Origin of the sequence: Arcobacter suis CECT 7833, assembly GCF_003544815.1 — a bacterium.
Classification (GTDB): domain Bacteria; phylum Campylobacterota; class Campylobacteria; order Campylobacterales; family Arcobacteraceae; genus Aliarcobacter; species Aliarcobacter suis.
Window position 1 is genome coordinate 978,561 of the sequence record NZ_CP032100.1, and the last position, 57,671, is coordinate 1,036,231.

General features: G+C 27.5%; 57 protein-coding genes and 1 tRNA gene (1 of these 58 only partly in view). 32 read left to right on the forward strand and 26 right to left on the reverse strand.

What is annotated here, in order from left to right; genetic code table 11:
• From urtB to ureG, 10 genes are all read left to right on the forward strand, one after another.
• Positions 1–1,228 carry the 3' portion of an urea ABC transporter permease subunit UrtB gene (urtB, locus tag ASUIS_RS05075; protein WP_118885988.1) on the forward strand. It extends 350 nt beyond the left edge of the window, so only the last 1,228 of its 1,578 coding nucleotides appear in the window; its start codon lies off the left edge, out of view; the stop codon is at positions 1,226–1,228.
• A gap of 3 nt (positions 1,229–1,231) precedes the next feature.
• The gene (gene urtC, locus ASUIS_RS05080) at positions 1,232–2,341 is read left to right on the forward strand and encodes an urea ABC transporter permease subunit UrtC (protein WP_118885989.1); all 1,110 of its coding nucleotides are present in this window, start codon (positions 1,232–1,234) and stop codon (positions 2,339–2,341) included.
• Positions 2,341–3,129: an urea ABC transporter ATP-binding protein UrtD gene (gene urtD / locus ASUIS_RS05085; RefSeq protein WP_118885990.1), complete on the forward strand. Its 789-nt coding sequence runs from the start codon at positions 2,341–2,343 to the stop codon at positions 3,127–3,129. The genes urtC and urtD overlap by 1 nt, the downstream gene beginning before the upstream one ends.
• Before the next feature lies 1 nt (position 3,130).
• Positions 3,131–3,826: an urea ABC transporter ATP-binding subunit UrtE gene (urtE, locus tag ASUIS_RS05090; protein ID WP_118885991.1), complete on the forward strand. Its 696-nt coding sequence runs from the start codon at positions 3,131–3,133 to the stop codon at positions 3,824–3,826.
• A gap of 135 nt (positions 3,827–3,961) precedes the next feature.
• On the forward strand, positions 3,962–4,714 hold the full coding sequence (locus ASUIS_RS05095; protein ID WP_118885992.1) for an urease accessory protein UreD: 753 nt from the start codon (positions 3,962–3,964) through the stop codon (positions 4,712–4,714).
• A 10-nt stretch (positions 4,715–4,724) separates the two neighbouring features.
• On the forward strand, positions 4,725–5,402 hold the full coding sequence (locus ASUIS_RS05100) for an urease subunit beta (RefSeq protein WP_118885993.1): 678 nt from the start codon (positions 4,725–4,727) through the stop codon (positions 5,400–5,402).
• Between the two features lies 1 nt (position 5,403).
• Positions 5,404–7,107, forward strand: a complete 1,704-nt coding sequence (gene ureC / locus ASUIS_RS05105) for an urease subunit alpha (RefSeq protein WP_118885994.1) — start codon at positions 5,404–5,406, stop codon at positions 7,105–7,107.
• A 9-nt stretch (positions 7,108–7,116) separates the two neighbouring features.
• Positions 7,117–7,563 carry an urease accessory protein UreE gene (locus tag ASUIS_RS05110; protein WP_118885995.1) on the forward strand — a complete coding sequence of 149 codons (447 nt, stop codon included), beginning with the start codon at positions 7,117–7,119 and terminating at the stop codon, positions 7,561–7,563.
• 1 nt (position 7,564) lies between these two features.
• A complete protein-coding gene (locus ASUIS_RS05115; protein ID WP_226799992.1) occupies positions 7,565–8,254 on the forward strand; it encodes an urease accessory protein UreF in 690 nt (229 codons plus the stop codon).
• 30 nt (positions 8,255–8,284) lie between these two features.
• The gene (ureG, locus tag ASUIS_RS05120) at positions 8,285–8,872 is read left to right on the forward strand and encodes an urease accessory protein UreG (protein ID WP_118885997.1); all 588 of its coding nucleotides are present in this window, start codon (positions 8,285–8,287) and stop codon (positions 8,870–8,872) included.
• Positions 8,873–8,874: 2 nt separating this feature from the next.
• On the opposite strand, the gene ASUIS_RS05125 is transcribed toward ureG, so the two are convergent.
• The 5 genes from ASUIS_RS05125 to ASUIS_RS05145 form a co-directional block, all read right to left on the reverse strand.
• Positions 8,875–10,122 (reverse strand): response regulator, encoded by a 1,248-nt coding sequence (locus tag ASUIS_RS05125; RefSeq protein ID WP_118885998.1) that lies wholly within the window; start codon positions 10,120–10,122, stop codon positions 8,875–8,877.
• A 10-nt stretch (positions 10,123–10,132) separates the two neighbouring features.
• Positions 10,133–10,879 (reverse strand): hypothetical protein, encoded by a 747-nt coding sequence (locus ASUIS_RS05130; RefSeq protein WP_118885999.1) that lies wholly within the window; start codon positions 10,877–10,879, stop codon positions 10,133–10,135.
• 65 nt (positions 10,880–10,944) lie between these two features.
• On the reverse strand, positions 10,945–13,086 hold the full coding sequence (locus tag ASUIS_RS05135) for a hypothetical protein (protein ID WP_118886000.1): 2,142 nt from the start codon (positions 13,084–13,086) through the stop codon (positions 10,945–10,947).
• Positions 13,083–14,027: a hypothetical protein gene (locus tag ASUIS_RS05140; protein ID WP_118886001.1), complete on the reverse strand. Its 945-nt coding sequence runs from the start codon at positions 14,025–14,027 to the stop codon at positions 13,083–13,085. Before ASUIS_RS05140 ends, ASUIS_RS05135 begins: the two co-directional genes overlap by 4 nt.
• A gap of 9 nt (positions 14,028–14,036) precedes the next feature.
• Entirely contained in the window at positions 14,037–15,662 is a 1,626-nt protein-coding gene (locus ASUIS_RS05145; RefSeq protein ID WP_118886002.1) for a UvrD-helicase domain-containing protein, read from the reverse strand.
• Between the two features lie 137 nt (positions 15,663–15,799).
• Between ASUIS_RS05145 and ASUIS_RS05150 the strand changes: the two genes are divergently transcribed.
• Positions 15,800–17,827 carry a methyl-accepting chemotaxis protein gene (locus ASUIS_RS05150; RefSeq protein WP_118886003.1) on the forward strand — a complete coding sequence of 676 codons (2,028 nt, stop codon included), beginning with the start codon at positions 15,800–15,802 and terminating at the stop codon, positions 17,825–17,827.
• A 13-nt stretch (positions 17,828–17,840) separates the two neighbouring features.
• On the opposite strand, the gene selB is transcribed toward ASUIS_RS05150, so the two are convergent.
• Positions 17,841–19,670, reverse strand: a complete 1,830-nt coding sequence (gene selB / locus ASUIS_RS05155) for a selenocysteine-specific translation elongation factor (protein ID WP_118886004.1) — start codon at positions 19,668–19,670, stop codon at positions 17,841–17,843.
• The gene (selA, locus tag ASUIS_RS05160) at positions 19,670–21,025 is read right to left on the reverse strand and encodes an L-seryl-tRNA(Sec) selenium transferase (RefSeq protein WP_118886005.1); all 1,356 of its coding nucleotides are present in this window, start codon (positions 21,023–21,025) and stop codon (positions 19,670–19,672) included. Before selA ends, selB begins: the two co-directional genes overlap by 1 nt.
• Positions 21,026–21,086: 61 nt before the next feature.
• Here selA and ASUIS_RS05165 point away from each other — a divergent pair.
• A tRNA-Sec gene (locus tag ASUIS_RS05165) sits at positions 21,087–21,186 on the forward strand.
• Between the two features lie 194 nt (positions 21,187–21,380).
• Positions 21,381–21,836 carry a tetratricopeptide repeat protein gene (locus ASUIS_RS05170; RefSeq protein WP_118886006.1) on the forward strand — a complete coding sequence of 152 codons (456 nt, stop codon included), beginning with the start codon at positions 21,381–21,383 and terminating at the stop codon, positions 21,834–21,836.
• Positions 21,837–21,866: 30 nt separating this feature from the next.
• Here the strand turns inward: ASUIS_RS05170 and selD are convergent, their stop codons facing one another.
• Positions 21,867–22,904 carry a selenide, water dikinase SelD gene (selD, locus tag ASUIS_RS05175; protein ID WP_204513379.1) on the reverse strand — a complete coding sequence of 346 codons (1,038 nt, stop codon included), beginning with the start codon at positions 22,902–22,904 and terminating at the stop codon, positions 21,867–21,869.
• A gap of 233 nt (positions 22,905–23,137) precedes the next feature.
• On the opposite strand from selD, the gene ASUIS_RS05180 reads away from it, so the two are divergent.
• The 3 genes from ASUIS_RS05180 to ASUIS_RS05190 are packed head-to-tail and all read left to right on the forward strand — an operon-like array spanning position 23,138 to position 24,829.
• Complete coding sequence (locus ASUIS_RS05180; protein WP_118886008.1) at positions 23,138–24,229, forward strand: transglutaminase-like domain-containing protein; 1,092 nt, start codon at positions 23,138–23,140, stop codon at positions 24,227–24,229.
• Positions 24,226–24,552, forward strand: a complete 327-nt coding sequence (locus ASUIS_RS05185; protein WP_118886009.1) for a transporter — start codon at positions 24,226–24,228, stop codon at positions 24,550–24,552. The genes ASUIS_RS05180 and ASUIS_RS05185 overlap by 4 nt, the downstream gene beginning before the upstream one ends.
• A 4-nt stretch (positions 24,553–24,556) precedes the next feature.
• Positions 24,557–24,829, forward strand: coding sequence for a heavy-metal-associated domain-containing protein (locus ASUIS_RS05190; protein ID WP_118886010.1), 273 nt, complete (start codon positions 24,557–24,559; stop codon positions 24,827–24,829).
• A gap of 2 nt (positions 24,830–24,831) precedes the next feature.
• On the opposite strand, the gene ASUIS_RS05195 is transcribed toward ASUIS_RS05190, so the two are convergent.
• Genes ASUIS_RS05195 through ASUIS_RS05205 form a run of 3 tightly spaced genes read right to left on the reverse strand, consistent with a single transcriptional unit; the run spans position 24,832 to position 28,221 of the window.
• A complete protein-coding gene (locus tag ASUIS_RS05195; protein ID WP_118886011.1) occupies positions 24,832–25,494 on the reverse strand; it encodes a response regulator transcription factor in 663 nt (220 codons plus the stop codon).
• Positions 25,484–27,076, reverse strand: a complete 1,593-nt coding sequence (locus ASUIS_RS05200) for a sensor histidine kinase (protein WP_118886012.1) — start codon at positions 27,074–27,076, stop codon at positions 25,484–25,486. The genes ASUIS_RS05195 and ASUIS_RS05200 overlap by 11 nt, the downstream gene beginning before the upstream one ends.
• On the reverse strand, positions 27,073–28,221 hold the full coding sequence (locus ASUIS_RS05205; protein ID WP_118886013.1) for an ABC transporter substrate-binding protein: 1,149 nt from the start codon (positions 28,219–28,221) through the stop codon (positions 27,073–27,075). Before ASUIS_RS05205 ends, ASUIS_RS05200 begins: the two co-directional genes overlap by 4 nt.
• A gap of 152 nt (positions 28,222–28,373) precedes the next feature.
• Here ASUIS_RS05205 and ASUIS_RS05210 point away from each other — a divergent pair, with 152 nt between their 5' ends.
• The 10 genes from ASUIS_RS05210 (at position 28,374) to ASUIS_RS05255 (ending at position 39,001) form a co-directional block, all read left to right on the forward strand.
• Positions 28,374–30,050, forward strand: a complete 1,677-nt coding sequence (locus tag ASUIS_RS05210; protein WP_118886014.1) for a 4Fe-4S binding protein — start codon at positions 28,374–28,376, stop codon at positions 30,048–30,050.
• A complete protein-coding gene (locus ASUIS_RS05215) occupies positions 30,043–30,654 on the forward strand; it encodes a TorD/DmsD family molecular chaperone (RefSeq protein ID WP_118886015.1) in 612 nt (203 codons plus the stop codon). Before ASUIS_RS05210 ends, ASUIS_RS05215 begins: the two co-directional genes overlap by 8 nt.
• Before the next feature lie 81 nt (positions 30,655–30,735).
• Entirely contained in the window at positions 30,736–30,960 is a 225-nt protein-coding gene (locus ASUIS_RS05220; RefSeq protein WP_118886016.1) for a formate dehydrogenase, read from the forward strand.
• Positions 30,961–30,979: 19 nt separating this feature from the next.
• Complete coding sequence (locus tag ASUIS_RS05225) at positions 30,980–33,787, forward strand: molybdopterin-dependent oxidoreductase (protein WP_118886017.1); 2,808 nt, start codon at positions 30,980–30,982, stop codon at positions 33,785–33,787.
• A gap of 9 nt (positions 33,788–33,796) precedes the next feature.
• The gene (gene fdh3B / locus ASUIS_RS05230; protein ID WP_118886018.1) at positions 33,797–34,390 is read left to right on the forward strand and encodes a formate dehydrogenase FDH3 subunit beta; all 594 of its coding nucleotides are present in this window, start codon (positions 33,797–33,799) and stop codon (positions 34,388–34,390) included.
• 8 nt (positions 34,391–34,398) lie between these two features.
• On the forward strand, positions 34,399–35,358 hold the full coding sequence (locus ASUIS_RS05235; protein ID WP_118886019.1) for a cytochrome b/b6 domain-containing protein: 960 nt from the start codon (positions 34,399–34,401) through the stop codon (positions 35,356–35,358).
• Positions 35,355–36,185: a formate dehydrogenase accessory sulfurtransferase FdhD gene (gene fdhD, locus ASUIS_RS05240; RefSeq protein WP_118886020.1), complete on the forward strand. Its 831-nt coding sequence runs from the start codon at positions 35,355–35,357 to the stop codon at positions 36,183–36,185. The genes ASUIS_RS05235 and fdhD overlap by 4 nt, the downstream gene beginning before the upstream one ends.
• Entirely contained in the window at positions 36,178–36,597 is a 420-nt protein-coding gene (locus ASUIS_RS05245) for a ModE family transcriptional regulator (protein ID WP_118886021.1), read from the forward strand. Before fdhD ends, ASUIS_RS05245 begins: the two co-directional genes overlap by 8 nt.
• A complete protein-coding gene (locus ASUIS_RS05250) occupies positions 36,590–37,567 on the forward strand; it encodes a cysteine desulfurase (protein ID WP_118887643.1) in 978 nt (325 codons plus the stop codon). The genes ASUIS_RS05245 and ASUIS_RS05250 overlap by 8 nt, the downstream gene beginning before the upstream one ends.
• A 69-nt stretch (positions 37,568–37,636) precedes the next feature.
• Positions 37,637–39,001 carry a hypothetical protein gene (locus tag ASUIS_RS05255; RefSeq protein ID WP_118886022.1) on the forward strand — a complete coding sequence of 455 codons (1,365 nt, stop codon included), beginning with the start codon at positions 37,637–37,639 and terminating at the stop codon, positions 38,999–39,001.
• A 59-nt stretch (positions 39,002–39,060) separates the two neighbouring features.
• Here ASUIS_RS05255 and ASUIS_RS05260 read toward each other — a convergent pair whose 3' ends face one another.
• Both ASUIS_RS05260 and ASUIS_RS05265 read right to left on the reverse strand, forming a co-directional pair.
• Positions 39,061–40,335, reverse strand: a complete 1,275-nt coding sequence (locus ASUIS_RS05260) for an NAD(P)/FAD-dependent oxidoreductase (protein ID WP_118886023.1) — start codon at positions 40,333–40,335, stop codon at positions 39,061–39,063.
• Between the two features lie 10 nt (positions 40,336–40,345).
• A complete protein-coding gene (locus ASUIS_RS05265) occupies positions 40,346–40,642 on the reverse strand; it encodes a c-type cytochrome (protein WP_192894461.1) in 297 nt (98 codons plus the stop codon).
• A gap of 227 nt (positions 40,643–40,869) precedes the next feature.
• On the opposite strand from ASUIS_RS05265, the gene ASUIS_RS05270 reads away from it, so the two are divergent.
• Complete coding sequence (locus tag ASUIS_RS05270; protein ID WP_118886025.1) at positions 40,870–42,141, forward strand: Y-family DNA polymerase; 1,272 nt, start codon at positions 40,870–40,872, stop codon at positions 42,139–42,141.
• A 43-nt stretch (positions 42,142–42,184) separates the two neighbouring features.
• Here the strand turns inward: ASUIS_RS05270 and ASUIS_RS05275 are convergent, their stop codons facing one another.
• Positions 42,185–43,672: an inorganic phosphate transporter gene (locus ASUIS_RS05275; RefSeq protein WP_118886026.1), complete on the reverse strand. Its 1,488-nt coding sequence runs from the start codon at positions 43,670–43,672 to the stop codon at positions 42,185–42,187.
• Positions 43,673–43,844: 172 nt separating this feature from the next.
• Here ASUIS_RS05275 and ASUIS_RS05280 point away from each other — a divergent pair, with 172 nt between their 5' ends.
• Complete coding sequence (locus tag ASUIS_RS05280) at positions 43,845–44,153, forward strand: monooxygenase (RefSeq protein WP_118886027.1); 309 nt, start codon at positions 43,845–43,847, stop codon at positions 44,151–44,153.
• Positions 44,154–44,175: 22 nt separating this feature from the next.
• On the opposite strand, the gene ASUIS_RS05285 is transcribed toward ASUIS_RS05280, so the two are convergent.
• Positions 44,176–45,144 (reverse strand): aldolase catalytic domain-containing protein, encoded by a 969-nt coding sequence (locus tag ASUIS_RS05285; protein ID WP_118886028.1) that lies wholly within the window; start codon positions 45,142–45,144, stop codon positions 44,176–44,178.
• 67 nt (positions 45,145–45,211) lie between these two features.
• Positions 45,212–46,030 carry a ribonuclease HI gene (locus ASUIS_RS05290; RefSeq protein ID WP_118886029.1) on the reverse strand — a complete coding sequence of 273 codons (819 nt, stop codon included), beginning with the start codon at positions 46,028–46,030 and terminating at the stop codon, positions 45,212–45,214.
• Between the two features lie 231 nt (positions 46,031–46,261).
• Here ASUIS_RS05290 and ASUIS_RS13680 point away from each other — a divergent pair, with 231 nt between their 5' ends.
• Both ASUIS_RS13680 and ASUIS_RS05295 read left to right on the forward strand, forming a co-directional pair.
• Positions 46,262–46,405 (forward strand): hypothetical protein, encoded by a 144-nt coding sequence (locus ASUIS_RS13680; RefSeq protein ID WP_192894460.1) that lies wholly within the window; start codon positions 46,262–46,264, stop codon positions 46,403–46,405.
• 108 nt (positions 46,406–46,513) lie between these two features.
• Positions 46,514–48,751: a methyl-accepting chemotaxis protein gene (locus ASUIS_RS05295; RefSeq protein ID WP_118886030.1), complete on the forward strand. Its 2,238-nt coding sequence runs from the start codon at positions 46,514–46,516 to the stop codon at positions 48,749–48,751.
• 46 nt (positions 48,752–48,797) lie between these two features.
• Here ASUIS_RS05295 and ASUIS_RS05300 read toward each other — a convergent pair whose 3' ends face one another.
• The 7 genes from ASUIS_RS05300 to ASUIS_RS05330 form a co-directional block, all read right to left on the reverse strand.
• Positions 48,798–49,028: a transcriptional antiterminator Rof gene (locus tag ASUIS_RS05300; RefSeq protein ID WP_118886031.1), complete on the reverse strand. Its 231-nt coding sequence runs from the start codon at positions 49,026–49,028 to the stop codon at positions 48,798–48,800.
• A gap of 81 nt (positions 49,029–49,109) precedes the next feature.
• Positions 49,110–49,940 (reverse strand): phosphate/phosphite/phosphonate ABC transporter substrate-binding protein, encoded by an 831-nt coding sequence (locus tag ASUIS_RS05305; RefSeq protein WP_118886032.1) that lies wholly within the window; start codon positions 49,938–49,940, stop codon positions 49,110–49,112.
• A gap of 15 nt (positions 49,941–49,955) precedes the next feature.
• Positions 49,956–51,083, reverse strand: coding sequence for an acyl-CoA dehydrogenase family protein (locus tag ASUIS_RS05310; protein WP_118886033.1), 1,128 nt, complete (start codon positions 51,081–51,083; stop codon positions 49,956–49,958).
• Positions 51,084–51,090: 7 nt separating this feature from the next.
• Positions 51,091–52,347, reverse strand: a complete 1,257-nt coding sequence (locus ASUIS_RS05315; RefSeq protein WP_118886034.1) for a DUF455 domain-containing protein — start codon at positions 52,345–52,347, stop codon at positions 51,091–51,093.
• 147 nt (positions 52,348–52,494) lie between these two features.
• Positions 52,495–52,968: a DUF2721 domain-containing protein gene (locus ASUIS_RS05320; protein WP_118886035.1), complete on the reverse strand. Its 474-nt coding sequence runs from the start codon at positions 52,966–52,968 to the stop codon at positions 52,495–52,497.
• A gap of 1 nt (position 52,969) precedes the next feature.
• Positions 52,970–53,347: a DUF302 domain-containing protein gene (locus ASUIS_RS05325; RefSeq protein WP_118886036.1), complete on the reverse strand. Its 378-nt coding sequence runs from the start codon at positions 53,345–53,347 to the stop codon at positions 52,970–52,972.
• A gap of 45 nt (positions 53,348–53,392) precedes the next feature.
• Entirely contained in the window at positions 53,393–55,018 is a 1,626-nt protein-coding gene (locus ASUIS_RS05330; RefSeq protein ID WP_118886037.1) for a YcaO-like family protein, read from the reverse strand.
• Positions 55,019–55,154: 136 nt separating this feature from the next.
• On the opposite strand from ASUIS_RS05330, the gene ASUIS_RS05335 reads away from it, so the two are divergent.
• The gene (locus ASUIS_RS05335) at positions 55,155–55,583 is read left to right on the forward strand and encodes a hypothetical protein (protein ID WP_118886038.1); all 429 of its coding nucleotides are present in this window, start codon (positions 55,155–55,157) and stop codon (positions 55,581–55,583) included.
• A 168-nt stretch (positions 55,584–55,751) separates the two neighbouring features.
• Entirely contained in the window at positions 55,752–56,708 is a 957-nt protein-coding gene (locus ASUIS_RS05340) for a TerC family protein (RefSeq protein WP_118886039.1), read from the forward strand.
• Positions 56,709–56,756: 48 nt separating this feature from the next.
• Here the strand turns inward: ASUIS_RS05340 and ASUIS_RS05345 are convergent, their stop codons facing one another.
• From ASUIS_RS05345 to ASUIS_RS13800, 3 genes are read right to left on the reverse strand one after another with little or no spacing between them, the layout of a single operon-like run.
• Positions 56,757–57,140 carry a diacylglycerol kinase gene (locus ASUIS_RS05345; protein WP_118886040.1) on the reverse strand — a complete coding sequence of 128 codons (384 nt, stop codon included), beginning with the start codon at positions 57,138–57,140 and terminating at the stop codon, positions 56,757–56,759.
• Between the two features lie 4 nt (positions 57,141–57,144).
• Positions 57,145–57,339, reverse strand: a complete 195-nt coding sequence (locus ASUIS_RS13990; RefSeq protein ID WP_118886041.1) for a phosphatase PAP2 family protein — start codon at positions 57,337–57,339, stop codon at positions 57,145–57,147.
• Positions 57,309–57,671 carry a phosphatase PAP2 family protein gene (locus ASUIS_RS13800; protein ID WP_192894459.1) on the reverse strand — a complete coding sequence of 121 codons (363 nt, stop codon included), beginning with the start codon at positions 57,669–57,671 and terminating at the stop codon, positions 57,309–57,311. The genes ASUIS_RS13990 and ASUIS_RS13800 overlap by 31 nt, the downstream gene beginning before the upstream one ends.

The window sequence follows — 57,671 nt, forward strand, 5'->3', positions numbered from 1 at the left end:
GGCAAAAATAAATCTTTTTGCAAAAGATGAAAACAAAAGATTAAATGCAGCAAAAAATATCTTGGAAAACTTAGAAGAGCAAGATAAAGAGATTATTTTAGAGGCTTTAAAAAGTGAAAAAAAATCTTCAATAAAAGATATTTTACTTGAGAGCCTTGCAAACATAACTGCAAAGTTTTCAAGAGGTGAAGAACAACTAAAAGCTATAAGTGAACTTGGTGGATTTTTATCTGCAAAATCACTTGAAACTTTGACTGGTTTAAAAGAGTCAAATGATGAAAAAATAAAAGAGGCAGTTAAAAATGCTTTAAATGAAATAGAATTTAGTAAATCTATTTATTCATTTATTGAAACTGCATTTTTTGGGCTTTCTCAAGGTTCAGTTTTACTTTTAGCTGCTATTGGTTTAGCGATTACTTTTGGGGTTATGAAAGTAATAAATATGGCTCACGGGGAGTTAATAATGATTGGAGCGTATACAACTTATACAATCCAACAATTAATGCCAAATATGATTGAGTATTCTGTAATCATCGCAATTCCTGCTGCATTTATAATAAGTGGATTAGTGGGAATTGCTATTGAAAGATTGGTTATTAGACATCTTTATGGAAGACCACTTGAGACATTATTGGCAACTTTTGGGATAAGTTTGATTTTACAACAAGTGGTGAGAACAATATTTTCTCCTCTAAATCAAGAGGTAAAAACACCATCTTGGATGAGTGGAGCTTTGGAAATAAATGGGGCTTTATCTTTGACTTACAATAGATTGTATGTTGTGATTTTCGCTTTTATTGTATTTTTTGCGATTCTTTATGTGATGAAAAAAACATCATTAGGACTAAAAGTTCGAGCTGTTTCTCAAAATAGACCAATAGCAAGAGCTATGGGAATCCAATCAAGTAAAATAGATGCAATCACTTTTGGGATTGGTTCAGGAATCGCTGGCGTTGCTGGCGTTGCTTTATCACAGCTTACAAATGTAGGACCAAATCTTGGACAAGCTTATATTGTTGATTCATTTATGGTTGTTGTATTTGGTGGAGTGGGAAATTTATGGGGAACGCTAATCGCTTCATTTACACTAGGAGAGATAAATAAATTTATTGAGCCACTTGCAGGTGCGATTTTGGCAAAAGTTATCATACTTGTGTTTATTATCTTATTTATACAAAAAAGACCTAGAGGATTATTTCCTCAAAAAGGTCGAGATGCACAGGATTAAAAAATGGAAAATAAATCAATAATTTTAAGAATTTTAGAAAATGACAAGGGTGGAAAAGTAGTTTTATCATCTTTGGCTGTTGTTGTGTTTGTGGTTGCATTTTGTAATTTGTTTATTCCTGAAAGCTCAGTTTTTCATATCTCAACTTTTACAGTTACGATTTTGGGAAAATATTTAGCTTTTGCACTTTTGGCATTGGCTTTGGACTTAGTTTGGGGATATTTAGGGATTTTAAGTCTAGGTCATGGGGCTTTTTTTGCACTTGGTGGATATGCCTTTGCCATGTATTTAATGCGTCAAATTGGAGATAGGGGAGTTTATGGAAATGCTGAACTTCCAGACTTTATGGTATTTATGAACTTAAAAGAACTTCCTTGGTTTTGGATGGGTTTTGATAATCCAATATTTGCAATTTTAATGGTGATGATAGTTCCAGCAATTTTGGCTTTTGTATTTGGTTGGTTTGCATTTAGAAGTAGGGTAACAGGAGTTTATTTATCAATCATAACTCAAGCTTTAACTTATGCTTTGATGTTGGCATTTTTTAGAAATGATATGGGTTTTGGTGGAAACAATGGTTTGACAGATTTCAAAGATATTTTTGGCTTTGATTTATCAGCGGATAGTACAAGGGTTGCTTTATTGATAATCACTTTTTTTGCTTTGGTTTTAGGATATTTGATTTGCAGATTTATCATAAATTCAAGACTAGGTCGAGTTGTAATCTCAATAAGAGATGCTGAAAGTAGAGTGAGATTTTTGGGTTATAAAGTTGAGCAATATAAACTTTTTATATTTGTCGTTTCAGCCGTGCTTGCAGGAATTGCAGGAGCTTTATATGTGCCTCAAGTTGCAATCATAAATCCAAATGTATTTTCTCCACTTTTTTCTATTGAGTTAGTAATTTGGGTTGCTATTGGTGGACGAGGAACTTTGTATGGAGCGATTATTGGCGCTATTGTGGTAAGTCTTGCAAGTACTTATTTCACGTCTGCACTTCCAGAAGTTTGGTTATATGCTCTTGGTGGATTATTTGTGGTAGTTACTTTATATCTTCCTAAGGGAATAGTTGGGTTAATAGCCATGATAAATGAAAAAAGAAAGGCTTCATAATGGTATCTTTAAGAAATAGAAATGAAGATAATATCGGAGATTTAAAAATAGGAAGTAGAATTCTTCTTGTGGATGGTGTAAGTGTTAGTTTTGATGGATTTAAGGCTTTAAATAATCTTAGTTTTTCTATAAATTATGGGGAACTAAGATGTATCATCGGAGCAAATGGAGCTGGAAAATCAACAATGATGGATGTTGTAACAGGTAAAACAAGACCAGATTCAGGAAGTGTGATTTTTGGAGAAGCTGTTGATTTATTGAGTTTAGATGAGCCAACAATCGCCCAAATAGGAATTGGAAGAAAGTTTCAAAAGCCAACAGTTTTTCAAAATCACACAGTTTTTGAAAACCTAGAACTTGCTATGAAAGATGATAAAAGATTTTTTAAAACACTTTTTTCAAAGTTGAGTTCAGAGCAAAAAGACAAAATCGAAGAAACCATGAAACTAATAGGTCTAAAAGAACTTTATAATCTTGAAGCAGGGATTTTATCGCACGGTCAAAAACAGTGGCTAGAAATAGGAATGTTAATTATGCAAGAACCAAAACTTTTACTTGTGGATGAACCAGTTGCAGGAATGACACCACAAGAAGTGGAAAAAACAGCAGAAATTTTGACAAGTTTAGCTGTAAATAATGCAGTTGTAGTTGTGGAACATGATATGGAATTTATAAGAAGTATCGCAAAAAAAGTGACAGTTTTACATGAGGGTTCTGTTTTGGCTGAGGGTTCTATGGACTCAATCCAAAATAACGAAAAAGTGCGAAAAGTTTACCTAGGGGAATAAAATGTTAAAACTAGAAAAAATAAACCAATATTACGGACAAAGCCACACTTTATGGGATTTGGATTTAGAGATAAAAAAAGGAAGATGCACTTGTCTTATGGGAAGAAATGGAGTTGGAAAAACAACTATCAGTAAAGTAATTATGGGATTACTTCCTATAAAAGATGGAAAAATAATCTATGAGGGAAATGACATCTCAAAACTTTCAGACTTCCAAAGAGCAGGAATTGCAATAGGTTATGTTCCACAAGGAAGAGAGATTTTCTCACAGCTAACTGTAAAAGAAAATCTTGAAATTGGAGTGATGACAAATAGAAATAAAATCAAAAAAATCCCAGATAAAATCTACGATTTATTTCCAGTTCTAAAAGATATGGCAAATAGAAAAGGTGGAGATTTAAGTGGAGGTCAACAACAGCAGTTAGCAATTGGAAGAGCTTTATGTATCGACCCAAACTTTCTAATTCTAGATGAACCAAGTGAAGGAATCCAACCAAATATCGTAGCTCAAATAGGACAAGTTATTGATTATCTAACCAAAGAAGAACAAATCACAGTATTGCTAGTAGAGCAAAAACTACCCTTTGCAAGAAGACATGGTGATGACTTTTATGTAATAGATAGGGGAAGTGTTGTGGCAAATGGTGAGATAGTGCAACTTAGTGATGAGATTATTAGGAAGTATATGTCAGTATAAATTTTTTATATAAGAAAGTATTTTTAAGCTGAAAAATCAATAGCCCAAATCTATATAATATTTATACAGCTGAAGAAAAAGTAATCTATATTTTTTTGATAAAATATTTACAGACAAAAGAGCTTTAGGAGAAAAATGAGTATTAAATTTGCTTTTAAAGATGACAAATTTTCTTTAGATAAATTACAACTTCCCTCAAGACACTATTATTTTAACGATAATGAAAATTATATAAAGTTATTAAATATTGGAGAAGGAATTTTTCCAAAGGATAAAATCAGAACATCTTTAAACCTTGATAATTCAAATTTAATCTTAACAACCGAATCAGCTACAAAAATCTATCAGTCACAAAAAGAGTATGGAATCCAAAAAATTGATATTGTTTTGAAAAATAACTCAAATTTAGAGTTTATAAATGATGAGTTGATTTTATATAAAGACTCTCGATATATTCAGTTTTTTAATCTAAAAAGCGATGAAAATTCAACTTTCTTTTACACTGATATTTTGAGTCGTGGAAGAAGTTTTGAGAATTTTGATTTCTCAAAAATGAAAATAAAAAACAGATTTTTTGAAAATGAAAAACTAGAATATATAGAAAAATTCGATATTTTAGGTGATGAATTAAAAGATTATATCACTAGAAAAAACAGTGTTAATTTCATTTTTGCAAAGTTTTATATAAAAACTAACCATAATGAGCAATTTTTAAACAGCTTACATCTAGAAAATTTTGAGAGTTTTTCATATAGTAAACAAAAAAAAATTATTCTAGGTTCTATTAGTTCGAATAATATGTTTGAACTAAAAACAAAAATTACAAAAGTTTGGGAACTATATAGAAAACAATTAAATAAAAAGAGTTTTAATTTAGGTAAACAATAAAGAGGTAAAAATGTTTCTTACAAATCGTGAACAAGAAAAACTAATGCTTTATACAGCTTCATGTCTAGCACATGAGAGAAAAAATAGAGGTTTGAAACTAAACTTTCCAGAAGCTACAGCAATTTTAAGCTCATATATAATCGAGGGTGCAAGAGATGGAAAAAGTGTTGCCCAACTTATGGTTGATGCTACAAAAGTTTTAAAAGAAGATGAGGTTATGGAAGGAGTGGCTTCCATGATGCAAATGGTTCAAGTTGAAGCTACTTTTGATGATGGTACAAAACTTGTTACTGTTCATAATCCAATTCCTTACTCTAAAACTTCTATGATTCCAGGGGAATATATAGTAGATGAGGGTGAAATAGAACTAAATGCAAATAAACAAATTATTACTATTGAAGTGGAAAACAAAGGTGATAGACCAGTTCAAATAGGTTCTCACTATCACTTCTTTGAAGTAAATAGTGCTTTAAGTTTTGATAGAAACCAAGCTTATGGAAAAAGACTTGATGTTGCAGCTGGAACTTCGGTGAGATTTGAACCAGGTTCAATAAAAAAAATAAATCTAATAGATTTTGGTGGACGAAGATATGTAAGTGGATTTAATGGTTTGGTTGAGGGCTTTTTGGACGATGTTAATGTAAAAGCCAAAGCAATGGAAAATCTAAATAAGTTTTTAGGAGTATAAGATGAAAATGTCAAAAGAAAAATATGCTTCAATGTATGGACCAACTGTTGGTGATAGATTTAGACTTGCCGATACTTCATTAATCGCAAAAATTGAAAAAGATTACACTATTTATGGAGAAGAGAGTAAATTTGGTGGTGGAAAAACTATAAGGGACGGAATGGCTCAAAGTCCAACTGCTGTTGAAGTTGCTGATTTGATTATTACAAATGCAATAATCATTGACTATACAGGTATTTACAAAGCTGATATTGGAATCAAAGATGGCAAAATCAGCGCCATTGGAAAATCAGGAAATCCAAATCTATGTGATGGAATAACCCATGGCTTAGAAATTGGAGCAAATACTGAAATTCTTTCAGCTGAGGGTAAAATTATCACAGCTGGTGGAATTGACACACATATTCACTTTATAAGTCCGGGTCAAATAGATGAAGCCTTAGCTAGTGGAGTAACAACCATGATTGGTGGAGGAACAGGACCAAACACTGGAACAAATGCCACAACTTGTACTCCAGGGGCTTGGAATATCGCAAAAATGATTCAAAGTGTGGATGATTTACCTTTAAACTTTGGATTTATGGGAAAAGGAAATAGCTCAAGCAAAGAAGCTTTAGAAGTTCAAATAAAAGCGGGAGCAATGGGACTTAAACTTCACGAGGATTGGGGAAGTACTCCAAATGCCATAGATACTTGTTTAAGTGTAGCAGAAAAGTATGATGTACAAGTTGCAATTCATACGGATACACTTAATGAATCAGGATTTGTGGAAACAACTGTTGGAAGTTTTAAAAATAGAACAATTCACACTTTCCATAGTGAAGGTGCTGGTGGTGGACATGCACCTGATATTATAAAAGTAGCTGGTTTAGCAAATGTACTTCCAGCAAGTACGAATCCCACTTTACCATACACAAAAAATACAATAGAAGAACATCTTGATATGCTTATGGTTTGTCATCACTTAAGCCCAAAAATTCCAGAAGATGTCAGTTTTGCAGAAAGTAGAATTAGAGGAAAAACAATAGCAGCGGAAGATGTACTTCATGATATTGGAGCTATTTCAATCACAAGTTCTGATTCACAAGCAATGGGAAGAGTTGGGGAAGTATTAATACGAACATGGCAAGTTGCAGACTCTATGAAACAACAAAGAGGAATCTTAGAAGGTGATGATGAAAAAAGCGATAATAATAGAATCAAAAGATATATAGCAAAATATACAATAAACCCAGCCATCGCTTCAGGAATTGATGAATATGTTGGAAGTGTAGAAGTTGGGAAAATGGCAGATTTAGTTTTATGGAATAGGGCATTTTTTGGAGTAAAACCAGAAATTATCATAAAAGGTGGATTTATAGCACTTGCATTAATGGGTGATTCAAATGCCTCAATTCCAACACCAGAACCAAGTATGTATAGAAAAATGTTTGGAAGTCTTGGAAAGGCATCGGCAAAAACAAGTGTAATCTTCACCTCAAAAGTAGCTCTTGAAGATGATTTAGATGTAAAACTAGGAATCAGCAAATCAATGTTGGTTGTTAAAAACACAAGAACAATAGGCAAAAAAGATATGAAACTAAATGACTTCATAGGAGATATAAAAGTAGATCCAGAAACTTATGATGTAACAGTAAATGGTGAACTAATAGAGTCAAACTATGTATCAGTAGTTCCAATGGCTAAAAAATATTTTATGTTTTAGGAAAAAATAGTGACATTTAGCGTAATAAAAAAAGTAATAGAGATAAAAAAAGACATTGTTGCAAACGATGAGGTTGAACTCTCTTGGTTTGATATGCAAAAACCAAATTTAACAGCTGTTAGTAAAAAAGGTGTAAATTTAGTTGTTAAAGCTAAGTTTACACACCTACATGAAAATGATATTTTAGTTTGTGAAGATGGCTATACTATAAAAGTTAAAAGAAGTGAAGATGAGATTTTTACTTTAGAATTTAGTGATGCTTTGACTTTTGCTAAAACAGCTTATGAGATTGGGAATAGACATCAACCTTTGATGATTGAAGAGTTTAAAATCATTGTTTTAGATGATATTTCACTTTCAGATATTATCAAAGATTCTTATGCAAATACAGCTGTAAAGTGTGAGAAAACAAAAGGCTACTTTAAACCAAATGGTAAAGCACACCACAGCCACTAATATGACTAAAAAAACAAATCTAAAAAGCCTAAGCAGATTTTTACAAATACTTGATGGAACATTTCCCTCAGGTGTTTTTGTGCACTCTTTTGGGCTTGAACCACATATTATAAAAGAGAATGTAAAAGATATAGATGGTTTAAAAATTTATCTAAAAAATCTAATCATTGACCAATACTCAAAAATGGAGTTCGTTTATATAAAAAAAGTTTTTGAAGCTTTAGAAAACAACAAACTAAATTTAGTAAAAAAACTTGATAATCAATATGGCTCATATCTTACTTTTGAGTATGCAAAAGCTTCTAAAAATATGGGAGATAACTATTTCACTCAAATAAAAAATCTAGCTTCAAAAGATATTGTAAAAGAGTATTTTCAAGCCATAGAAGAAAAAAAATCTGAATCAAATGAGATAATAGTTTTAAGTGCTTATGCCTTTGATTTAGATATTTGTATGGAAGATTTTATTGTAATGTGGACTAAAAAGAATCTAATAAATATTGCAGCAACAAGCCTTAAAATATCAAGAATAAAACCATCTGAAATTCAACAAATGTTATTTGAGTTTGATGAGATTTTAGAAAACTTAGGATTTGAAAATATAGAGAATAAAATTACAAATTTTAATCCGCTATTTGAGGAAATTATTTTTTCTCACAAAAATTTAGAACCCAAAATGTTCACAACTTAATTCGATAATATTTTAAAAATGGAGTAATAAATGGCACTAAAAATAGGAATAGCAGGACCAGTTGGAAGTGGAAAAACTTCTTTGATTGAAAGCTTAACAAACATACTAAAAGATAAATACTCTTTAGGAATTGTAACAAATGATATTTATACAACAGAAGATGCAAACTATCTAAAACAACACCTTGATTTAGATGAAAATAGAATCATTGGTGTTGAAACTGGTGGTTGTCCTCATACTGCAATTAGAGATGATATTTCTATGAATCAACGAGCAATTATTGAGCTTGAAGAGAGATTTAATCCTGATATTGTATTTGTAGAAAGTGGTGGAGATAATCTTAGTGCTACATTTTCTTATGAGTTGATTGATTATTATATGTATATAATTGATGTAGCTCAAGGTGCTGATATTCCTCGAAAAAAAGGAGCAGGTTTACTATTTAGCGATTTACTTGTGGTAAATAAAATAGATTTAGCACCTTACGTTGATGTGGATTTAGAGCTTATGAGAAGTGATGTATCAAATAATAGAAAAAATAAACCCTCTGTTTTTATCTCACGAAAAGATAAAGAGAGTTTAAATCAAGTAGTTTCTTGGATAGAAGCTTTAATGTGATTTTATTCTGTTAAATCTCTCATTCTTGATTCAAGAGTTTTAATAACATCATTTAAATCATTTATTTTTTTGATTTTTTCAGCATTTGTTTTCATTAAAAGATCTAGTTCTTTTTTAGTAGCAGCAATTTCATTCATAGCTTCTCTATTTTTTTCTGCAAGTAAATTTTTTTCTTGTTTAACCATGGAAAGAGTTCTTGCATACTCTTCTGCCTCTTTACTTTTTACAGTCATATGTCCTAAATATTTTTCATCCACATTATGCATTTGCATTTCATAATGATCGAGTTGTCTTTGTCTGCTTAAAGTTTTGGCTCTTTGTTCATCTAATTCTTCTTGTAACCTTGGAATATATGATTCTAATTGGTTGATTTTGTCATTTAGTTCTAGAATAGTTTTTTTGTATGTGTATTCTTTTTTATTAAATTCTTGAACACTTTTTATAACTTTCTTTTGAAATTCTCTTTTTTCTATATTTTCTTGAGTTGTAGAAAAACCGATAGTTATATACTCATCCTTAAAATTTGAAGCCAATTTAAAAATTGTATTTTTAAGATAAAAAGTATCTTTATCTTTTGTTATGAACTTAGTATTTCCTGTCCAAATTTTACCTTCTTTTATAATTTCCCATGTATCATCAATTGCTTGTTTTGGAACATCCGGATGAATAAGTTCGTTGAAATTTACATTTTTTAATTCATCTAGTGTATATTTTGAAGTAAATAACAAACTTTTATTTGCAAAAGAAATAACTCCATTTTCATCCATTTTATAAATCATCGCTACACTATCAACAGCATCTAAATATGTTTGAAGTTCTTTTTGTTTATCTTGTAGTTCTGTTTCAAAAAAACTTTTTTCACAAACTTCAGTTATTTTTTTTACAAGAATAGTTGTATCAATAGGTTTCATAATATAGTTACTAACATTTAAGTCAATAGCTTTTAATAAATTATCAGTTTCACTTCTAGCTGTGGTAAAAATCAAAGGAATAAAAGAGTCAATTACTCTAATCTTTTCTAACATTTCAAGACCATTCATAATTGGCATATTAATATCTGAAATGATTAAATCAATTTTTTCATTTGTAATTCTAGAATGTTCATATTTTTCTAGTCCCTCAAGACCATTTGAAGCTAGAATAACTTCTTTAAAAAGTTTACTGAGGAGTTTCCCTAATTTTTCTCTAGCTAACTCTTCATCTTCTACAAAAAGTACTCGTTGGTTTTTTAAAAAATCAGGTGTGAACATGTTTTACCTTTTATTCATAAGGAGTAACCGATGGAGGAAACTCTTCAAAAGCTTTTTTTATTGAATTTATAATTGAATTTTTATATTTATAATTTTGCATTGGATTTGAAAATTGTAGATAATCAACAGCTCCTTGTTGAGTTTTCTCTTTCTTATAAACAAAAACTACTTTTTTACCTAGTTTTACGCTGTTTTCATAAAGAAGTCTTGCATAATCATTTATATATGGAAACTCTTTTTCTTTGATTTTATCTCCCCAACAAAAAAACACAAATTTACCACTTGGGATTAAATTTGCTGCATCTAAATACATAATATCTCTGTCAAATTGTGTTGTTTGAAAAGAGTTATAACTCTCTAAATCACTATTAAATTTTTCTAGTAAAACAGGAATATCAATACTTCTTTCTATTAGATTAAATAGATTTCTAATCTCTACAATTTTACCAGCACAATGTTCTCTCATTGCTTGCTTGAAAACTGTAATATATCCTTCCCCTTTTAATTCAATCATTTTTCCAAAGTCTTCAAAGTCTTGTTCTAGTAAATATTTATTTGAATCAAATCCAACTGGAGTTACCATTGGACTGTATAAAAATACAGTTCCAATAATATTTTTCTTTTTATCTTTTGCTGTTTTTATTTTTTCTTTTAACTCTTTAACTGTTATCTCTTCATCTTCTGCATTAAAATACATATAACTTTGCGTTAAAAAAATCTCTTCATATTTAGTTTCAATTGTTCCAAAATATTGCATTAAAATCCCTTATTAATTATTATATATATATTATCAAATATTCCTAAATACCTTGCTTATAATTATCATTTTGATTTTTGATAAATTCTAAGATTTGCACACTCTTTTATAATCTCATTGTAATATTTAGTGTTACTATAATCTTTTTTTAACATATCAAAATATTTTCCATAATTATTTTGGATATAAGAGTTATAAACTTTTTCATTGTTATAAAACCAATATCTCTCAAGTTCAAATCTACTTAAATCTTTGTTGTAATAATCTTGTGTTTTAGTTGAATAATTTATATCGTATAAGGCTAATTCAGTTTTTGCCAACAAATAAGTTATTTTGGCTTCAAACTCTTTTTCTTTTGCTTCTTCTTGGGCTTTTGTATAATATTTTATTGCTAAATCAATTTTCTCTTTTTGTAAATCTTTATCATTAAAAGAGTAAACACTTCTGTAAACTGTAGTTAAAATATTTGAGTTTCCAAAATAACTAAGATTATATAAAGCATTAGCAAAAAGATAGTTATCCATTACGCTATTTGGATTTTTTTCAAGCTCTTTTTTTATTAGAATAGTTTTTTCTAAAAACTCTTTTACACTCATAACATCTTGTTTCCCACTTCTGTTATTTCCTCTAATTAAGCCATTAAAAGGATTAAATTGAACAAGAGTGCTTAAATAATTAGAGTTTAACTCTAAAGCTTCTTCAAATTTTAGATTATTTATTAGAAGTTTTGTTTTTGCTTCTTGTAGATTATCATTTAAAACAAATTGATTGTTTTGTTTTTTTAATAAATTTTGTTCTAAATATTTTTTTGCAAAATGTTCTTGAATTTTTGATTGTTTTGGCTCTTGCATAAAAATTCTGAATTTTTCTAATAATACTAAATCAAAAGAAGCATTATCTAAATAGTTGATATTAGAAGCTAAAAAAGCATAAAATTTATCATTTTGTTTTAGATATAGTTTTTTTAATACAACAAAAGTATAATCATGAATAGCACTTGAAGTTGTTTCCTCTTTGATTAGTTTTTCCATTTTATCATAAATTATATTTTCAGTTTCTCTGTCAATTTTTTCTAATTTTTGCAGATATAAAATATAAGAAAAAGTTTGAACTTCATGTGGCTTTGGGTATTTATTTAATAAATCTTTTTCAATAGTTGAAGCTTCAGCAAAATTATTTTCATATAAATTAAAATATCCTAAAGATAAATTAACTAAATACATATCATCTTTATTTATAGTTTTTAAATAATCTATATATTTTTTGAATGGAAAATTTCTTTCAATTTCATTATTTTGATCAAAAAAGTGTTGAGTATTTAAAAGTTCTCTGTAAAGTGTGAAATCAAACCATTTTGAGTTTTTATCAATAGTATAAATATTTTGTAACTCTTCCATTACATTACTATTTTCATTTAAAGCTCTAATGGCATAAAATTTTGTTTTTTCTTCATTGTTTTGTGCTAATTTTAGTAATTCATTCCATTGTTCATTTGTTTTTATATGATGAAAATTGTAGTAACTTAAATGCCAATTTATTCTGTTTTCATCAAATAATTTAGTGAATTCATAAACTCCTTTTACAGTTTGTGCATTTTTAACCAATGCACCGGCGTATAAACCTTGAATCCAATCTTTTACAATAGTATTATCTTTTGTATCTAATAGATATTTATATTTTTCATATAAAGCCAAAGGTTCTTGATTTTTAAAGTGGGCAAGTCTTAGAGCTAAATAAAAGTATCTTAGTTTTAAATATGGTGAATTTACTGTATCTATTTTTGAAACAGCTTCTTTTATTAAAAGATTAAAATCTTTTAAATTTTTTAGTTCATCATTTGAATAATATCCATCACTTACATGTTTTTCTTGTTCACTTACAAAAATCAAATAATCTTTAATCTCTTTGTCATTTATCAAGTCTAAGTTTTTTCTTTTGTAAACAAAATCTTCAATCTGTTTTGCAGAAAAACTATCATTTAGTTGTTTCATCCACTCTTGAATATTTTTTTCTTTATTGTTTTTTTCATAACTCCAATAAATTGTATTATAAACATTTGCAGATTTTATCTCTTCTGCAATATTTGAAAAGGGTTGATTTCTATGTTCTAAAAATACAAACTCTTTTTCGTTATAATCCCAACCATCAGCGCAGGCAAGTAGGGAAATGTTTAAAATCAGGCTTAAAATAAATGCTTTTAAAATCATAGTTTTCCTTTTATTAGTTTTTCTAAATCATATTTATTTTCATATTTTAAAGTGTAAAAAATCACTTCATTAAATCTATTTTTTGATATTTTAAAAAAATCATCAAAAGCTGTTTTTATATCTTCTTTTTCTGAGTCTTCAAATCTAAAAATATCACCTTTATAAACATATCTACCTTTAAAATAAGTACTGTTTATAACTTCATATTTATTGTTATCTAAAGCTTTAAAATTTTCATCAAAAATTTTTTTTTCTGCTCCTTCAAAAATATCTAAAGCTTTGTTTTCTCTAAATTGGATAGCTTGAGAATAAAGTGGAAGTGCAAGTTTTAATTTTAATTTATAACTATCAAAATTATAGTGATATTTTTTTGCAATGTCATTATCTAATATAGAATTTTTTGTGTTTATATCTGATATATCAGACATATTGTAATACATCAAAACTCCATAATCAACAGGAGGAATTCCTGTTTTTATATAATATTTTATTTGATGAAGTCGAATAGTTGCACTTAAAGTTTTGTTTAGTTTTACTTTTAAATCTTCAAGAAGTTTAAAATAGTTTGACTGAGTACTACTTGACCAATCACAATCTATTTGTAACTCTTCAAAACTTAAATTAGTGGCTTTTAGGTTTCTGATAATTTGATTACTAATAATCGAATAATCTACATTTTTCATAGTATCGTTTGTGATATAAACAACAGGAACAAAAATATCATTTGGTTTTGTTTGAAAAATGGTGTTTATAACTTCAATTTTTGAAGAGTAAGAAATATCTAAAACTTTTATATAAATTTTTTGTTTTATCTCTTTTTGATTATAACTATTTTCCCAATGATAAAAAGATATGTTTATTGGTTCTTCTTTTTTATTTTGAATAAAAATAAAACTAACAATCAAAAATACAGCACTTAATAATAGTAAAACTATTTTCATAAAAATCCTTTAAAATGCGTTTATTTTATTTGCTCTATTATTTTTCAACCACTCTTCTTGCAGTTCTTTACTCTTTTTATTATCTGCTCGTTTGCTTATAAATCTTGATCTCACATGAGTCGTTGTTTCATCATTTTCATTGTAAGTATATGTTAGATTTAAATCTGCTAGTTGTATGGCATTTTTGGCTCTTGTAGCTGCTACATAATAGATATTTAACTCTTCGTTTATTCTTAGATATGAGAGTTTATTTTTTGTATTTACTATCTCTTTTTTTGAGATAAAATCATCAGCCATTAATACTTGCTCATATTCTAAACCCTTTGATTTATGAGTAGTTGTAAAGATAATATCAGCTTGATTTTTATCAGTTACTAAAAACTCTTTTATTTTTTTATTTATCTCAAAAATATTATCTCCATAAGTATTGATAAACTTGATAATATTTAAATAATCTTGATTTTTTGTATCTTTTGCAAACTGTTCAAGCTCACTTATTGTTTCAAAATCTTTTATTTCATCTATTGTGATTTTGTCATTTTTTTTCTGTTTTAGATAAAAAATAGAATAAACAGTTTGGTTCATAAATGAATAAGAGTTATAACCACCCTCAAAATAAACCTTTTTTTTATCGTGAATAAAATAGACTAATTGTTGAATCAGTCCAAAAGTACTTCGAGCAATCACACAAAACTGTTTAGAAAAATCTATATGATTTTTCCCTATCAAAGTTGTTTTCTCTAAACCTGAAATTTTAAGAGGTTTTGAGGAGTTTATTTCATATAAACTATTTAGATTATTTTGTAAAACTTTGGCATAGTTATCTCCAAATCTAAAACTTTGTGTTAAGTCATACGAGGGTAAATCTATTTTATTTAAGGCATTTGTAGCAAATCTAAAGGTATAAATTTGTTGAAATGAATCCCCAACATAAATTCGTCTACAACTTTGATTTTCAACAATTCCAATCATTACATCACTTATATCTTGAGCTTCATCAACCAAAATTAAATCATAAGGAAGATTTGCCGATACTTTTTTATTTAGATAAAACATTTTTAGATAAAAATCGTGAGTTGCATCAATGATTTTGTTTTTCATGGCACTTAAAATTGTTTTTAGATGCTCAATCACTCGTTTTTCATTTTTGTTTATTAGTTCAAGTATTTTTGCACCTAGTTCTGATTGTTTTTTATATGATTCTATTAGTTTTGAATCAAGGGCGATTAAAGAAGAGTTACAATAAAAATTTACTAAATCTTTTATTAAAGCCACATATTCAGGAATTGGATAATAAGCCTTTTGATTTACTATTAATTCATGGTTTATTATCACATTTTCTATAACTTGATTTTTTAAATCATGGGCAAGATTGTAGTTATATGCTTCAATTTTATTATAAGCCAATGAATGAATGGTGCTTATGTGCATAAAAGGTAAATTGTACTCTTTTAATTTTTCTTGCAGTGAAGTTTGCAAAGATTTATTATATGCTAGATATAAAATTTTTAGGTGAGAATTCTTTTTTGCATATTCAAGAAGTGTGGTTGTTTTTCCACTTCCAGCAACGGCATTAATTTTAAATGAGAATTTATCACTATTGATTATTTCTTCTTGCTCTTTGGTTAATATCATATTGGAATTGTAGCATTACAGACTAAATTATCAATAAAAAAATCTAAAATTATTTAAAACTCAGATTACTCAAATTTTAAGGATAATATCCTCAGATTCTTATGATAAAATAATTATAATTAAAATAGGAGAGAATTATGAGTTTAAGAAATAAAATTTTTATGGCATTTACAATACTTGTACTAATATCGATTTCATCAAGTATTATTATTTCATACAATATATCAAGTATGAAATCAAATGTAAAAGAATTATCAGATGTTTATTTTGAAGGAATTACATCTTTACTCGAAGGTGATAGGGATTCTTATCAATCAAATTTAGCATTAACTCAAATTATGAGTTTAAATGATAATGAGAAAATAAATAAGCTAATTACAAAAGGTGTAAGTGATAATATAGCACAAGTAAAAGAGAGATTTGATGCCTTTAAATCAAATTTAGCAGATGATTTATCAAAAGATAAAAGTAAATTTGATGAATTTGAAAAATATTATTCTTTAACAAAAGAGAATACTCAAAAAATAATTGAGTTTGTAAATGTACAAAATATCGTAGGTGCTAGAGATTTCTATTTTAATACTTATCTAAAAGATTATGCATCAATGAGAAATGTAATTGATTATTTCACAGATGAAACTTATAAAATTATTGATGAAAATAAAGCCCAAACTAATGATTTAATAGAGTTATCTTTAAGTATATTTTTAATAATTTCTATATTAACAGTATTCATAACAGTTGTTTTTTCATATTTACTTGGAAAAAATATTAACAACTCTATTAAAAAATTACAAGATGGTTTATTAGGATTTTTTGATTTCTTAAACAAACAAACAAAAGATGTTGCTTTGCTGGATACAAGTTCAAATGATGAAATTAGTCAAATAGCACAAGTTGTAAATATAAATATTGAAAAAACTAGAAAACTAATAAATCAAGATGAACAGTTGATTACAGATGTTAAAAAAGTTGTTGAAGTTGTAAAAACTGGTAATTTAAGTATTAAAGTAAATGCTAATACTGAAAATGAGTCACTAGAAGAGTTAAAAATAATTTTTAATGAAATGTTGAAAGTTATAGCTGAAAAAGTTTCTACTGATATAAATAAAATAGAAAATGCTTTAAAACAGTTCCAAACTCTAAATTTTGCATATAGAATTCCAGAAGCGACAGGACAAACAGCAATAGGTTTAAACTCTTTAGCAAAAGTTATAAGTGATATGTTGGTTTTAAATAAATCAAATGGATTATCACTTCAAGATAGTGCAGATTACCTTTTATCAAATGTAGATAAATTAAGTAGAGCTTCAACTCAAGCAGCAGCAAGTATTGAAGAAACAGCAGCAGCTTTAGAAGAAATCACAGGTAATATGTCAAGTAATACTCACAACGTAACGCAAATGGTTTCTTATGCAAATGAGCTTACAAATTCTGCAAATGAAGGTCAAAAACTAGCAAGTGAAACTACAGTTTCAATGGATGAAATAAATATGCAAGTAAACGCTATAAATGAAGCAATTACAGTAATTGATCAAATAGCATTCCAAACAAATATTTTATCTTTAAATGCAGCTGTTGAAGCAGCAACTGCAGGAGAAGCAGGGCGAGGATTTGCAGTGGTTGCAGCAGAAGTGCGAAACCTAGCTTCAAGAAGTGCAGAGGCTGCACGTGAGATAAAAACATTGGTTGAAAATGCTACAAATAAAGCAAATAATGGTAAAAATATAGCTGATAAAATGATTAGTGGATATGGTGGATTAACTGATAATATAACTAAAACTATGCAATTAATAAAAGGTGTAGAAATAGCTATAAAAGAGCAACAACAAGGAATAGAACAAATTAATAATGCAATTAATTCACTAGATCAACAAACTCAAGCAAATGCAATGGTTGCCGCTCAAACTAAAGATATTGCAAATCAAACACAAAGCATTGCTTTGACTATTGTTGCTGATGCTGATGAAAAAGAGTTTGAAGGCAAACATAATGTAAAAGTAAAGAAATATGATGGAAATGTTGTTGTACAACAAACCACAATTTCAAAATCACAACCTAAAAAAGCTGAATCAAATGTAAGTGTAAAAATTGACTCAAAAAAAGAAGTTAAAAAAGATATTACATCTAATACGAAAGACAATGACGAATGGGAGAGTTTTTAAACTCTGCCCAAAGTTAAACAAATAATCGTTTATCTTCAACTTTTTTTATATCTGAATAGTTATCTAAATAATCAAGATAAGTAATCAGATATTTTCTACTTAAATCAAATCTTTCTTTAAAGTTCGAAATACTAATAAATCCATCATTTTTTATTATTTCTCTCATAGTTTTTACTATTTTATTTAAACTTTCAAAATGAATAAATAAATTGTGTTGTAGTCTAATTACTTGTTTTTTTGAGGTTAATGATTTCAAAATATCATCACCTAATTTTCTATCAAGATCTAAATCATCATAGATATTATATGGAGCTGTTGGAGTTATATCTTCATCTTTTAATCTTTGTAAAACAATGATTTCTAAATCTTTTGCAAAATCTTCTTTGATATTAGCATTTTTATATAAAGATACATCTCTAATTAAAAAATTCTCAATCTCTAATTCATCAAGTGCTAGTTGTATAAATGCACTACTTGCCCATTTTAATCGTAAGTTTATAGAAGCATTTGAAAGTAGGGCATAGTGATTTTTTGTGTAAATATCTTTTATAAAATCTTTTATAAAATCTTTTGTTGAAAATGGATAAATAATTAATTCTTTTTCATCTACAAAAACATTTTGTAGATTTTTTGCAAAGTTTATAGCTTCATCATGTGAAAGGGCAAATCTTTGAGTCGAAGAGATAATTCCTAAACCTTTTTTATGGGCTTCTAAAAGTTCTTCATATGCACTCCCAAAATCTTTTTTATCCAATGCTTCCAATAATTTTCTTTTTTGATTTTTTTTCATTGGATCAATAACAGGATTTAAAATTTTCCCACCACAAATAGTTTCATTTGCATTTCTAAGTATTATTTTTTCGCCAAAAATTGTATATAGATTTTCATTGGCTTTTAAAGTTGCAAATCCTTCTTCAAGATTTGTTATACAATCAAAAAGTAAAACTTTTACTTCTACTTTTTTTGCTCCTACAAATAAAGTGTAGGTTTGATTGTGATTTAGTTTTTTCCCTTTTAGGCATTTAAAAGATATATCTATTCCATCAAATCCTCTAATATGACCTTTTTTTGTGATTAAATCACCTTTATTTATTTGAGATATATTCACACCTTGCAGATTTAAAGCAGCTCTTGAAGAGATATTTGCTTCAAGGGCATTTTGGTTGTGAACTTGAATATTTTTTATTTTTGTCTCTTTTTGATTTTGACAAATAAAAACTTTTTCATCTAAATCACATTTTTTTCCAAGAACAGTTCCCGTTACAACAGTACCAATTCCTTTTGGAGAGAAAACTCTATCAACATAAAATCTAAAAAAGTTTTCTTCTTCTTTTGTACTATTATTTATAGAAAAAAGTTGATTTTTTAGTTTATTTATAGAATTTTCATCATAAATTGAAACTTCACTTATAAACTTTATTTCAAAATCAAAATTTCCTAAAAATTCTAGAATTTCTTCTTTTTTTAATTCTAATTCTTCAATTGTTACTAAATCTTTTTTTGTTAGAACTACAATAATTTCTTTTAATCCCAAAAGATTAATAATCTCAATATGTTCAACAGTTTGAGGTTTTATTCCCTCAGCAGCACTAATAACAAGCATCACATAATCAAATCCAAAAGCACCAGCAATCATGTATTTTACAAGTTTTTCATGTCCTGGAACATCAATAAAAGCAATATTTTGTTGACCTTTACTCATATTTGAAAAAGATAAATCTATAGTTATTCCACGCTGTTTTTCTTCATTTGTAGTATCACCCTCAAAACCATTTAAAGCATGAATTAAAGCAGTTTTTCCATGGTCAATATGACCTGCTGTTCCTATTATGATATTTGACATTAGTTTACACTTTCAAATATTTTTTTCAAGATATCAGCTATTTTTTCAATTTCATTTTCTTGTATAGTTCTAAAATCAAGAAGAATTTTTTCATTTTCTATTCTTGCTATTAGATTATTTTTTCTTAAAAGTTTTTCTATCTGATTTGGTTTGTACTTTTTATGTTCTATTGTTAGTGCAATTGATGGAATTTTTTTATTTGGAGTAGTTCCTCCTCCAATTAAAGTTTGAGTTTTTATAACTTCACAAATACAAATATTTGCTACTTTTTCTAAAAGTTTAGAGGCTCTTTGTTCTAAAGTTTCTATTTTTGTATAAAGCATTTTTAAAGTAGGAATTTCATCAAGCTCATTTTTTAAATATGAATTTAGCGTATCTTCTAAAATACTAAGAGTTATTTTATCAACCCTTAACATTCTTAATAGTTGATTTTTTTTGATTTTTTCAATTAACTCTTTTTTTCCTATGATAATTCCTGCTTGTACGCTTCCTAGAAGTTTATCTCCTGAAAAACTAAGAAGTGAAGGTTTATATTTCATGATTTCTAAAATAGAAGGTTCATTTGAAGATAAATTAAAAGGTAAATCAATAATATGACCACTTCCCATATCATAGTAATCAATTATGTTGTTTTCTTTTGCCACTTTTACAATCTCTTCAAAATCAACTTCACTAGTAAATCCTTCAATTGAATAGTTTGATTTATGAACTTTCATAAGCATAGATGTTTTTTCATCTATAGCATTTTCATAATCTCTTAAATGAGTTTTATTTGTAGTTCCAATCTCTTTTAATATAGCACCACTTTGGCTCATAACTTCAGGAACTCTAAAACTTCCACCAATTTCTACGAGTTCACCACGACTAACTATTACTTCTTTATTTTTTGCAAAAGTATTTAAAATCAAAAAAACAGCACTTGCATTGTTATTTACTACAATAGCATCTTCGCAGTCTGTTAAATTTTGAAGAGTTTTTACAATGTGTGAGTATCTTTCTCCTCTTTTCCCTTCATTTAAGTCATATTCTAAGTTATTGTAAGAAGTTGCTATTTGAATAGCTTTTTCTAAACTTTTTTTATTTATTAAACTTCTTCCAAAATTTGTATGCACAATAATTCCTGTTGCATTTATCAAAGTTTGTAAAGATGGAGTTGTGATTATTTCATACTCTTTTAAAACATTTGAAACTAAGATATTTTCATCAATATTTTGAATTCTATTATTTAATATATCTTCTCGTAAATTTCCTATAATTTTTTTTGATATCTTAGTTATTAAACTTGTAGATAATCCTTCAAAAGCTTTGTGTGTGATAAACTTATCAACCTTTGGGATGGATTTTAGTAAAATCATTTTTACCCTTTCAGATGTTTTTAAAATTGTTTGCTGTAGTATTTCTTTCTTACAAAAAAGTGGGAGACAAGTGTACCTGGTGGGCACCACAGGCTTCAACCCTGATTGACGGTTTATGTGTAATACGCCGTGGGAGGTTCGATTCCTTCGTCTTCTCGCCACTTAAAAATCAAAAAATTATATCTTATTTCTAATACTACAAAGCTTAATTTAGGTAAAAAAGATTTTACTAAATTATCTTTTTGATTTAAAATAAATTATAAAAAATAATTTTGTTATAATAAGAAGTTTTTTAATGATTATATTTTGATAAATAAAATAAATACAATTAAAGATTTAAATTTGAGGGAAAAAAATGAAAAAAATAATTTTAACTTTAATAGTTATTGTCGGCTTATTTGGAGCTATAGTTTTAATAAATAAATCTTCAATTCCAATAACTACTAATAATTCAAAACAAATTGTTCAAGAAATTGACAAAAAAGAACCTAAAACTGATTTTGAGACTTTAAAAGAGTCAGCTTCAAAAGGTGATGCAAAAGCTCAAAATGAATTAGGTAATATGTATGCAAATGGTTCTGCTGATGCTCAATCTGATAATGAAGCTTTAATATGGTTTGAAAAATCAGCAAATCAAGGCTATGCAGAAGCTCAATATAATCTTGGAACAATGTATCAAAATGCTATTGGAGTTGATCAAGATTTTAAAAAAGCGGTTAAATATTATAAATTAGCAGCAAACCAAGGACACCGTGAAGCCAAAGATAATCTTGAAGCTTTATGTCAAGAAGATTCATCTCTTTGTAAATAATATTAGGAAAAAGTTTTATCTTTTTCCTTTTTAATGAATGATTATTGGAGTTATACCTCTTGGAATTACATTTCCAATAATACTTGCATATCCAAATGATAATTCTTCTATTTCTTTTACATATTCAATAGCATCTTTTTCATCCATGGCAATTAGTAAACCACCTGATGTTTGTGCATCACAAAGTAGTGTTTTGCACTGCATTGAAAGATTAGGCATATATGTGATTTTATCTTCCACATATTTGATATTTCTTTTTGTGCCACCAGGAACTATATCATTATTTGCTAATTCTATTGCTTCATAAACTATTGGTACAGAACTACAATTTATACTAAAAGTTACAAGTTCATTTGTACACTCTAAAGCATGTCCCATAAGTCCAAACCCTGTGATATCTGTACAAGAACTTACATCATATTTTCTCATTATTTTTGATGGTAAGTAGTTTAAACTTGCCATTATTTTTGCACAATCTTTGATGATATTTAAAGGCAATAAATCTCTTTTTATTGCCGTTGATAAAATTCCCATCCCAAGAGGTTTCGTCAAAACTAAAACATGCCCAATTTTTGGTCTATTATTTCTTATTATTTTATCTGGATGAATCATTCCAGTTACTGATAATCCATAATACATTTCAGGAGATTCAATAGTATGACCACCTAATAAAACTCCACCACACTCTTTGATTTTTTCATTTCCACCATTTAAAATCAGACCTAAAGCCTCTTTTGATATATTTTTTTTATCAAAACCTAGTATATTCATGGCTGTTTTAACATCAGCTCCCATAGCAAAAACATCACTTAATGCATTTGCAGCAGCTATTTGTCCATAAACATACGGATCATCAACAACAGGTGTAATAAAATCAAGTGTTTGAACTATTGCTTGGTCTTCATTTATTTGATAAACACTAGCATCTTCACTTGTATCAAAACCTACTAAAATTCTTTCATCGCTTGGAGTCAAACCGCAAATAGTTTGTTTAAGATCACCCGGACCCATTTTTGCAGCTCAACCAGCAGCTTGAACGAATTTTGTTAGTTTATATTCATTATTCATAAAACTAATCCTTGCAATATTGCAATTTTTTGGATTTGATTATATCGATAATTTTATTAAAATAGAGTTTAAAATAAGTAAATTATTTTTTACTTTTTAAGCGTTTGTTTATAAATGATATATTAAGATTTGACAAATTTAGTTCAAGACCATAGGTTATGGTTTGACATAAAGATAGCTAATACTTTCTTTATCTCTTAATAGAACAAAAAACTATTAGAGGTTTTATTCCCATGCAAAGAAGAACATTTTTAAAAACAACAGCTATATTCTCAAGTGCTGTTTTATTAACTCCTAATTTTGCTTTTGCAAAAGAAGAAAATCCATTTGGAATTACAAGTAAGCCAAGAAAATTTTCAATTAAAAATAATTATGTAATTAATCCTAGTCCAGATTTAGCACAAGCATGGATTCCTCTTCCAAAAGATGAAAGTTATCATAAGGTTATAGATTTTAGCTACAAAGGTAACTTTGATGAAGCAAAAGTTGTAAAAAATGAGTATGACACAAGAGTTTTATATGTAAAATGGAACAAAGGTGAAAAAAATAGAGAATTAGAGGTTTCTTTTGATGTTATTATGCAAGAAAGAACAACAGATTTTTCTAAAGCAACTTCAAATACAAACTATCCAAGTGATATAAAAGTTTATTTAGAAGGAACAACTCACATTCCTGTAATCCCTAGTTTACAAGAATATGCAAAAAATATTACAAAAGATGCTAAAACTCCATTACAAAAAGCTCAAGCTATTTATGATTGGACAGTTACAACTATGTATAGAGATGAAAGTATAATTGGTTGTGGAATTGGTGATGCTAAAAAAACTATTGAAGAAAAAATATATGGTGGAAAATGTACAGATATTAGTTCTGTTTTTGTAGCACTCTTAAGAAATGTAGGAATTCCAGCTAGAGAAATATTTGGAAATCGTGCAGGACAATCTAAAATTTCAAATGCTTGTGGAAAAGCAGATGAAAAAGGTTTTGCAAATATAACTGGTGCACAACATTGTAGAGCAGAGTTTTATATAGATGGTTTAGGTTGGGTTCCAGCAGATCCTGCTGATGTAACAAAAGTAAGACTTGCAGAAAAATTAACAAATGAAGACCAAAAAATCAAAGATGTTAAAAAATATTTCTTTGGTTCATGGGAAATGAATTGGGTTGCATTTAATAGTGCAAGGGATTTTATTTTAACTCCAAAACCAACTCAATATCCATTAAATATGTTAGGTTATCCTTATGCTGAAATTGGTGAAGATGCTCTTGATTATTATAATGCAAAAGCATTTTCGTATACTTATTCTTCACAAGAGAGAGTATGAGAAAAGAAGGATTTATGATAATGGGTGCAGTTTTTACTGCACTATTATCAACACTTTGTTGTTTACCTGCTTTTTTATTTCTATTTTTTGGAATATCAAGTGGAGTTTTAAGTTACTTTACAACTTTAGAGTATTCAAGAATTCCCCTTGTTATTTTGACAGTTATTTTTCTTATTTTTGCTTTTAGAAATTTAAAACAAAAAATCTCTTGCAAATGTTCAAAAAAAGAAGTTTATAAACAATGTTTCTATTTTTTAATTTTCTTTTTTGTAATAGTTACTTTGCTTTTATATTCTGAATTTTTACCTTTATTTATGGAGTAGTTTTGTGAAAACTTTATTTCTTCTTTTTATATTTTGGTTATCTTTAAATGCAAGTAATATAAGTGTGATAAAAGTAGAAGGAATGCATTGTCCTCTTTGTACAACAGCCGTTAAAAAAGCTGTAAATGACCTTGAGGGTATAGAAAAAGTAAGTGCTAGATTAAATACAAAAGAAGTAACTGTTACTTATTCTGAAAAAGTTACTTTAAATCAAATTTTAGAAGCTATAAAAACCACCTCTTACACAGGTATTGAAATATCTACGATTAAAGAGTGATTTTATAAACTATCTAAAGCTGATTCATTAAATCTATAAGTTTTATGTTGAACTTTTACTAAAATATTTTTTTCTGCTAAATCTTTAAAAAGTTTTATAAGTGTTGGTTTTGAAATAGAAAAATTTTCCATTATATCTGTATATGAAGCTGTAAAAAGATTTTCTTTATCCAAATTATTTAGTATATATTTTATAATTGCTACTTGTTTTCCATCTGTTATTGCTGAAATAGTTTTTATAACATTATTGTTTTTTAGAATCTCTTTTTGTTGAACAATAGGAAGTAAAATATCATGTAAACTATTTAATAACTCTTTTATATTTATTGGTTTTACTATGTAGTTTTCAACTTTTAATTTTATAGCATCAAGTAAATATTGAGTATCTGTATGAGCTGTTGTAAGAATTGTAGGAGTATTTATATTTTTGTTTTTTATATGTTTTAAAAAATCAATTCCATTTTCGTCTTTTAATAAAATATCACAAATAATAACATCAACTTTTTTATGTAATAAAATATCCAAAGCTTCGCTTGAAGTTTTAACCGCATAAATATTGTTTACAAAATCTTCTAATATATCTTTTGTATGTTTTAATAAATCTTCATCATCTTCAAGATATAAAACATTAAAATTATGTAATATATTTAAATCTTTATTTGTCATTTTTATGCTCACTATTTTTATTTTCTAAAGGTATTTTTATTGTAAATAATGAACAATTAAATACTTTTTCATTTTTCATCTTATGAATAATATTTTTGCAAAATATCTCACCATTCATATGTTTTTCAATTATTTGTTTTGACATATAAAGTCCAATTCCCGTTCCAGCACTTTTATATTTTGTTGTGTAATATGGCTCGAAAATTTTTGGTAAAATATCTTGTGGAATACCTCCACCATTATCAACCATATTTACTACAAGATGATTTTTAAATTTATTTACAATTATTTTTATAATTCTATCATTTTTGTCAACATTAGAACATAAAGCATCTTTTGAATTAGAAATAATATTTAAAAATACATGGGAAAGTTCATTGTAATAGCTGTTTATTTTTACATCTTTTCTAATTGTTAATTTAACGTCAATATTTTCTTGAATTAATAAATATTTAGATAATTCAATAGAGTGTTCAATACAATTTTTTATACTAAATTCACTTTTTATCTTATTTGGAGAAAAAAAGTTTTTAAAATCATCAAGGGTTGTTGACATATTATTTGCCATTAGTAGGGCATCATTTACTTTTTCATCTACAAAATCAGGCGTTAATTTCCCTAAAGACATTTTTGTTTGAAAACTTTGAATAATCATTGTAATTGCACCTAAAGGTTGTCTCCATTGGTGAGCAATATTATTTAACATTTCACCCAAAGAGGCAAATCTTGCTTGTTGAAACATGATAATATCTTTTTTCCTATTTTGTGCTACTTCTTTTGAAATTTTTGTTTCAAGATAGTTATTTAAATCTTGAAGTTCTTTTGTTTTTTCATTTACTTTTTGCTCTAGCGAGTTATGAAGTTTTCTAAAATTATCAATAATAAATAAAGATAAAATAACAGAAAATAAAAATACTATAAAAATTGAAATTATAGAAAAAATAATGATAGTATTAAAAATCTTATCTGTATTTCTTTTTTCATTGATTGCAAGGGATAAATCATAATTTATTAAACTTGTTAAATATATTGAAATAGCATTTATCTCAAGATTTATGTTTGTAAAATAATCATCTTGTTTTGAAAAATTTATTTTATTTATTTCATTTTTTATTAGTTCTTTTTTCTTATTTATATTTTCTATGATAGAACTTTTCAAAGATGTATTTTCATAATAATTTTCTTCTTTTATTATAAAAGTTTTTATAAAAGTAGTTAAAATTTCCCTATTTTGTAATTGAGTTTGATTTTTGTATAAAATCCAGTTTTTATCTATTATTTCTTGGGCTAATTGTAAAACTTCAATTGTTTGAGCATAATTAATCTGTTTTTTTTCAAAATCAAATAAAGTATCTTGAATATTTACTTTGTAAGAATCTTTTATATGTTCAAGTTGCATTAAACTTTTTGTTCTTTTATCAAACAAAATATCAAAGTCTTGTTTCATAGTAAAAATAGAAATTTGAGATAAAATAATTATACAAATCATTCCACCAGCAATAATAAAAACCAAAAAAGCTGTTTTATAATTAAAATTTAAACTATCAAAATATAAAACTAATCTTTTTAATCTATTTTTCATCTTTTAATCTCTATAAATTCATTGTTTTTATATTCAAAAAGAAAAGTTTTATTAAGTAGTTGAGAATTTTTATACTCTAAAGGAATACCTTCTAATAAATTATTTGGAGTAGTTTTTAGGGTTAAAATAAGTTTTTCTCTTGTAATTTCCCCATTTATTCTTGAAATTGCATTTACTAAAATTTTTGAAGATAAAAATGCTTCAAGGGATATAAATCCTAACTCTTCTTTTGGATAATATTTTTTCATCAAATTTTGATATTCATTTACTACTGGAATTGAAGTATTTGTATAACTTGGAACTACTTGAGAAAAAATTATATTTTCACTTGTTGTATTTAAATTTTCTAGTTCTTTTACCATCGAGTTAGCATCACCAAAAGAGATATTACAAAATATTACATTTTTTAGATTTTCATTCTCTTTTGCTTTTTTTATAAATAAAGAGTTTGTTTTATATGCTCCAATCATAAAAATAACTTCAGGTTTTGCATCTTTTATTTCATTAAAAGCATGATTTATAGATAAAGTATTTCTTTTGTATGAGCCCTCAGCTACTAATTTTAAGTTTTTGTTTTTTAATAAATTTAATAAAGAGATATAACCTTCTTCCCCATAATCATCATTTTGATAAAAAACAGCAATTTTATTTAACTTTTTTTCATCGTTTAGGTAGTTAATTAAATTATCTATTTCTTGATCATAAGAACTTCTAAAATTTATAAAATTTTGATTTTTATTGTTTCTTAAAAATGAGGCCCCTGAAAATGCAGAAAAAAATGGGATGTTTTCATCATATAAAATAGGCAGAACTCTTTTTATTGTAGGAGTTCCAACAAAACCAAAAAGTGTAAATACTTTATCTTTATAAACTAATTTTTGAGTATTTTCAAGTGTAAGTTCTGGTTCATATTTATCATCATAAACTAAAAATTCTATTTTTTTATTTTTTATGAGATTATTATCATTTGCATAAGAAAAGTAAGCGTTTACTCCATTTGATACAGATTCACCCCAAGATTTAATAATTCCTGAATTTGGTAAAGAAGCACCTACAATTAAAGTTTTTTCTTTAAAAACTTCATCTTTAAAGTAGATATAAAAAATAAAAAATATAAATATTACAAGTGATAATTTTTTTGACATAAGATAGTGTACAAAAATATTGCAAAAAATACTTTGAATAAAGTAACACTAAGAAGCTAAATGGTAAAAAATATTTTAACTTTTAAGGTCTATTTAATTTCTAAACCTATAAAATAAAGTAAAATATTTTTTACCAAAAAAGGGCATAGTTTATGCAAGAGTTTATTTATTATAATGCTTCGGGGCTTGATTTTCCCGTTAGTGAGCAAATATTTGTAACAACAAATATTGAAGATACTAGAAACAAAAATTTTTTAATTTCTAATACAAATGAAATTGAATGTGAATTAACAGCACAAGAAATAGATTTTTATATTAAAAATTCACAAGATACTCTTTCAAATAAAATCAAAAACGTTTCTAAACTTTATGAAATCGCTGCAACAAAATATGATTCAGCATTAGATATTCCTTTTTCAGCTGAAATCTCAAATTATGTTTTATTAATCACTCAAAGTCAAGAAGAATACGATATCTTTGTATCAAAAACAGATGCAAAGGATTTTGAACTATTTTCGATAAGTGAAGAAATTTTAAAATCTATTTCTGGAAATATTGGAAATTTAGAGGTTATTGTTACTGATGAGAATGAAGATATTACATTAAATGTTTCTCAAATAGTTTGGTTTGGTGCAAAACAAATAGGAAAAGAAAGAAGTGGTATTTTTGATCCTAACTTATCAAATGTCGATGAAACAATAAAAGTGTTAAAAGAAAATATAAACTCTTATTCATATAAAAAATTTACAACTTATAATCAAAATATTTGTCAATATCATGGAAGAAGAGAAGAAATTTGTAGTAAATGTGAAGAGGTTTGTCCCACAGTTGCTATTACAAAAGATGATAAAACAAAAACATTAACTTTTTCTCAAATAGATTGTCATGGCTGTGGAGGTTGTGTTTCTGTTTGTCCAAGTGGTGCTTTAGATTATGCTTCTACAAATAGAGATTCTATTTTTGAAATGAGTAAATTTTACAAAGATACTCATCCTTTAATAATTCCTTTAAAAATGAATATACAAAATTTAGAAATTTCAATAAAAGAAAATGTTTTACCTTTTACTATTGAAGGTGAAAAGTTTTTAGATGAAGCTTCTTTTTTAACTTTACTTCAAATGTCTGGTTCTCAAGTGATTTTTTATAGTGATTTTTTGTCAAAAGGGACAAAAGATGCAATTAGAATTTTAAATGATATTTATCAAAGAAAATATCAAAAAGATGCAATTTTAGTAGCTATGACTAAAGAAGAATTAGAAAATGCTCTTAAAGAAGTATCTTTTATAGAAGATTCTTATTTTAACTTCAATCAAAATGAACTTAAAAAAAGAGAAGTTTTTTCTCAAAGATTACAAAAGATTGTTGGAAGTGAAGATTTAGGTGTTGTTAAAACGGGTGAACATATTCATTATGGAACTGTAAAAGTAAATCAAGATAATTGTACTTTGTGTTTATCATGTGTAGGAGCTTGTAATGTTGATGCATTATTTGCAAATGAAAGTGATTTTACATTAAGAGTTAATCCTTCTTTATGTACAGCCTGTGGTTATTGTGAAATTTCATGTCCAGAAAAAGATTGTTTAACTATACAAAGAGATGAAATTGAATTACAACCTTTATGGTTTAAAGAAAATATTTTAGCTAAAGATAAACTTTTTGCCTGTGTTGAATGTGGAAAAGAGTTTGCTACTACAAAAGCTATTGAAAAAATAGCTTCATTAATGGCTCCTATTTTTGCAAAATCAAGTGAAACTAAAAAAAGAACACTTTACTGTTGTGAAGATTGTAAAGCTAAATTAATGATAAAACAAGGATTACTAGATGCATAAATTAGAAATTGATAAAGCAAGATTATTTTTATATAACATCTTATCTCTTTTATTTGTAGAAGAGTATGTGAAAAATAATACTGAACAGCTTATTAGTGATTTAGAAATTCTTTCTAATAATTCTTTTGATGAAGATGTAGCAGTTGCAGCAAAAGAAATAGTTCTTTATTTAAAAGAAAATGGTAGTGATAAACTTTATTTAGATTATCAAGAGCTTTTTATTGTTCCTTTTGGAGAATTTATATCTTTGAGTGCTTCTTGGTATCATGAACAAAGAGAAGGTGGCTTAATGCAGTTAAAAGTAAGAGATATTTTAGCTAAAACAAAAATTAGAAAAGATGAAAAAGCTTTTTCTGCACCAGAAGATCATTATGGATTTATTTTTACTTTAAGTACATATTTAATTGATCAACAAATTAAAAATGAAATCAAAGAAGATTTACAAAAAGAGTTATTTAAAACAGTTATAAATCTTTATTGTGATGAATTATTTTATAAATTAATTGGAAGTTCAAGTAAAATCTATTCTCATGTTGGATTGATTTTGGCGAATGTTTGTAATTTTGAAAGAGTTTATTTAGATATTTCTAAAATAAAAAATTAAATATAAGGAAAGAAAGTCCCTCTAAAGATTCAAAGAATTTTTAAGGGGGCTTTTTTGCCCAAATCTAATAAAGGAGTCATCATGGCGGATGAGTTAAATCAAAGACGTAACTTTATCAAAAGAGCCGGTATTGCTGCTACTGTTGTTGTAGGTTCTGTTGTTGCTACTGCTGCAACAACTGAGAATCAGCATAGGGGCGCTGGAAGTGACACAGGGAACGGTGTTGTAACTGGTAGATCAAAGAAAAAAGAGATTCTTTACAAAAAAACTACGGCATGGAGCGAATTTTATAACGCTGCGAAATAAAAAATAAAGGAGGATAAAAATGGAAATGTTGAAAAGCTTTGGAAGAAGAAGTTTTGTTAAAATGGCTTCTCTTGCAACAGCTCTAACTGCAACATCAGCCTTTGCAAGTACAAGTAATAACGGTGTATTAAGAGATGCGAAAGAAGAAGAGATTAAAAATCCTTTTCCTGGATCAAAACTTATAAAAACTATTTGTACGCATTGTTCTGTTGGTTGTGGTGTGATAGCTGAAGTTCATAATGGTGTGTGGGTAAGACAAGAAGTTGCTCAAGACCACCCAATTAGTCACGGAGGACATTGTTGTAAAGGTGCTGATATGATTGATAAAATCAGAGCAACTAATAGATTACAATATCCGATGGAAAAAGTAGCTGGAAAATGGAATAGAGTTTCTTGGGATAATGCTATGGGCAAAATTTCTAAGCAATTAATGGATTTAAGAGAAAAATTCGGTCCAGATTCAGTAATGTTTTTAGGTTCTGCAAAAGTAAGTAATGAACAAGGGTATTATATTAGAAAATTTGTTTCAATGTTTGGAACAAATAATATAGATCACCAAGCTAGAATTTGACATAGTCCAACAGTTGCCGGTGTGGCAAATACATTTGGGTATGGAGCTATGACAAATCATTTAGGTGATATGCAAAATTCTAAAGCAATTATAATTATTGGTTCAAATCCTGCTGATAATCATCCTGTAGCAATGCAACATATATTAAAAGGGAAAGAACAAAACGGGGCAAAAATTATAGTTGTTGATCCTAGATTTACTAAAACTGCTGCTAAAGCAGATTTATATTGTAGAATTAGAACAGGTACTGATATTGCTTTTTTATATGGGGTAATTAGACTTATAAGAGAAAATAAGTGGTATGATGAAAAATTCTTAAATGATAGAGTTTATGGAATAGAAGATATTTTCAAAGAGTGTGAAGAATATACTCCTGAGAATGTTGAAGATATTACTGGACTTCCAAAAGATTTATTAATTCAAGCTGCTACTATGTTTGCTTCTGCCGATCCTGGATGTTTAATTTGGAATCAAGGTTGGACACAACACTCAATTGGTTCATCTAATACAAGACTCGGTTCAATTATGCAACTAATTTTAGGAAATGTTGGAAAAGCAGGTGGTGGATGTAATATCTTAAGAGGACATGATAATGTTCAAGGTTCAACGGATATTGGATGTTTATCAGATACGTTACCAGGATATTATGGTTTAGCTGAGGGATCATGGAAATACTTTTCAAAACAGTGGAAAGTTGATTATGAATGGCTAAAAGGAAGATTCAAATCAAAAGAATTAATGGAAGCAAAAGGTAATACTTTATCTTTATGGGTTCATAATGTTCTTGAAGAAGAGAATAATAAACACAATGGTGAAACTCCACTAAAAGCATTAGTTGTAATTGGGAATGGTATTTCAACAGTTACTCAAGTTCATAAAACAAAAGAAGCATTAGATAAACTTGATTTAGTTGTATTTATTGATCCTTATGTAAATGATGCTGCTGTTATTACTACAAGAAAAGATAATTTATTTATATTACCTGCTGCTTCTCAAGTTGAAACTTCAGGAACAGTTGTAAATACAGGAAGAAGTGCACAATGGAGAAGTAAAGTTGTAGAACCACTTTATGAATCAAGAACAGACCATGATATTTTATTTGATTTTGCAAAAAGAATGGGATTCTATAATGAATTAGTTGCAGGTATGGGTAAAGGAGATAATTTCCAATGGCCAGAAGATGCAACAAATGAAATTGCAAAAGCTTTAAAAACTATTGGAATGAAAGGTGTTACTGCTGAAAGATTGAAAAAACAGCAAGAAAATTGGCACTTATTTAATTCTTCATCTTTAAAAGGAAGAGGAATTGTTGAAAAAGAATATTATGGATTACCATGGCCTTGTTGGGATGAGACTCATCCAGGAAGTCCTGTTTTATATAATACAAGTTTACCTGTATCTCAAGGTGGTATGGGATTTAGAGCAAACTTTGGATTGGAAAAAAATGGTGTAAGTTTACTTGCTGTTGAAGGAAGTGCACCAAAAGGTTCAAAAATCAATGGTGGTTATGCTGAAATTACAGGAGCTAATATTGAAGCGTTAGCTGGAATTACTTTAACTGCTGAAGAAAAAGCACTTGTTGAAGGTAAAAACTGGAAAAATGATGATAGTGGGATTTTAGTAAAATATGCACTTGCTGCTGGACTTTGTCCTTATGGAAATGCAAAAGCTATGACTGTTGTTCCATCATTTACAGATCCAATTCCAAAACATAGAGAGCCATTACATTCATTTAGACCAGATTTAGTTGCAAAATATCCTGCTGTTAAAGATAAAGTTAATCACTTTAGAGTTAATGTTAGATATGAAACTGAACAAAATGCACAAGATTGGACTAAAGATTATCCAATAAATATAATTTCTGGAAGAATCGTTGAACATATGGGAACTGGAACAGAAACAAGAGCATCTAAATATTTATCTGAATTATCAGGTGAAATGTATGGAGAATTACATCCAACATTAGCTGGTAAACTTGGGCTTAAAGACAATGAAATGATGTGGGTTTATGGAACTGGTGGTGGAAAAATCAAAATTAAATGTAAACATAGTTTAAGAGTAGATGAAAATTCAGTATTCTTACCTCAAAATTTCTCAGGAATTTGGAGTGGAGAGAGTTTAGTGGATAGATATCCAGCGGGAACAGCACCTTATGGACTTGGTGAAAACTCAACACAAGTTACAAGTTATGGATTTGATCAACAAACAGCTTGTCCTGAGACTAAATGTTCTCTTGTAAGAATTGAAAGAGCATAGGAGAGCAATATGAATGAAACTACAGATTTTTCAAGAATTAAATTTTATTGCGATGAAAATCTTTGTATTGATTGTAATAGTTGTGTTGTAGCTTGTAAAGAAGCTCACGAAGTTCCTGTTGGAGTTAATAGAAGAAAAGTAATTACAGTAAATGAAGGAATAGTAGGGAAAGAAATCTCTCTTTCTATGGCTTGTATGCATTGTGCTGATGCACCTTGCCAACAAGTTTGTCCAACAGACTGTTTTTATATTAGAACAGATGGAATTGTTTTACATGATAAAGATAAATGTATAGGTTGTGGATATTGTTTATATGCTTGTCCTTTTGGTGCTCCACAATTTCCAAAAAATGGTGCATTTGGAACAAAAGGTAAAATGGATAAATGTACTATGTGTGCTGGTGGTCCTGAAGAGACTAATTCTCATGAAGAGTTTCATAAATATGGACAAAATAGAATTTCAGAAGGTAAAGTTCCAATGTGTGCATCTATGTGCTCAACTAAAGCTTTACTTGTTGGTGATGCCAATGAGGTTGCTTTAATTAAAACATATAGAGCAACATCACAAGGTAAAGGAATCACTACTGATTCTTATGGATGGTAGGAAAGAATATGGAAAATAGCTCATTTTTTCACAGAAATAAAGCGTATATTCTTACTCTTCTTGGGCTATCATTAGTAGGATTTGTATTTGTTAAATTTATGATGGTTATGGATTGGGAATATCTAATTAAATACACACTTCATGTTATAACTGGTGGAAATTTGGATGGAGTTTTAGCTCCTCCAACTTCTAATTATCAAGGTATGGTAAATGCAGCATTTGGACCAAATTATGAGGCAATTGCACCTGAGATAATTAGAGCTAGTAATGAAAGACAACTTTATATTTGGTGGGTTTTTGTTGCCGAAATAGCTATATTTTGTGTAATGTACACTATAAGTGGGAGAAAAGAAGCTCTTATTACAAGACCAAACGATCAAGTTCAAGTATTTTCAATATTTCATAGAGCAGTTATTTGGTTAAATGTTATTATTATAATTACATTGATAATCACTGGATTTAATATAACATGGAGTTTAAGAAGTGAAGGTGGATTTATACCTTTTATGCTTAGAGGAACACATGAAATTACAGGTTTAATTTGGTTTCCTATTTGGTTACTAATGACTATTATTGCCTTTAAAGATATTAAGCTATTATCAAAAAATAGTTTATTAGGAAAAATAATTTTACCTGGAAAATATAAACCTATGAAAAGAATTATTTTTATAGTATTTGTTTTAATGGGTGCTGGATTATTAACAAGTGGTTTTATAATTTGGTATTTACATCCAGATTCACATACTCATGCTCAAGTTATTCAGTTTAAAAGAGCATTACTTTATGTTCATTTTGGATCTAGTGTATTAATTATGTTTTTTTTAATGGATTTCGTATATTCTGCTTTAGTTGCAGTAAAAGGTAATCTAAAAGGACTAATTACAGGTAAATATCCAAGGGAACATTTGGAACAATTAGCTCCTGATGTTTTAGCAGATATTGAAAATAAAAAAGGAAAAATGGCATGACTAAGCCTTTGAGAAGTGAAAACTTCTCCCTTTTTCATGATAATTTAGACGATTATACAAGAGAAATAATTGTTGAAAAGTTTTATGAAGACGGGATAGAAACAGTTGAAGATTATGTTATAAAAGAAGATAAAATTGAATTTTTCTTAAATGGAAAGAAGTTTTTATCAGTTATGAGTATAGCTCAACATCAAGATGCACATCTTGTTGGATTTTTATTAAGTGAAGCGGTAATAAATGATTTTACGGATATTGAATCTATAACTGTAAGTGAAGATGGATTAAAAGTAGAAGTTATTGCAAATGTTAGTGATGAAGGATATTCAAATCTTTTTAAAGAAAAAACTTTAACTTCTGGTTGTTGTATTGGAGTTACTGGAAATGCAGAAAAAGTTTTTGATTGTGCATTCATAAATACAGATTATAAAGTACATGCAAAAGATATTTTATCTAATATGAGATTATTTAATAACTCATCAAAACTCTTTGATAATACAGGATGTGTTCATAAAGCAGAACTTATTTTAGAAGATGGTACAATTTTTATCGCTGAAGATATTGGTCGACATAATGCAATTGACAAGGTTATTGGACTTGCAAGTATGAATAAAAAAGATGTTAAAAAATCAGTTTTATATGCAACTGGAAGATTATCAATGGAAATGGTTGTAAAATGTGTAATGCATAAAATACCAATAGTTGTTTCAAAAGCAGCAGTGACTTTTCAAGGTATTAAATCAGCAAATGAACATGGAGTTACACTTGTAGGATTTGCAAGGGGTAATAAAATGAATGTATATACTCACTCAGGAAGAATAAATGTCTAGTATAGATGATAATGTCAGTATAAAATTAGATAATATCCAAAAAGAATTTTTGATGACAAATTTAGATGAAGAGGGAAAACTATCTTGTCTAAAAGCCTTTAAAGTTGCAAGATTAATTGGTAAAGAACCAAAAGAAATGAGTGCAATTACAAAAAGTTTAGATATAAGAATTACAAATTGTGAACTTGGAGTTTTTGGAAAGTTAAAATTTCAAGATCCTAATATTCAAGTTTATAATAGATTAAAACAAAATTATATGGGACATAAAACTTTAGAATGTAAAGTATTATGGGATGAAGCTAAAAAATCTACATTAAAAACAGTAGGTTCTACTGTTAAAAATTCTGATATTGAAGTTAGCCATTGTCAACTTGGTTGTTTTCGAGAGAAAAAAAATAAAAAGAATGATTAAACTAAATTATTTACAATATTCAAAACTAAAAAACATAGAAATATCTAATGATTTTTCATTAAGTGCATTGACATCAAATGATGAATTTGAAGCTTTAAATTTAGAGTATAAAAATCTATTTGGATATAAAAAATTAAAAACATTTTTTTTTTCTAAAGAAGGATTTTTAGGACTTTTTTTAGAACTAAAAGGAAAAATTGCAATAAGCTGCGGTGAAAGCGAAGCAATAATTGAAGCTGGACAACTTTATGAAAGTTTAGGGTTTGAAATAATTTGGATAAAGTTAAACAAAGATGGAAAAGTAAATTTAAAGAAAATAGAAAATGAAAATATAGATTTTCTTTTTTTATCTTCTTATGTTATGGATACCTTTGTAAAAACTTCTATAGAAGATGTAAAAGAATTAACATCTGCAAAAATTATATCAAATGCAAGTGCCCATTTTGATAAAAATAGTGATGCTGTTTATTTTGATAATTATAAATTAATAGGATTTAACACTTCAGGAGTTCTGTTATTTAATGAAAATATTTTTTCTTTATTATCTGTTGGGCAAATCGATAGTTTAGCTGTAAAACTATGTTTAGATGCTATTAAAAATCAAAAATTTAACTATAAATTAAAAGCAATTTTTTTAGAAAAACTAAAAGAAAAGTTTCAAGAGAATATTTACTTTTTTGTAAATCCAGATGATACTTTGGAATATTCATTACATTTTGGATTAAAAGGTATAAAAGCTAGAGAATTAATACGAACTTTGTCTCTAAATAAAATCTTTATCTCAAATGGTGAAGGTTGTTCATTAGGATTATCAAAACCTTCAAGAATCATTCAAAATATGGGATATGATGAATTAACAAGCCGAAATTCTATAAGCTTTTCTTTTGTAGATGATTTAAAAGATGAAGATATAGAAAAAGTTGTGAATACTGTTTATTTGAAGTATAAACAGATAAAGTCGTTTGCTTAATTAATTTAGATAAAATAATTTTAAAAATATTTCATTAATTAAATAATAAATATTTAATAGGAATTAAACTTGAGTAAATTAATATATACTTTTTTGAAAAATAGCTTTTTATATGAAGATAAATTTTTAATTAATAATTATTCCAAATTTTCAGATAAAGAAATTGAAAAAGAATTTGAAAGATATAGAAATTATATTTTAAAAAATATACATAATCTTTATGAAGAAATTACTATTTATTCAAATCAAATAAAAATATTTAATACAAATACTCTTATGAATTTTTCAAAAATAAAACAAATGTCAATTTATTTAGATCAGGTAATAATTACTGATCCATTATTTGAAATATCAACACCAACTAATACAACTCAGAATATTTTTAATGAATATCTAGGAGTTAAAAAAGATAATTTAATTAACAGAAAAAACTTAGTTGAAATTATACAAAAATTTAAAAATGCTGAAATTCTAGTGGAATCAACTTATTTGAAATTTTTTCCAACAAGTTATTTTTTTGAACCCAAAAGTGAAATCCCTTTTACTTATTCAGAAAATCAATATGGAAATATATTACCCCGTAATATAATGAATTTATATTATGAAAATAAACTAGTAAGAAGTTTTAAGAAAAATGGACAATATTTAACTATAAATAAAAATTTTGAGATTGACAGAACGATTGAAGTTTTATTTAAAAATGATGATACAGAGTTTATGAATATGTACAATTTATTTGAACGAGAAATAATAAGTATCAATGAAAAAGAAAGAAAGATTGAATTTGCAATGACTCTACCAAATACACCACCTTCAAAAGAAAGTTTTGATAGTTGGGTTACTCAATCAATTAATCTAAGTAGCATAGCTCATTTTAGAAAAATTTCTATGGATATTAGTTTATCAACAAAATTAAAAGCTCAATATATTACAACATCTAGTTTTGTAAGTGAGTTATTAAAAAGTCAATTTAATATACATCCTAATATTAAAAGTAATGTAACGGATTTAATGCTAAATTTTGATTTAAATTTTTTTGAGGATATTGACATAAGAGATTTGATGTCTATTCGAAAAGATGATGGGGAAGAATTTGAATTATTTAGACGGGAATTAGAAAAACAATTGAGAGATTTGAAGCTTGAAAGAGATGTTTCAAAAATAAAATCAAAAATTGAAGATGTAAAACATGAACTCGAAGAAGTTCAAATTGCTGCAATTAATTCTAAAATAAAGAGTATAAAAAATAAATCTTCAATAGATATAGGAATAGGACTTGCTGGATTAGGTGCATCAGTTTTTACGAGTGGTATTTCAACTTTTGTAACTTTAGTTTCAATCTTTAATGGCTATAAAACTTATACTGAGTATCAAAACGAAATAAAAGAAAATCCCTCGTATTTTTTATGGAAAGTTAAAGGTATAAATAAATAAATAAAATTATTTACATATATAGATGAGAATTAAAAAAGACACTAAAAAGTGTCTTTTTTTTATTTAAAAATATCAGCCATTTGGTTTTTATACCAAGCAACTGCATATTGAGCTTCTTGAGCTCTGAAACTAGCTTCCGCATTTGCAGGACTTAATCCACCAGCATCTTTAAGTGCAACAATTTCATTATCATGGGCTTCATAAACAGCAGCTATTGAAATTGCATAAGTTGGAGAAACCAAACTATAACAAGTATTTGCTAGTTTTGGAGGATTTATATTTGGCATATCTTTTAAACTTCTTGAAATTTGTAAAGCTACAATTTTTCCTTGAGAGTTTGCAGAAAAGCCTGATTTTGGCATTGGAGCTGCAACTGCTGCATCACCAATTACATAAATATCTTTTACAAGTTTTGACTCAAATGTTTTAGCGTTAATAGGACACCAGTCACCTTGTGTTAATCCTGAATCAAAAGCTAATTGTCCAGCTTTTTGGTCTGGAATATAGTTTAAAACATCTGCAATTACTTCTTCATCTTCTGTTGTTACAATTTTATCTTTTGGATTAACAGATACTACTTTTCCACCAAATTCAACATTTCTCCACTCTATCATATCACCATAAAGTTTTTCCCAACCTTCTTGAAATAACGCTTGTTTAGAAAATTTATTTTTTTGATCCAAAATGATAATTTTAGAATTAGGTTTATTTGTTTTCAAATAATGTGCAACTAAAGAAACCCTTTCATAAGGTCCAGGAGGACATCTAAATGGATCTTTTGGTGCAACCATTACAAAAGTTCCACCATCTTTCATATTTTCAAGTTGTTCTCTTAAAAGTGAAGTTTGTGCTCCTGCTTTATAGGCATGAGGTGCATAAAGTTCAGAACCTTCAACATAACCATTTTCATATTTAAAATCAATTCCTGGGGCAACTATGGCTTTTGTATAAGGTATTATTTTCCCATTTTCTAAAATAACACTATTTATAGTTGCATCAACTTTTTTTACTTTTTCATGTATTACAATAATTTTGTATTTTTTCTCTAAAGTTTTATAATCGTGTTTTATATATTCTATTTTATTCATACCTGCAATTACCGTATTTCCAAATGGACAAGTATAATAATCCTTATTTTGTTCTATTAAAATGATTTCTGTCTCAGGGGTAAATTTTTTTAGATATTTAGCAGCTGTTGCTCCACCAAATCCTCCACCTACAATTACAACTCTTTTTTTATTTTTTGGTATTGCCATATTTGCAAGACCTGTAGAAGCAGCAAGTGAAAGAGCCGTTGCTCCTAAAAGTATTTTGTTAAAATTTCTTCTATTCATAATAGATTCCTTATTTTTCAACATTTGAAAAATAATAAGCAATTTGTTCTAACTCTTCATCTGTAAAACCTTTTACATGTTTTTGCATCATTGTTCCAGTTTTTTTGCCATTTTTATAATCCAATAATATTTGATATAAACCAGCTTTGTCCATACCTGCAATATATGGAGTAAATGATTCAGATTTTCCTTCTGTTCCATGACAAGAGGTACATGATAATGATAACATTTCAGCTTCTATTGGATCATATTCTACTGCGTAAGAAAAGCCATATAGACATAATAAAACAAGTGCTATTTTTTTCATTTTTTTTCCTTGAATCATATTAAAATAGAGTATTTTATATGAGTTAAATGTTGAGTTTTTAAAACAAAGTTTAAGTGGAATATCATATTAATTTAAGCTTAATTTAATATTAATATAATATTAATATTATATTAATATAATATTAATATTTTTTTTAGGAAAATTAAAAAATATTACAATATGATATATTTTTGAAAGATATTTACAAAATGATGTAAAATGATTTTATGTTTTTACACCTAGACCTAGATTGCTTTTTTGTTTCTGCTCACAGAACTATCGATGATAGTTTATTTCACATTCCAGTTGCGGTTGGAGGGCGAAGTAATCTTAATATTTTTTCTTCTAAAAAAGAGATTAGACAAATCTCCTCAAATAGTGGAGCATTTGTAAGTAATATTCTTACAAATGAAGGAATGAAGAGTTTTAAGGAGTATTTTGTAGATGAAAATGGAAAAATAAGAGGAATAATCACAACATCATCTTATGAAGCCAGAGCTTTTGGAGTAAAAACTGCTATGAGTGTAAATGAAGCTTTGACTTTATGTCCACATTTAAAAATGCTTCCACCAAATTATCCTTTGTATCATGATTTATCAACAAAATTAAAAGAACTTTTGATAAAAGAGATTCCTTTAGTTGAACAATATTCAATAGATGAATTTTTTGGTGATGTATCAGGATATATTGAAGAAGATGAAATTGTAGCTTTTGCATATTATTTGAAAAAAAAGATATTTGATGAACTAAAATTACCTATTTCAATAGGAATATCAAATACAAAATATCTTTCAAAACTAATAACAGAATATGCAAAACCAGATGGTGTAAAATATGTAAGTGCTGATAATATAGGAAATTTTATAAAAGATATTCCAATTAAAGAGTTCCCTGGAATTGGAAAAGCCTTTCAAGAAAAACTAAAAGGTTATGGCATAAAAACCCTAGGAGATATCAAAAAAAATCAAAAGCTTTTTTATTCATGGCAAAAATCAGGAATTGATTTATACAATCGTGTTTGTGGAATACGAGATAATAAACTAACTTTTGATAGAGAAAAAAAATCAATAGGAATAGGGCGAAGTTTTGATGTTATTTTTGATAGAGAGGAACTCAAAAGAAGAGTAATGATACTTTGTAGATATTTATGTTTTTTAGTAAAAAAAGCAAATGTAAATCCTCTAACTTACGCCATACAAATAAGATATGAATATAGAAACAAATCAAAAGATTATATAAATGTAAATAGAATTTTTAATGAAATGGATTTTAAAACTGAAATGGTAAAACTTTTTGAGCAAACTGATAACCATAAAACACATGGAGTAATACATCTAAATATTACAGTTTTAAATTTTGCAAAAGTAAATGATTATACTTATAATCTTTTTGAATATGAAGCTGATATAAAAAAAAGAGCTTTGACAAATCAGATGCAAAAATTAAGAAATAAATATGGAATTGATATTGTTAAAAATGCTTTTGAACTTAAAGGGTAAAATATTTTGAAGGATAAAACCTTCCAAAATATTTTATTGTAGATTAACCGATTTTTGTAATATAACTTAAAGATACATAAATACCAGCACCCATTAAAGCTGTAACTGGTAAAGTAAAAAGCCATGCAAGTAAAATTGTATTAATTGTTTTTTTCTGAACTCCACCATCTGGTTCTGCAACCATAGTTCCAGCAACAGAACTTGAAACAATATGAGTTGTACTAACAGGTGCATGGGCAAAGTTTGCTAATAAAATAGTTACCATTGCCATTGCTTGAGAAACAGCACCTTGCATATGATTGATTGGTTTAGAACCGATTTTTTCACCAATAGTATGAACAACTCTTTTATAACCTATCATTGTTCCAATACCTATCATTAAAGCAACAGCTATAATAACCCAATAAGGTACATATTCAGTAGAAGTAATCATTTGTTTTCTTTGATCTGCAATATAGTCAGATTTGTCTTTATCTATTGATTTGTAAGCTCTTTCAACTTGTCCAAAGAAGTTATCTGAACATAAAACAGCTGTATGAATTTTCCATCTATCATCTTCTGTAAGTTCAGAATATGATTTTAAACCATCAAGTTTTGTAGAAATTTCAAGTGTTGTATTATATACTTGATTAACATTACACTCTGTAATTGAATTTTGGATTTTTAATGCACTGATAAGTTGTTTTTCATTTAAAAGTTTTGTAAGAGTATCGTTATTATCTGCATAGAATTTTGCTAAATTTGCTGCACTATCTCTTGTTTGCATAATTTTATATTGATGAGCTTCCATATTTAAAGCATAATAAGTTGGTAGAATTCCAATAAGAATAATCATAATAAGACCTATTCCTTTTTGCCCATCATTAGAACCATGTGCAAAACTAACTCCAGCCCCTGTTGCTATGATTCCTGTTCTCATCCAAAAATTAGGTTTCTTTTTTTTATCTCCAGTTGGTGTTTTGAAGAATTTTGGGTTTTTTACAACTTTTCGTGAGAGTTTCATAATCAAAAATGCTAATCCAAATCCCAAAATAGGAGAAACAGCTAATGCAGTTAAAATTCCATAAACAACTTTCCAGTTTAGACTTTGAGAAAAAGTAAATCCATGCATCATTCCAAAAGCTACACTAACTCCTACTAATGAACCTATTAGTGAATGTGAACTAGAAACTGGTAAACCAAAATACCATGTCCCAAAATTCCAAACAAGAGCAGAAATTAATAGTGAAAAAATCATTACTAATGTAGCATTTTGGTCAGAAGATACCATAATATCAAGTGGTAATAAATGTACAATTACATAAGCAACCCCAATTCCACCCAAAATAACACCAAAAAAGTTCATAATTCCAGCCATAATAACAGAGTATCCTGGTTTCATAGAATTAGTATATATAATCATAGCAACAGCATTTGCTGTATCATGAAAACCGTTAATCATTTCATAAAATAATGCGATACCCAATGACAAAAGCAATAAGCCAATTGTAAAGTTATCGATATTATTTAAAGCATCCCACAAAACAGACATTCATACATCCTCAAATAACAAAAATGTGTTTAGCTTTAATTAAAAAGCCAAAAAGTTTGGCATTATACCCTAGTTTAACTTTTGAATCTTTCAGTTCTTGATTTTTGTTTCAACTATAACTAAATCTAAAGCCTATTAACTCTAAAATTGAAGAAAAATAAAAGGATATTTTATGGCATATATTTTACAAGTTGATTTTCCCCATGATAAAATCTTTGGTGAAGAGTTTTCAAAAGCTTTTGTGGATTTAGCAACTGATATATCAAGTGAAGATGGATTATTATGGAAAATCTGGACTGAAAATGAAACTACAAAAGAAGCAGGGGGAATTTATCTTTTTTCAAATGAAGCTGATGCAAAAAGATATTTGACTAAACATACAGCTAGACTTGAAAGTTTTGGATATAAAGATATAAGAGCAAAAATTTTTAGTGTAAATGAACCGTTAAGTTTAATAACAAATGCAGGTTTCTTAAAATAAAAAAGGGCATTTAAGCCCTTTTTTAATCAACCAATAGATTTCTATAAAACTCTCTATATTTAGTATCTTTTTCATCTCTAGCTTTCATTGCAGCTCTTGGATGTTCATTTAATTGACCAGTTAACATATATGGAATACTATATCCCCAGTCAAGTTCTTTTTCAAGTGGAACAATAAATTCTTCAATAAATTTTAATACAGGCATTAGTTTATATTTTGGATTCTTTAAAAATCCAATCAATAATTCAAGTGGACAGTTTCCAGCACCACGTCCAAGACCTGAAATCGTAACATCTAAAAAGCTTGTTCCATAAATCATTGCTTCTAGCGTATTTGCATAAGCTAATTGAAGATTATTATGTGCATGAATTCCTATTTTTTTACCAGCTTTTTGAGCCACTTTTAAATATTTGTCTGTTAATTTTTTGATTTGTTCAGGATAAAAAGAACCAAAACTATCAGCAATATAAATTACATCAACAGGAGTTTTTGCTAATTGTGCTAAAACTTCATCTAACTCATCATCAAATGATTTTGAAATAGCCATAATATTTACAGTTGTTTCATAACCTTTTGCATGAGCATCTTCGATTAATTCGATTGCAGCTGGAATTTGATGAATATATGTTGCGATTCTTATCATATCAACAACACTTTCAGATTTTGGTCTAAGTTCTTCTTTTAAGCTTCTTCCAATATCAGCCATAACAGCAATTTTCATATTTGTATCATTGTTTCCAACAATTCTTCTAATATCTTCTTCTTTACAGAAATTCCAAGGACCATATTCATCAACACTCATAATTGTAGGAGATACATTTTTCCCGATTTCCATATAATCAACACCAGCAGCTACGCAAGTTTCATAATGTGCTTTTACAAATTCATCGCTAAAATGGTAGTTGTTTACTAATCCACCATCTCTTATTGTACAATCGAAAACTTTTATATCTTCTCTAACTGTTAGTATTGAACCCTTTTTTTCAATCATTATTGTTCCTTGTTCTTTCTTCTAAATAATTACTAATATCATACCTAAAAGGCTCTCAAATTCATCTTTAATAAGATTTCATACTTAAAACTTCTTCTATTTTATTGTAAGAATAAAATTCAAAATTTTTATTTTTTGCTTTTATTGTATAAACTGCCATTCTATCTGCTAGTTCATTTCCTTCAACTCCTGCATGACCTTTTACATGATTTATTTCAATTTTATCTTTTAATTGTAAAAATAAATTATGAGACTCTTTTATTAGTTCAAGATTTTTTATTTCTCCGCCTTTTTTACTCCAACCATTTTTTTTCCATGAATATGCCCAAGTTGTAATACAATCAATTGCATATTTTGAATCTGAAAAAATAGAGATAATATTATCACTGCTTGTTTGTTTTGCAATTACTAAAGCTTGATGAAGTGCATTTAATTCAGCGATATTATTTGTTCCTTCTTCTTCGTAAGCACCATAAAGTAAAACAGGATTTTTTTTATTTGAATAAATTGCTAATCCACTTCCAGCGTTTCCAGGATTTCCTGAACATGCTCCATCACAATAGATTCGTATATGTTCTTCATCTTCGTTTATTTCAACTTTTTTTTCAGTTTGGACTTTTGGTATTTCATAAACTGATTTTGGTTTTATGTTGTTAAATTCTAAAACCATATGATAGTTTTTTATAATTTGTTCCTGTGCTTTTAGTGATAAATCACCTTTTAAAAGCATAAGTAAGTTCATATCATTTTTTGAAACTTCTTTATCTAAAGCTTGATTTTTCCAGTTTTCTTCACTTGAATAATCTAAACCTAAAATTTTAAATTGTTCTTTGTTTAAAGTCTCTTTATGGGAAATTAATTGGATAAAATTATTGTCTATTTTCATATTTGATTTTCTTTATATTTTTTAGTTTGAAAAGAATTGTACTAAAATATACTAAAGCCCTTGCTTTTATTTTTTTATTCTGTTAGACTGTAGGCACTAAAGATGAATCGAGTTTCATCTGTTATTTGCCTTTTATTGATTCCCACACTGTTAATATTACTCATCTAGACAACAAGCTCATTTTATCTTTTTAATAACTTCATTGAAATGAAGAAAAAAAAGGAAAATCATATGTCAATTACACATATAAAAACAAACAAAAAAATCGAAGTTTTATTAAGACTTTTAGAAAATAATGAAAGTTTAGAGGACGCTAGTTCTAAAGCTGGATTGAATATCGAAAAAACAAAGTTAATAATTAACAAAAAAAATTAAGCTAAAAAAATTATTTATTTTATAAAAATCTAATTTTTCTTGATTATAATCATTACTAATCAAATATTATTTGGTTATGATTATAAAAAATAAAGATGGAGATGTTTTATGCTTTCAAAATTATCAATTAAACAAAAATTGATTTTGATAATGTTGATACCCCTTTTTGTTGTTATTTTATTAGCAGCAAAACTGGCGGTAGATTCATTTAGTACTTCAAGAAATTTACAATCATTAGATAAGGTTGTTGTTCTTTCTGTAAAAATTGGAGATTTAGTTCACGAAACACAAAAAGAAAGAGGTATGACCGCTGGATTTTTAGGGAGTAATGGAGAAAAATTCAAAATAGAACTTCCTGCTCAAAGATTAATAGTTGATGAAAAATTTAAAGAATTAAATAGCTTTTTAACTACATTTAATAAAGATATTTATAGTTTAGAGTTTTCGGAAAACTTAAATAACGGTCTTAAAAAACTTCAAGATTTAAGCACTACAAGAAATGGTGTTAATAGTTTATCTATAAATGCTAGTGTTGCAATTGCCTATTATACAGATGCCAATTCATTATTATTAAATGTAATTGGAACAATCACAAAATTATCAAATAGTTCAAAAGTATCTCAAGAATTAGTATCTTATATGAACTTTTTATTGTCAAAAGAGAGAGCTGGAATCGAAAGAGCAGTTGGAACTAATACTTTTGCTAAAAATAGTTTTGGTGAAGGAATGAAAGCTAAATTTTATACTTTAGTTGCTGAACAAAATGCATATATGGATTCATTTTTAAAAGTAAGTGATTTAGAAATAGTTGATTTTTATAAAAAAACTTTTCAAGGTGAATCAATAAATGAAGTTGAAAAAATGAGAAAAGTTGCTTTATATAGTAATCTTGATTCGAATTTTAGTATTGATGCTAATCATTGGTTCAAACAAATTACTGATAAAATTAATATTCTAAAGAAAATTGAAGAACATATTTCACAAAATTTGATAAATACTATTGATAAAGAGATGACAAATGCTAGTCAAAATATGATTATATTTGGATTTTTAAGTGCATTTGGTGTTGCTTTAACTATGATTTTAGCAAGAACTATTGCATTTACAATTTTAATTGATGTTGATTCTGTAAAAAGAGGTGTTGAAAACTTTTTTGCATTTATTAATTTTGAAAAAGATGATATTGAACTTATCAAAGTTAACTCAAATGATGAATTAGGAATGATGTCAAGAATTATCAATAAAAATATTGAAGATACAAAAGCAAATATCCAAAAAGATAGAGCTTTAATAGCTGATACAATTAGAGTTACGAACCAAATAAATAAAGGTTATTTAGATTCAAAAATTGAGTTAGGTTCAAACAATCCTTCTTTAAATGAACTAAAAAATATTATAAATGAAATGTTAGGAACTTTAAACAATAATATTTCAAACATCTTAAAAGTTTTAACTTCATATTCAAAATTAGATTTTAGACCTAAATTAGCAGAAAACAATTTAGAAGGTATTATAAAAGAACTTGAAAAAGATGTAAATATTTTAGGTGAAGTTATAACACAAACTTTAATGGAAAACAAAAAAATTGGAGTGTTATTAAGTAAAAATGCAAATATTTTAACTCAAAATATGCAAGGAATTGCAAAAGCTGCAAATTCTCAAGCTGCTTCACTTGAAGAAACAGCGGCATCTTTAGAAGAAATTACATCAAATATTACAAATAATACTCAAACAACTGCAAAAATGGCAGGTTTTGGAAATAAAGTAAAAGAATCAATCTCTTTAGGTCAAGATTTAGCAAATAAAACTGTTCTTTCAATGGAAGATATAAATTCTCAAACAACAGCTATTAGTGAAGCAATTACAATAATTGATCAAATCGCTTTTCAAACAAATATTCTTTCACTTAATGCAGCCGTTGAAGCAGCAACAGCAGGAGAAGCTGGAAAAGGTTTTGCAGTAGTTGCAGGAGAAGTAAGAACACTTGCAAGTAGAAGTGCAGAAGCGGCTAAACAAATAAAAGATTTAGTTGAAAATGCCCAAAAGAAAACTAAAGAAGGAAAAGATATAGCTTCTAATATGATAAAAGGTTACGCAGAGTTAAATGAAAATATTACTGTAACTTTAGATTTAATTCAAAATGTTACAACAGCAAGTAGAGAACAATCAACAGGTATGATTCAAATAAACGATGCTGTTAATAATTTGGATAAAATCACTCAAATAAATGCACAAAATGCCTCTGAAGCAAATGAAATTGCAGAACAAACACTTGAAATATCAAATACAATTATTGATCAAGCAGATGCAAAAGAGTTTAATGGAAAAGATTCAATTAGAGTTTAAAAATATAAAAAGAAAAAAGAAAAAAGAGCAAATAGTCTTTTTTCTTTTACTCTTCTTTATATCTTCTTCCATTAAAAGTTAAAACAGTATCTAGTCTTATTTGCTCTTTTGAGTTAAAAATCACATATTCAATTCCGTTAATTACACTCATAGTTTCAATTAAACCTTTTAGAGTTTTTTTTTCGTCATCTTCTAAATAAACAATAGTTGAGGGGATTTTTCTTTGCATTGCCACATTTAATTGGTCAAAAAATTCGCATGAGATTGGTGTATACATTTAAAGCCTTTTGTATTTTAAAAAGCCAATTATACTAAACTTTGTATATTTCTTATTAAAATATACAAAGTTGTAGATTTTTTAAATAGAGTTTTCTAATAAATTTTGATCTTTCATAGCTTTTGCTAGAACTTCATAACCTTCTAACTCTTTATTTGTAACTTTTACCCATTTATTAAGACCTTCCATAATCATCATTTTCTTGATAATAGGATTATTTGGGTCTTGTGATAACATCATGTTTGTAAAATTTTCACACATTTTTTCATCTGCATTTGGCATAACAGTAAAGTTACAATGGCAATATCCAGCACTTGCATAAAAAGCTGTAATTTCACCTTCTGGAAATAATCCTTCTTCAATTATTCTAATCCACGTAGTACTTCCAATTGCTCCTGCGTCAATTTCATCTTTTAAGATAGCATCTAAAATATCAAATTCACTTTTTCCAGTATCTCCATGTTTACCCAAATCAGAATTAAATCTTACAAGTTTTAAATCTTTTAACGGATTTAATCCTTCTTGTTTTAAAAATTCATAAGGTAAAATTGCGGCTTGGGCAGAATCTTTACTTCCTAAACCAAATCTTTTACCTTTTAAATCACTAATTGAATTTATATTTTTATTTGTTTTTGCTATAAATATTGATTTAAAATCAATATCTGTATCTCTCATTAACAAAGCTTTCGCTTTATTTTGTGTTAAATGAAGCATTCTAACCCAAGCAACATTTGTATTCCAAGCAACATCAATCATACCTTTATTTAAAGCTTCTACTTGAGCTTCATAGTTTGAAAAAAGAACATAGTCCAATCTTAGATTGTTGTCGTTGTAATAATCTCTTATAATATCCCAAATAGGTACAACTTTCGCATCATATGCAACTGCACCTAACATAATAGTTTTTTTCATTTTTTTTCCTTGTTTTTATGGAATTTGTTGACCAGTTAAAGCTTTTCCTAACCAAATTGATAAAACATCAATACCTGGAGCCATAACTTGTGAAGCAAAAGAATCTCTTAATAATCTTTCAATTGGTAATCGTTTTGCATAAGCAGTTCCTCCACCAATTTTCATTGCTAAAGTACAAACTTCAATAGCTGCTATTGAGGCATTTATTCTTGCAGAAATAATTTGTGCTAAAGCATCTTCTTGCATATTTAACCCCGCATTTGCACCTGCTAGAGTAAAATGTTTTGCACTTTGAGCTTTGATATAAATTGTTGCTAAATCATTTTGTACCGTTGGAATTTCACTTAAACTTCCACTATTAGTATATTTTCTTCCCATAGAGTGATTTTTTATAATTTCACAAGCATTAAGAGCAACTCCACTGTAAACAGCTGCAAGTCCAATTACAAAAAATGGAGCAACAACTGTAAATACTTGTTCTGCTCCACTTCCTTCAACTCCCACTCTATCACTTTCATTTACAACTACATTATTTAAATTCATAGGCATAGAAGCATTTCCTCTCATCCCTAATCCATCCCATGCTTGATTGTGAAATTCTAATCCTTGAGAATTTTTTGAAATTAACCAGTTGTTTAATCCATCTTTGTTGATTGTTTGAGATAAAACTAAATAATAATCCACAAAACCAGCAGAAGTTACAAAACTTTTTTTACCGTTTAATACAAACTTTTCATCTTTTTGTGAAAAAGTAATTTCAGGTTGATAAAAGTGAGTTCCTGTTCCTGTTTCACTATAAGCTAAAGCAAGAGTTATTTCTCCCTTTGCAATTTTTGGTAATAATTTGTCTTTTAACTCTTTTGAACCATGGCTTACTATACACATAGTTGCTACATTATGCATCATATAACATAATGCTGTTGTAGCACAACTTTGAGCAAGGGCTAATATAGTTTGTGTATGTTCAAGTATAGTTAAACCTTTTCCTCCATATTCAATTGGAACTACTAATCCCATATAACCATTTTCTTTTAATGCATTAAAACTTTTTTCAGGAAATTGTGCATTTAAATCAGCATCCAAACTATTACATTCAATTTTTTCTTTAGCAAAAGAAAATGTATTTTCATATATATTTTTCATTAAGTCCTCACATAAAATTTGGTGTATGTACTTTAGAAATATCAATTGCTAAATCTTCATCTATTCCAATTTCTATTAATCTTTTTACTCTATTTTTATCCATTCTACTTTTTAAGTCAACAACAGCATCGTAACCTTTTTTATAACTTGAAATAGAACAATCTCCTCCAGCTAATGTTGCAAGTGCTTCTAAAAGAAGAGTAGATTCACCATTTAGTTCATCCATAAATTCTTTTCTTTTAAAAGCAGTATCTTTTAGCATATTTATTTTTTTTGGATTTTGTTCTAAAACAGATTTTAAATGAGCCATTCCATAAGCCACATGCCTTGTTTCATCTTGTCTAACATATTTTAAAATCTTTTTTGTAGCATTATCAGGCATATAATTTTCAAGAAATTTAAGTAAATCAATAAATGTTCCTTCTCCCATAACATGAAGTAAAAAAGAAGATTTTACGTAGTCTTGTTCCATAAAAAGTGAATACAATGATCTTTGAGTTACATTTGAAGAGTATTGTATTCCTCCTGAATTTGCATTAACTCTTTTTGTAAAAACTTCTATATGTCTTGCTTCATCGTTCATTAAAGAACCTAAAAATAGGGGAATTTCCATATAATATGGATTCATTTGTGAAATAAATTTTCCAGGAATATATAATGCTGAGAATTCATTTTCAATTAAATAAGTCATTATTTGACAAATAGCTTGTTCAAATTTTGGTTCAAAAGTAGGAATTTCATTCCATAAAATATCAGAAGTTGCATTCCATTGGGAATTTTTTGCATCTTCGTATAATTTAGCAACAGGTTGAGCCCATAATTGCTCTTTATGATTTAGTGAGAAATTATATTGAATAGTCCCATTCTCAATGACTGTATCTCTTCCCATTAAACCATGATTTATAGGAGCTTTTGTTTCTATTGAGTTTTCTTCAAAATTCCAGTTAGAAACTTTTGGATTATTTGTATTTATTCCATCCATAGTAAATCCAAAATTTGCTTCTTTATTGTAAGCAGATTTTTTACAATTTAATATTTTGTATGAAAATTGATTTTTTAAAACAAGTTTTTCTAAAAGTTTATATCCTTTTAGATTACACCAGCTTTGTAGTTCAAATTCAATCTTCTCATTTGTTGAAATAAGTTCAAGAATTTCATTCTCTTTTACAAATAATAAGGCATTTTCAAGTTTCAGAAATAGAGCTTTGCCTATTGGTAAATTACCAATAAATAAAGAGTTAGAGTGAAGATTTGTATTTTGCATATACTATAATATTCCAAAGTATTTGAAATAACATCTTTTAAGCATTTTATACTTAAGATGAGTACCTATTCCATAGGTCTAAGAGTAAGATTCTAACTAAAACAAAATAAGTTTTGATTTAAAAGGTAAAATATATTTTACTTTTTATCAAGGGATATAAGTTTTTTTACTTTTTATAAAAGTAGTTGTATAAAAAATTTCTCTTAAAAAGAGAATTAACGAGCTAATCAAACAAAGCATTGCAGCAATAAATAAAATAACAATCAATAACGAGTCTTTAAATTGAAATATTGCACTTAAAAACATAGTTACTATCACCATTGCAATTAATAAACCAGTGCATGTACCAAATAGTATAGCAAGGTTTGTATTTTTCATTCTTTTTGTAAGAAATTTTCTTCGTTCTTTGACTTTTAAAAGAGTTTCTTCATCTTTTAAAAGTTTTTGATTTTCATCTTCATATTTATCTAATTTATCAACTTTGTCAATAATCCGTGAAAGTCTTCCTGTAAAAACATTTAATAATCCAGCAACACCTGCAAGTAAAAATACAGGTGCAACTGAGAGTTGAATTAGTTGAGAAACACTATTTACACTACTTGCTTCTATCATTGTTAACATTTTATTTTATTTCATCAATGATTTCTAATAATAGTTCTTGTGCTTCTTGCGCAATTTCTATTAAATCAGGGTTTATATCATCTACTAATTGAACTAAAGAATTCATAGCTATTATTGTTTCACCATCTTGGGTATAAACAGAGATTTTACAAGGCATGATAATTGAAAGTGACATATCTTCACTTAAAAGTTTTTGTGCAATTATTGGATTACAAATATCAACAATTTGACACTCATTTCCTAATTCAATCCCTTTTGATTTTAAAGTTTCAGTTATATTATGAATATGTTGAATTCCAAATTTATACTTTGAAGATATTTCCTTTAAACAATCTATAACTTCTTGAACACTTTTGTTTGTAACTTCCATATATTGCATATTATTTTCCTTTATATTTTGTAAAAATTGTTTGATTATAACTAATTAATTTTTATAAAAAGCCAATTTTTTAACTTCAAGTTTATCAAACATTGATAACATATTGTAATAATCTTTATGTAAAGTTCTATTTATTAAAAAGCCATTACCTTCAAGAACATCAACTGCTTTTTGGATTTTTTCTTTTCCATAAACATTATTTAAAGCTGTTTCATACTCTTCCCATACAAGTTCATCATTTTGCATTCTGATTAATTGAGCTACTAAATGACCAAATTTATTATTTCCAAACTCTAAAATCTCTAAAGCATCATTATACTCTTCTAAAAGAAGTAACATTTGAGCTTTAAAATCTCCCATTGTGAAGTTTTCTTCAAAAATAACACCAATATAAAGTTGCATATTTAAAGAATCATCTAAACTATCAAGAGTGTCTAAAATTTCGTTTGTATCGTATTTTTCAAAGTTTAAAACCATATCTCGGATAAGTTTTCCATTGTTTTTGTTGTTGTAAACCATATCATCAAGTGGATAAACTTCTGAGAAATTTGGAACAATCATTTGACAAGAATAAAAGTCTAAATATGTATATTCTCTTACATACATTTCTCTATTTTGAGAGTTTAAAATATCAAGTAAAAATGCGTATTCATCATCACTTCCATTCCCTTCATATTTCCAAGGAGCATATTCAAAACTTTTTTTAGCACTTAAAAATGGGAAACCTAATTTTCCATTTGAATCAATAAAGTGAGCTTCTAAGTTAAAACTATCAGCTACTAAACTCATATCAAAAGTAGGAATTTCAAAGGCATCAAGATTTGTTAAATCTCTTCCTTGCATAAGTTCAGTCATAGTTCGCTCAAGACTTACTTCTAAAATAGGGTGCGCTCCAAAAGATACAAATAAAGTATTGTTTTTAGTGTTTATAAGTGAAATTGCAGTTACAGGGAAAACTCCACCTAAAGATGCATCTAAAATCTCGATTATGTAACCTAAATCCCTTAAAGTTTGAGCATCTTTGTAAACTTTTGGAAATGATTTTACAACTTCTTCTGGAAACTGTGGAAGTGCATAACCTTCTTTGATAATTGCAATTTTTGCGTATCTTTCAAAGATTTCACTTAATGCTTGAACTTTTGCTTCATTTGCTGTGTTTCCAGTTGCAAGTCCGTTACTTACAAAAAGATTACTTAAAATATTTATTGGGATATATGTTTTTTCTTTTGTTGATTCTTTGATGAATGGTAAAGCTACGATTTTGTCCATGTAATCGCTATTGAAATCTACTAAATCTTTATCTTCAAGTTCACCATCTGCACTATAAATCTTTTTTAATTCAGGATTTAAATAATCTCCTCCAAAATCAAAAGCAACTTCATCTGGATAATATTTTCTATTTGGTAAATGGAAATCTATAAAAAAGTTGTTAGTTTGTAATCTTTCGATGTATTCTCCATAAGCACTTGCTATTGAAGCGTCTGAGATTGTTCCTTTTCCATTTGAATAGATATGATTTGGTGCTTCATTTGAAGCTAAGTTTACTGAGAAGCAGTTTTCTAAAGGGTGTTTTTCTTGTGAAAATGAGGCTTCACAACCAACATCTTTTAATACAGCTTTCATTTTATTAATTGATTGTTCTACGGGGCTATTTTTTGATAATAAATTCATTTTATTTTTGTTCTCGATTCGTATTGATTTTTCTATAAAAGGCTTTCATTATAGCTGAAAAAATTATATTCCAAGAATTGGGCGGAAATATTAGCTACAATACGAAATCAATAGAAAAATATATAAAGGTTTATAAATGGCAAAAGGTAAAAAAACAATAATCAAAGAGATTAAAAAATTAGATGATGAAATATTATTAATAAATGGAAAAGAGTATGTAATTGTTGAAGATACAGAAAATATTGAAACAGCAACAACAATGAAAATTTCATCAAATGGAAATAGAATTTTAAGATTTGAAGATGAAAAGAAAAAAGCAACAATCGATGTAAAAAGAGATATTGAAATAGTTAAATATTCATTCAAAGACGCAAGTGTTGCTAAAAAATTTGCAAAAGGTTACGACAAAACAGTAATCACACCAGATGATAAAAGAGAAGAGATAGGAAATGCAAGTTCATTTAAAAAAGCTAGAAAAATCATAAATACATATATCTCAAAAGATGGTGTGAATTTTGACCCTAAAAATGGTAAAACTACATTTTATGTGACGGAAGAAGCGTAAAATAAAAACATTACAAAATGAAATAAAATAAGTTTTAGAGAATATCATCTCTTATTATAAATCTGTAAATGATTTTCTATAAGAGAATAAAATTCAAGGCTTAATTAGAAAAATTTTATTTTTTTGATAAAATATATAACACATTATAATTTTAAAAAGGAAATTAAGATGGAACTTCAAACAGTTGGTGAGCCATGGATGCTAGGAGTTTTTTTTATAGTAGTAATCGTAATGATATTTGTAGATATGTTTATGCTAGGTCGCAAAGGAGATACTAAAGTATCTACAAAAGAGGCGCTTATATGGTCTGTTGTTTGGATTACTATAGCGATGTTATTTAATTTGTGGCTCTATTTTTATTTAAGTGGCAAATATAATGAAGATATAGCAACCCAAAAAAGTCTTGAATTTTTGACAGGTTATATTTTAGAAAAGTCACTAGCTGTTGATAATCTTTTTGTATTTGTTATGTTATTTGCATACTTTAAAGTGCCCGAAATCTATCAAAAAAGAGTACTAGTATATGGTATTTTTGGTGCTTTGATTTTGAGATCTATTATGATTGTTGTTGGTGCAACTTTAGTTAGCCAATTTCATTGGATTTTGTATATATTTGGTGCTTTCTTACTATTTTCTGGGATTAAGATGTTCACAGCTGGTGAGGATAGTGGTGATATAGAAAATAATTTTATTATAAAGTTTTTGAGAAAAAATTTTAAAATAACAGATAATTACCATGGTGAGAAATTCTTTGTAAAAATAGATGGTAAAACATGGATTACACCTCTTTTTGTTGTTTTGATATTCATAGAGGTTACAGATCTTATTTTTGCAGTAGATAGTATTCCAGCTATTTTCGCAGTGACTACAGATCCTTTTATAGTTTATACATCAAATATTTTTGCTATTTTGGGTCTAAGGGCATTATATTTTATTTTAGCTGATATGTCTGATAGGTTTGAACTACTTAAATATGGTTTGGCTGTTATACTTATATTTATAGGGATAAAACTTCTTATTCTGGAGTTTTACAAGATACCAATACTATTGTCACTTGGATTTGTAATAGGTGTTTTAGCAATATCTATTATAGCTAGCATCAAAAAAACAAGTAAAAAAATATAAATTTTATCTATCATGGAATGCAAAATTTTTATTTTGCATTCTATATGATTAAAATATTTTTACTATTTCTATTGCCTCTATACAGATAACAACTATCCATACAAAAATAGTAACCCCAGTAGCTGATGCTGCTATATCTTTTATAATTTTAATCTTTTCATTATGACGAGTTTCCATAAAATCACAAATTGCTTCTATGGCACTATTAAACATCTCTGCTGCAAGCATTACACCAGTAGCTAAAATAATCAATGATGCATCAAGCCATTCTTTAAACATAACTACTGGTATAAATATCAAAATTGAGATGATAATTTTATACATAACACTAAAATCATATATAACGGCATATCTTAATCCTGAAAGTATAATTTTAAATTTTCGTAAAGGGTGGTATCCATTCTCCCCTGTATCTAGAAATTTATTTTTCATATAATTACTTCTGATTTGATTTTATAGTTAATAAAGCAGTAAAACAGCATATAATTGCAACAAAAAATCCAGCTATTACATCGCTAGGAAAATGAACTTGTAAATAAATACGGGAAGAAGCTACAGTTGTAGCGATAAGTAATAATATGCTGCTTAATAAAATACTCTTTAATGAACCTTCTCTAAAAAAAAGTACCATAATAAAAATGTAAATGCAGTTATTTGTGCTGTATGAGCACTTGGAAATGAAAAATCTAATGGCATATCGATTAATGCATCAAAAAAATTTGGTCTTTGTCGTTCAACAATATTTTTTATAGTATGAGTTATCACTATCGTACCCAAAAATCCAACTACAAAAACTATTTTAAAGTTTTTAAATCGGTATGGAAGAAAAATAAGTATAGCAATACCTAATGGTAACAATATCCAAAGAGAGCCAAGCCAAGTAATAGTTAAGAAAAAATGGTTTAGTATCGTACTTTTTGATTGATAAAATAATTTAAGTACCATATAATCAAAATTTGTCAT

Excerpts from the sequence above, each read along its gene's own strand:
- urtC (WP_118885989.1), top strand. The coding sequence starts at position 1,232 with ATGGAAAATAAATCAATAATTTTAAGAATTTTAGAAAATGACAAGGGT.
- urtD (WP_118885990.1), top strand. The coding sequence starts at position 2,341 with ATGGTATCTTTAAGAAATAGAAATGAAGATAATATCGGAGATTTAAAA.
- urtE (WP_118885991.1), top strand. The coding sequence starts at position 3,131 with ATGTTAAAACTAGAAAAAATAAACCAATATTACGGACAAAGCCACACT.
- ASUIS_RS05095 (WP_118885992.1), top strand. The coding sequence starts at position 3,962 with ATGAGTATTAAATTTGCTTTTAAAGATGACAAATTTTCTTTAGATAAA.
- ASUIS_RS05100 (WP_118885993.1), top strand. The coding sequence starts at position 4,725 with ATGTTTCTTACAAATCGTGAACAAGAAAAACTAATGCTTTATACAGCT.
- ureC (WP_118885994.1), top strand. The coding sequence starts at position 5,404 with ATGAAAATGTCAAAAGAAAAATATGCTTCAATGTATGGACCAACTGTT.
- ASUIS_RS05115 (WP_226799992.1), top strand. The coding sequence starts at position 7,565 with ATGACTAAAAAAACAAATCTAAAAAGCCTAAGCAGATTTTTACAAATA.
- ureG (WP_118885997.1), top strand. The coding sequence starts at position 8,285 with ATGGCACTAAAAATAGGAATAGCAGGACCAGTTGGAAGTGGAAAAACT.
- ASUIS_RS05125 (WP_118885998.1), bottom strand. The coding sequence starts at position 10,122 with ATGTTCACACCTGATTTTTTAAAAAACCAACGAGTACTTTTTGTAGAA.
- ASUIS_RS05130 (WP_118885999.1), bottom strand. The coding sequence starts at position 10,879 with ATGCAATATTTTGGAACAATTGAAACTAAATATGAAGAGATTTTTTTA.
- ASUIS_RS05135 (WP_118886000.1), bottom strand. The coding sequence starts at position 13,086 with ATGATTTTAAAAGCATTTATTTTAAGCCTGATTTTAAACATTTCCCTA.
- ASUIS_RS05140 (WP_118886001.1), bottom strand. The coding sequence starts at position 14,027 with ATGAAAATAGTTTTACTATTATTAAGTGCTGTATTTTTGATTGTTAGT.
- ASUIS_RS05145 (WP_118886002.1), bottom strand. The coding sequence starts at position 15,662 with ATGATATTAACCAAAGAGCAAGAAGAAATAATCAATAGTGATAAATTC.
- ASUIS_RS05150 (WP_118886003.1), top strand. The coding sequence starts at position 15,800 with ATGAGTTTAAGAAATAAAATTTTTATGGCATTTACAATACTTGTACTA.
- selB (WP_118886004.1), bottom strand. The coding sequence starts at position 19,670 with ATGTCAAATATCATAATAGGAACAGCAGGTCATATTGACCATGGAAAA.
- selA (WP_118886005.1), bottom strand. The coding sequence starts at position 21,025 with ATGATTTTACTAAAATCCATCCCAAAGGTTGATAAGTTTATCACACAC.
- ASUIS_RS05170 (WP_118886006.1), top strand. The coding sequence starts at position 21,381 with ATGAAAAAAATAATTTTAACTTTAATAGTTATTGTCGGCTTATTTGGA.
- ASUIS_RS05180 (WP_118886008.1), top strand. The coding sequence starts at position 23,138 with ATGCAAAGAAGAACATTTTTAAAAACAACAGCTATATTCTCAAGTGCT.
- ASUIS_RS05185 (WP_118886009.1), top strand. The coding sequence starts at position 24,226 with ATGAGAAAAGAAGGATTTATGATAATGGGTGCAGTTTTTACTGCACTA.
- ASUIS_RS05195 (WP_118886011.1), bottom strand. The coding sequence starts at position 25,494 with ATGACAAATAAAGATTTAAATATATTACATAATTTTAATGTTTTATAT.
- ASUIS_RS05200 (WP_118886012.1), bottom strand. The coding sequence starts at position 27,076 with ATGAAAAATAGATTAAAAAGATTAGTTTTATATTTTGATAGTTTAAAT.
- ASUIS_RS05205 (WP_118886013.1), bottom strand. The coding sequence starts at position 28,221 with ATGTCAAAAAAATTATCACTTGTAATATTTATATTTTTTATTTTTTAT.
- ASUIS_RS05210 (WP_118886014.1), top strand. The coding sequence starts at position 28,374 with ATGCAAGAGTTTATTTATTATAATGCTTCGGGGCTTGATTTTCCCGTT.
- ASUIS_RS05215 (WP_118886015.1), top strand. The coding sequence starts at position 30,043 with ATGCATAAATTAGAAATTGATAAAGCAAGATTATTTTTATATAACATC.
- ASUIS_RS05220 (WP_118886016.1), top strand. The coding sequence starts at position 30,736 with ATGGCGGATGAGTTAAATCAAAGACGTAACTTTATCAAAAGAGCCGGT.
- fdh3B (WP_118886018.1), top strand. The coding sequence starts at position 33,797 with ATGAATGAAACTACAGATTTTTCAAGAATTAAATTTTATTGCGATGAA.
- ASUIS_RS05235 (WP_118886019.1), top strand. The coding sequence starts at position 34,399 with ATGGAAAATAGCTCATTTTTTCACAGAAATAAAGCGTATATTCTTACT.
- fdhD (WP_118886020.1), top strand. The coding sequence starts at position 35,355 with ATGACTAAGCCTTTGAGAAGTGAAAACTTCTCCCTTTTTCATGATAAT.
- ASUIS_RS05245 (WP_118886021.1), top strand. The coding sequence starts at position 36,178 with ATGTCTAGTATAGATGATAATGTCAGTATAAAATTAGATAATATCCAA.
- ASUIS_RS05250 (WP_118887643.1), top strand. The coding sequence starts at position 36,590 with ATGATTAAACTAAATTATTTACAATATTCAAAACTAAAAAACATAGAA.
- ASUIS_RS05260 (WP_118886023.1), bottom strand. The coding sequence starts at position 40,335 with ATGAATAGAAGAAATTTTAACAAAATACTTTTAGGAGCAACGGCTCTT.
- ASUIS_RS05265 (WP_192894461.1), bottom strand. The coding sequence starts at position 40,642 with ATGAAAAAAATAGCACTTGTTTTATTATGTCTATATGGCTTTTCTTAC.
- ASUIS_RS05270 (WP_118886025.1), top strand. The coding sequence starts at position 40,870 with ATGTTTTTACACCTAGACCTAGATTGCTTTTTTGTTTCTGCTCACAGA.
- ASUIS_RS05275 (WP_118886026.1), bottom strand. The coding sequence starts at position 43,672 with ATGTCTGTTTTGTGGGATGCTTTAAATAATATCGATAACTTTACAATT.
- ASUIS_RS05280 (WP_118886027.1), top strand. The coding sequence starts at position 43,845 with ATGGCATATATTTTACAAGTTGATTTTCCCCATGATAAAATCTTTGGT.
- ASUIS_RS05285 (WP_118886028.1), bottom strand. The coding sequence starts at position 45,144 with ATGATTGAAAAAAAGGGTTCAATACTAACAGTTAGAGAAGATATAAAA.
- ASUIS_RS05290 (WP_118886029.1), bottom strand. The coding sequence starts at position 46,030 with ATGAAAATAGACAATAATTTTATCCAATTAATTTCCCATAAAGAGACT.
- ASUIS_RS13680 (WP_192894460.1), top strand. The coding sequence starts at position 46,262 with ATGTCAATTACACATATAAAAACAAACAAAAAAATCGAAGTTTTATTA.
- ASUIS_RS05295 (WP_118886030.1), top strand. The coding sequence starts at position 46,514 with ATGCTTTCAAAATTATCAATTAAACAAAAATTGATTTTGATAATGTTG.
- ASUIS_RS05300 (WP_118886031.1), bottom strand. The coding sequence starts at position 49,028 with ATGTATACACCAATCTCATGCGAATTTTTTGACCAATTAAATGTGGCA.
- ASUIS_RS05305 (WP_118886032.1), bottom strand. The coding sequence starts at position 49,940 with ATGAAAAAAACTATTATGTTAGGTGCAGTTGCATATGATGCGAAAGTT.
- ASUIS_RS05310 (WP_118886033.1), bottom strand. The coding sequence starts at position 51,083 with ATGAAAAATATATATGAAAATACATTTTCTTTTGCTAAAGAAAAAATT.
- ASUIS_RS05315 (WP_118886034.1), bottom strand. The coding sequence starts at position 52,347 with ATGCAAAATACAAATCTTCACTCTAACTCTTTATTTATTGGTAATTTA.
- ASUIS_RS05320 (WP_118886035.1), bottom strand. The coding sequence starts at position 52,968 with ATGTTAACAATGATAGAAGCAAGTAGTGTAAATAGTGTTTCTCAACTA.
- ASUIS_RS05325 (WP_118886036.1), bottom strand. The coding sequence starts at position 53,347 with ATGCAATATATGGAAGTTACAAACAAAAGTGTTCAAGAAGTTATAGAT.
- ASUIS_RS05330 (WP_118886037.1), bottom strand. The coding sequence starts at position 55,018 with ATGAATTTATTATCAAAAAATAGCCCCGTAGAACAATCAATTAATAAA.
- ASUIS_RS05335 (WP_118886038.1), top strand. The coding sequence starts at position 55,155 with ATGGCAAAAGGTAAAAAAACAATAATCAAAGAGATTAAAAAATTAGAT.
- ASUIS_RS05340 (WP_118886039.1), top strand. The coding sequence starts at position 55,752 with ATGGAACTTCAAACAGTTGGTGAGCCATGGATGCTAGGAGTTTTTTTT.
- ASUIS_RS05345 (WP_118886040.1), bottom strand. The coding sequence starts at position 57,140 with ATGAAAAATAAATTTCTAGATACAGGGGAGAATGGATACCACCCTTTA.
- ASUIS_RS13990 (WP_118886041.1), bottom strand. The coding sequence starts at position 57,339 with ATGGTACTTTTTTTTAGAGAAGGTTCATTAAAGAGTATTTTATTAAGC.
- ASUIS_RS13800 (WP_192894459.1), bottom strand. The coding sequence starts at position 57,671 with ATGACAAATTTTGATTATATGGTACTTAAATTATTTTATCAATCAAAA.